Raw genomic sequence first — 57671 nt, 5'->3', positions numbered from 1 at the left:
ACCCGCCAGCACCTCGCCGGCCTCGCCGAGGCGGCGGGCCAGCTGGAGGGCGTAGAGGGCCGGATCGCCGCCACCCTGTCCGAGCGGCAGGCGGCGATCGACGCGCTGCTCGGCCGCATCGACGAGCGGGCGGGCGCCCTCTCGGCCTCGACCGAGGGGCTCGGCGGGCGCGTCGAGGAGACGCTGCGCGGCGTCGAGGCGCGCGTCCAGGCCTTGGGCGAGAGCCTGTCCCGGAGCGCGCGCGACGCCGCCGAGGCGCTGTCGCGGGCGGTCGAGGAGCTGCGCGGCAGCGCCGAGGCCGACGGCGCGCGCGCCGCGGAGGCGGTGCGCGGGGCGGTCCAGGGCGCCTCGGGCGAGCTCCAGGGCGCCTTCGGGGAGGCCGCGAGCCGGTTCCAGGGCACGGTCGAGTCCCTGCGCGGCATGGCGGCCGAGATCCGGCGGACCCTCGACGAGATCCGCCAGGACCTGCAGCGCGGCGTGAGCGCGATCCCGCAGGAGACCCAGGACGCGACGAGCGAGATGCGCCGGGTGGTCGCCGACCAGATCAAGGCCCTGAACGAGCTCTCGTCCCTCGTCGCCCGCTCGGGCCGCGCCGCGGACGTGGCGGCGCCCAAGCTGGCCGATGCCAGGTCCGTCGAGGCCCGGGCGGCGGTCGGCGCCGAGGCGCCGCGGCCCGCCGCGCCCCGGCCCGCCCAGGCGGCTCCGGCCCCGGCACCGGCGACCCCGGCGGCGCCCGCGACCCGGCCCGCCCCGACCCCCGCCCCGGCGGCACCCGCGGCGCGCGGCGCTCCGGCGCCCCGGCCGGCCCCCGCGCCCGCCCCCGCAAGGCCCGCGGCCGGGCCGGCGCCGGCCCCCCGGCCGGTCGGCACCGGCTGGCTCTCCGACCTCCTCAGCCGCGCCTCGCAGGACGAGGCCCCGGCCGAGGCGGGCGCGGCCCAGCGCACCGGCGAGGAGGGACTCGGCACGATCGACTCGATCTCGGGCAACATCGCCCGGATGATCGACCATCAGGCCGCGGTCTCCCTCTGGGAGCGCTACCGGGCGGGCGAGTCGAACCTGTTCACCCGCGACCTCTACACCGCGGCGGGCAAGCAGACCTTCGACGAGATCCGCCGCCGCTACCAGTCCGAGCCGGAGTTCCGCCGCACCGTCGACCGCTACGTGCGGGAGTTCGAGCGGCTGCTCGGCGAGGTCTCCCGGGCCGACAAGGATCCGCGCCGGGCGAACGCCTACCTGACCTCCGAGACCGGCAAGGTCTACACGATGCTCGCCCATGCGAGCGGGCGGTTCGAGGGGGCGTGACCCCTCCCGGCCCGCGGGGATCGTCCCGCGGGCCGCGCCCCGCCACGGCCCGCGTGCCCCGCGTGCCACGGCGGGGCGCCGTCAACAGGGGGAGGCCCGGGCGGCCTTCCGCGCGGCCGGGCCGGCCGCTAGCCTTCGGGCATGTCCGCTTCGCCCCTCGCCGCCTCCCTCGCCGCGCCCCCGGGCGCGCCCGCCAACCTGACCGAGTGGTCGGTCACGGACCTCGCCGCGGCCCTCAAGCGCACGCTGGAGGACGCGTTCGGCCACGTGCGGCTGCGGGGCGAGATCTCGGGCTATCGCGGCCCGCACGGGTCGGGCCACGCCTATTTCAGCCTGAAGGACGGCGGCGCCAAGATCGACGCGGTGATCTGGAAGGGCACGCTCGCCCGCCTGCGCCACCGCCCGAAGGAGGGGCTGGAGGTCGTCGCCACCGGGCGGATCACCACCTTCCCGGGCAAGTCCGCCTACCAGATCGTGATCGACTCCCTCGAACCGGCGGGGGCGGGCGCCTGGATGGCGCTGCTGGAGGAGCGACGCCGGCTGCTGGCCGCCGAGGGCCTGTTCGACGCCGCCCGCAAGCGCCCGCTGCCCTACCTGCCGCGGGTCGTCGGGGTGGTGACCTCGCCGACCGGCGCCGTCATCCGCGACATCCTCCACCGGCTGGCGGACCGCTTCCCGCGCCCCGTCCTGGTCTGGCCGGTGCGGGTGCAGGGGGAGGGCTCGGCCGAGGAGGTGGCGGCGGCGATCCGGGGCTTCAACGCGCTCGCCCCGGACGGGCCGATCCCGCGCCCGGACGTGCTGATCGTCGCCCGCGGCGGCGGCTCGATCGAGGATCTCTGGAGCTTCAACGAGGAGATCGTGGTGCGGGCCGCGGCCGCGAGCGCGATCCCGCTGATCGCGGCGGTCGGCCACGAGACCGACGTCACGCTGATCGACCACGCCGCCGACCGCCGCGCCCCGACCCCGACCGGGGCGGCCGAGATGGCGGTGCCGGTGCGGCTCGACCTCGTGGCGGATCTCGACGGGCTGGCGCGGCGCCACGCCGCCTCCCTGGCCCGCCTGATCGAGCGGCGGCGCGCGGACCTGCGCGGGCTCGCCCGGGTGCTGCCCACGCCCGAGGGCCTGCTCGCGGTCAAGCGCCAGCGCCTCGACCTCGCGGAGGCGCGGCTGCGCCCGGCCCTCGGCGAGGCGGCCCGGGCCGCGCAGGCGCGGCTCGCGCGGCTGCTGCAGGCCCTCGGCCGCCACCCGCCGGCCCTGCACCTCGCCCGTGCCCGCGCCCGGCTCGCCGGCATCGATCACCGGCCGCGCCACGCGCTCGAGCGGCTGATCGCGGTGCGGGCCGAGCGGCTGAACGGCGTGGCGCAGCGCCTCGCCCAGGCGGAGAGCCGCGACCTGGAGCGCCGCCGCGCCCGCTTCGCGGCGGCCTCCGGCCTGTTCGACAGCCTGAACTACCGGGCGGTCCTGCAGCGCGGCTACGCCCTCGTCCTCGACGCCGAGGGCCGCCCGGTGGCCGAGGCCGAGGCGGCCCGCGCGGCCGGGCGGATCACCGTGGAGTTCCAGGACGGCAAGGTCGGGGCCGTGGTCGAGGGGGCGCCGCCCCGGCGGGCCGCGGCCAAGCGGGGACCGGCCGCCCCGGCCAGGCAGACCTCCCTGTTCGACCTGTGATGCGGGATCCGGTTGATCGAACCGGATCACGCGCCCGCGCGGCGCGAGAGCGAAGCCCCGCTCCGCCATCCCGAAGGGATCGAGCGGATTGGGTCTGACGCGGGGTCCGGCCGCGCCGCGCCCGGATCGCCGCGAAACTCCCCGCGAGCCCCTTCCCGAAGCGCCGGTCGGCGCCAGATCTCCCCGCACGGGAAAGTTCCCACAGGTGGTGCAGCCCGGGGCCGCGCGCGGTGCAGTTGTAGCGCGCGCGGGGCCCGGCCTAGGACCGCCCGTCTGGAACCGTTGTGATCGAGGATCGCCGCGCGCCGTGACCGGAAACGTGTCCGCGAGGCGCGCCGCGCACCCGACAGCCGGAGGGCGACGATGATCAAACTCACCGTGAACGGTGCGGAGCGGAGCTATGACGGGGATCCCGACATGCCGCTCCTCTGGTACCTGCGCGACGAGCTCGGGCTCGTCGGCACCAAGTTCGGCTGCGGCATCGCGGCCTGCGGCGCCTGCACGATCCACCTCGGCGGCACCGCCGTGCGCTCCTGCCAGACCCCGGTCTCGGCCGCGCAGGGCCAGCCGGTCGTGACCATCGAGGGGCTCTCGCCGGACGGCAGCCATCCCCTGCAGGTGGCGTGGCGCGACCTCAACGTGGCGCAGTGCGGCTACTGCCAGACCGGGCAGATCATGCAGGCCGCCTCCCTCCTCAGGGACACGCCCCAGCCCGGCGACGCGGAGATCGACACCGCCATGAGCGGCAATCTCTGCCGCTGCGGCACCTATCCGCGCATCCGCGCCGCCATCAAGCAGGCGGCCGGCGTGACCCCGAAGGCCAGCCAGGGAGAGCGCCTGTGATCCACGACCGCGATCTCACCACGCAAGGGGCCGGGCCAGGGGCCGGGCAAGGGGCCGAGCAAGGGGCCGGGCAAGGGGCCGGTCCGGTCCCCGGGCTGCGCAACGTCAGCCGCCGCGGGCTGCTCGGCGGCGGCGGCGCCCTCGTCCTCGCGCTGGCGCTGCGCGCGCCGGCCCGGGCCGCCGAGCAGGAGCCGCCGACATTCGGCGGGGACGCCATGCCGCACGGCCGGCGCGACGACCCCCACCTCTTCGTCGCCATCGCGCCCGACGGCACCGTCACGGTGACCTGCCACCGCTCCGAGATGGGGCAGGGGGTGCGCACCTCGATCGCCCTCGTTGTCGCCGACGAGCTCGACGCCGACTGGGCCAGGGTCCGGGTCGCCCAGGCCCCGGGCGACGAGGAGAAGTTCGGCAACCAGGACACGGACGGCTCGCGCTCGCTGCGCCACTCCTTCGTGCCGATGCGCCGGGCCGGCGCGGCGGCCCGCCAGATGCTGATCCAGGCCGCGGCCGCGCAATGGGGCGTGCCGGCCGCCGAGGTGACGGCGGAGAACCACGTCCTGCGCCACGCGGGATCGGGCCGGCAGGCGGGCTACGGCGACCTCGCGGCCGCGGCGGCGCGGCTCCCGGTCCCGACCGGGGAGGCCCTGCGCCTCAAGGACCCCTCCGCCTTCCGCTACATCGGCAAGGGCCGGATCGGGCTCGTCGACAATGACGACATCACGACCGGCAAGGCGTGGTACGGCCTCGACACCCGCCTTCCGGGCATGCTCTACGCGGTCGTCGCCCGCCCGCCGGTCTTCGGCGGCAGGGTCAAGTCCTTCGACGCCGCCGACGCCCTGAAGGTGCCGGGCGTGGTCAAGGTGGTCCGGATCGACCCGCCCGCGCCGCCGGTGGAGTTCCAGCCCCTCGGCGGCCTCGCCGTCATCGCGAGGAACACCTGGGCGGCGATCAAGGGCCGCGAGGCCCTCAAGGTCACCTGGGACGACGGCCCGAACGCCTCCTACGATTCGGATGCGTACCGGGCGAGGCTGGAGGAGGCCGCCCGCAAGCCCGGCAAGGTCGTGCGCCAGGAGGGCGACGTCGATGCCGCGATGGCCAAGGCCGCCAAGCGCGTCACGGCCGAGTACTACATCCCCCACCTCGTCCAGGCCCCGATGGAGCCGCCGGCCGCCACCGTGCGGATCGTGAACGGCAAGGTCGAGGCCTGGGCCTCGACCCAGGCGCCGCAGGCGACCCGCGAGCGCATCGCCAAGCGCCTCGGGATCGGGCCCGAGGCCGTGACCGTGACCGTCACGCTCCTCGGCGGCGGCTTCGGGCGCAAGTCGAAGCCCGACTACGTGGTCGAGGCGGCGCTCTGCTCCCAGGCCATGGACGGCGCGCCGGTCAAGCTGACCTGGACGCGCGAGGACGACCTCCATCACGGCTACTACCACACGGTCTCGCTGGAGCACCTGGAGGCGGGGCTCGACGACAAGGGCATGCCGGTGGCGTGGCTGCACCGCAGCGTCGCCCCGACCATCGGCTCGATCTTCGTGGACGGCGCCGACAACGAGATCCCGATCGAGCTCGGCATGGGGCTGGTGAACACGCCCTTCGCCATCCCGGCCATGCGGATGGAGAACCCGAGCGCCGAGGCGCATGTGCGCATCGGCTGGTTCCGCTCGGTCTCGAACATCCCGCACGCCTTCGCGATCCAGTCCTTCGTGGCCGAACTCGCCCACGCGGCGGGGCGCGACCCGAAGGACTACCTGCTCGACCTGATCGGGCCGGCCCGGACCATCGACCCGGTGAAGATCGGCGATGCCTGGAACTACGGCGAGGATCCCTCGCTCTACCCGATCGAGACCGGGCGGCTGCGCCGGGTGATCGAGACGGTGGCGGACGGCATCGGCTGGGGCCGCCCGATGCCGAAGGGGCGGGGGCTCGGCATCGCCGGGCACTACAGCTTCGTGACCTACACGGCCGCGGCGGCCGAGGTGGAGGTCGGGCCCAAGGGCGAGATCGTCGTGCACCGGGTCGATATCGGCATCGATTGCGGGCCGCAGGTGAACCCGGAGCGCATCCGCGCGCAGCTGGAGGGCGCCGTCGTGATGGGCATGGGGCTCGCGCTCACGGCCGAGATCAGCTTCAAGAACGGCCGGGCGGTGCAGGACAATTACGACACCTACGAGATCACCCGCATCGACGCGGCCCCGAAGGTGATCAACGTCCACCTGCTGCCGGGCCAGGATTACGGCCGGCCCCTCGGGGGCGTCGGCGAGCCGGGCGTGCCGCCGGTGGCGCCCGCGATCGTCAACGCGCTCTTCGCCGCGACGGGGCGGCGGGTGCGCCAGCTGCCGGTGCGCGACAAGCTGAGCGCCTGAAACCTCTGCGCCTGAAACCTCTGCGCCGACGCGGTGACCGCGCCGGCGCAGCCGGAACGGACCTTGCCCGGAACGGTTGAGCGGGCGATCCCCTCACCGGAGCCCGTTCGATGACGCTCAGACTCCCTCTCGCCGCGATGCTCGCCGCGCTCGCGGCCGCCCCCGCGCTCGCGGCCTCCTGCGAGCAGGACATCGCGGCCTTCGAGCCGCGCCTCTCCGCCCAGACCCGGGACGTGATCTCGACCTCGACGGCGAGCAAGGAGGTGTCGAGCCGCCGCGAGGCCCAGGGCGAGGCCGCCCGGGCCGGGAACGTGCCGCCCTCCGCCCTGCCCAAGGGACCGGAGCCGGGGTCGGGCGAGGCGAAGGCCGCCGCCGAGGCCGGGACCGGCACCGGCGCCATGGAGGCCCGCGCCAGCCTCAACGGCGCCCGCGAGGCGGCCAGGAAGGGCGACGAGGCCGGCTGCCGCCAGGCCCTGGACCGGGCGAGGGCGCAGCTCGACGGGCGCTGAGCCGGCCCCGCGTCGCGCCCCGAGCGCCCTGGCCGGACCGGGTCGGCCTGTGAGACGCGCCGCGCGCGAGCGCGCGCCTCACGCCGCGCCGGGATCGCGTCCAGGCCGACCAGGTGGCCCATGTGGCCGAGGCTGTCAGGACGAGGCGCTGTTCGGCCCCCGACGGGTCGGCGGCTCACGCCGAAGTGCGTGCCAGACGGAATTCGGGACGGTGAGCGTGGGTGCCCCTCCGCATTGCCCACGCTTCCGGCAGCCGTTGAGTCGGAGCATGCTCTTCTGCCCGCGTCCGTCGCCGCCGAGGCGACTTGGGAGGCAATGGGCCTGTCGCGCGACTGTGGTGAATGCGTGAAATCAGTGTAAGACTGGAAAAACACTGCAATCGTAAGGGCAGATGTGAGCAGATGTCGTCGCGATAATATACTTTATGAACCGGAGTAAAAGAGCACTCATAAATATGAGTAGTTCGCCAGCACTCTCATCTGATGCTGTCGAAAGTATCACAGATTTATGTTAGAGATTTCAAACAGAGGAAAGGACGATTCATAAGCCATCCGGTTGATGGCTTCGCCATCTCCGATTTCGGCGATGCGGATGTCGGCTTCGCTCAGGCGCCGCGCAGGCTTGTGATACGGGATCCGCTTCGATCAAGCGGATCCTGGGACACGATCTCCCGGGACACGCTCCCCGGGGCGGGCGGGGATCTCCGGGGGGCGGGACCGGCTTGCGCACCCGGCCGGGCGATTCCGGCTTGACGCGCGGCCCGGCGCTTGCAACCGGAGGCCGGGCCAGCCCCGGCCCGGCAGCGAGAGACGCCCGCATGAGCACCCAAGGCGGCCAGCCGACGCAGACCTCCGAGCCGACCCAACTCCTCCACCTCGTGTTCGGCGGCGAACTCACCAGCCTCGACGGCGTCACCTTCCGCGACCTGTCGAAGCTCGACATCGTCGGGATCTTCCCCGACTACGCCAGCGCCGCGGTGGCCTGGAAGGCCAAGGCGCAGCAGACCGTCGACAGCGCGCTCACCCGCTACTTCATCGTCCACCTGCACCGGTTGCTGCAGCCCTGAGCCGGGCCGGGGCCGCGGGGCTCCGCGTCGATGAAGACATTGTGACGCTCTCTCCCCGCTGGTAAGAGCCGGGCGCGCCGCGCCGGGCCCGGCACCCTTTCCGGCGGCCAGGACCTACGACATGGCGATGAAACCCTCGATCAAGATCGTGGCGGGCAACGCGAACCGTCCCCTCGCGGAGGCCATCGCGGCCTATCTCGAACAGCCGCTCGCCCTCTGCTCCGTGCGGCGCTTCGCCGACATGGAGATCTTCGTCGAGCTCCAGGAGAACGTGCGCGGCGAGGATGTGTTCATCGTCCAGTCCACGTCCTTCCCGGCGAACGATCACCTGATGGAACTCCTCATCATGATCGACGCCGCGCGCCGCTCCTCGGCCCGGCGCATCACCGCCGTGATCCCGTATTTCGGCTACGCCCGGCAGGACCGGCGCACCTCGGGCCGCACCCCGATCTCGGCCAAGCTGGTGGCGAACCTGATCACGGAGGCCGGCGCCGACCGGGTGATGACCCTCGACCTGCACGCGGGCCAGATCCAGGGCTTCTTCGACATCCCGACCGACAACCTCTTCGCCGCGCCCGTGATGGTGCGCGACATCAAGGAGCGCCTCGACCCGGCCGACATGATGGTGGTCTCGCCCGACGTCGGCGGCGTGGTCCGCGCCCGGGCGCTCGCCAAGCGCATCGACGTGCCCCTCGCCATCGTCGACAAGCGCCGCGAGCGGCCGGGCGAATCCGAGGTCATGAACATCATCGGCGAGGTCGAGGGGCGCTCCTGCATCCTCGTCGACGACATCGTCGATTCCGGCGGCACGCTGGTGAATGCCGCCGAGGCGCTGCTCGCGCACGGCGCCAAGGACGTCTCGGCCTACATCACGCACGGGGTGCTCTCGGGGGGCGCGGTCTCGCGCATCGCCTCCTCGAAGCTCAAGGAACTGGTGATCACCGACTCGATCCAGCCCACCGCGGCCGTCAAGCTCGCCCGCAACATCCGGGCGGTCACGATCGCTCCCCTCCTCGGCGAGGCCATCGGCCGCACGGCCGAGGAATCGAGCGTGTCGAGCCTCTTCGCCTGAGCGGCGACGGCCCGCGCATCAGGCGGGGCCGCCAAAACCGGTTTGCACCCTCCGGGCGACCCGCCTATATTGCGGTCTTCTCCCTCACAGCGTGAGACGGGACGTTCCGGGCCTCCCGGGATGTCGGCGGCGCCCCCGGCGTCGCCCGCGTCTCCCTGCTGTGCGAAGGGTCGTCATTCAGGTCGCCGGCTCGGTTCCCGGCGGCGTCGCGCCCCGCCGCGGGGCGCCCGAGGAGGTGCTGCATGTCCCAGGGTCCGTTGATGCCGAAGGCGACGGCCGTCTGGCTCATCGAGAACACGTCTTTGTCCTTCGATCAGATCGCCGATTTCTGCAAGCTCCACCCGCTCGAGGTGAAGGGCATCGCGGACGGCGAGGTGGCGAGCGGCATCAAGGGCCTCGATCCGGTCTCGACCGGCCAGCTCACCCGCGAGGAGATCGAGCGGGCGCAGAAGAACCCGGGCCACCGCATGAAGGTGGCGGTCTCGAAGGTGAAGCTGCCCGAGGTGAAGCGCAGCAAGGGGCCGCGCTACACGCCGCTGTCGCGCCGCCAGGACCGCCCGAACGCGATCCTCTGGCTGCTGCGCAACCACCCGGAGCTCAAGGACGCGCAGATCATGCGCCTCGTCGGCACCACGAAGTCGACGATCCAGCAGATCCGCGAGCGCACCCACTGGAACTCGGCCGCGCTGCAGCCGATGGACCCGGTGACGCTCGGCCTGTGCACGCAGATCGACCTCGATTTCGAGGTGCAGCGCGCGGCCAAGGACCGGCCGGCGGTGGCCGAGGCCGTCGATGGCGGCCAGACCCTGATGCCGCCGGAACTCTCGGTGCTGCCCGAGCCCGAGGACGACCACGACCCCCGCCACCGCGGCCGCGGCGACGAGCGCCTCGACGCGGATTCGGTCTTCGCCCGCCTCAAGCCCCTGCGCCGGGGCGAGGAGGACGACGAGGACGATCTCTGAGGCGCGGGCGCCCCCGCTTCGGGAGCCTCAACTTGCGTCGGGGGCGCTTTTGCGATATGGCGCCACGATCCGGCGAGTATCCGTTCGACGGCGGTTGAGAGGGGCCCTGGCCCCTCTTTCGCGTTGCGCGGCCCTCGCCCGATGAGAATACGGTCCTGTCCGTCGATTTCGCGCCGGCACGCTTCCCCGGGAAGCGCGCGTTCCGGACGGCCTTGAAGCCGCCGGGACCACCGGCGGGCAGGAGCGGCCCGTCACGCGAGCCGCCGGCGCCGTCCCGCTTCCCCGGGGAGGATCCCGAGGGCAGGGGGCGATCTCAAGGAGCTTCAATGTCCGCAGGTTTGCAAGGCGCCGCGTCGAGCCGCGAGGATTTCGCCGCCCTCCTCGAGGAATCGTTCCGCCAGCACGAGATCACGGAAGGCTCCGTGGTCAAGGGCCGGGTCGTGGCGATCGAGAAGGACGTCGCCGTCATCGACATCGGCGCCAAGACCGAGGGGCGCGTCCCCCTCAAGGAGTTCACCGGCCCCGGCCGTGACCAGCCGATCAGCGTCGGCGACGAGGTCGAGGTCTACGTCGACCGCATCGAGAACGCGCTCGGCGAGGCGGTGATCTCCCGCGACAAGGCCCGCCGCGAGGAGAGCTGGGTCAAGCTCGAGAAGGCGTTCGAGAACAACGAGCGCGTCACCGGCACGATCTTCAACCAGGTCAAGGGCGGCTACACGGTCGACCTCGACGGCGCCGTGGCCTTCCTGCCGCGCTCGCAGGTGGACATCCGCCCGGTCCGCGACGTCACCCCGCTGATGGGCACGCCGCAGCCGTTCCAGATCCTCAAGATGGACCGCCGCCGCGGCAACATCGTGGTGTCGCGCCGCACGGTCCTGGAGGAGAGCCGCGCCGAGCAGCGCTCGGAGCTGGTGGCGAACCTCGAAGAGGGTCAGGTCATCGACGGCGTGGTCAAGAACATCACCGAGTACGGTGCGTTCGTGGACCTCGGCGGCATCGACGGCCTGCTGCACGTCACCGACATGGCGTGGCGCCGCGTCAACCACCCGTCCGAGGTCGTCAACATCGGCCAGACGGTCAAGGTCAAGATCATCAAGATCAACCACGAGACGCACCGCATCTCGCTCGGCATCAAGCAGCTGCTGGCCGATCCGTGGGAGGGCATCGCCGCCCGCTACCCGGTGAACGCCAAGCTCAAGGGCCGCGTGACCAACATCACCGATTACGGCGCCTTCGTGGAGCTGGAGCCGGGGATCGAGGGCCTGATCCACGTCTCGGAGATGAGCTGGACCAAGAAGAACGTCCATCCGGGCAAGATCGTCTCCACCTCCCAGGAGGTCGAGGTGCAGATCCTGGAGGTCGATCCGGTCAAGCGCCGCATCTCGCTCGGCCTCAAGCAGACCCTGCAGAACCCCTGGGAGGCCTTCGCCGAGAAGCACCCGGTCGGGTCCGAGGTCGAGGGCGAGGTCAAGAACAAGACCGAGTTCGGCCTGTTCATCGGCCTCGAGGGCGACGTCGACGGCATGGTCCACCTCTCGGACCTCGACTGGAACCGTCCGGGCGAGCAGGTCATCGACGAGTTCAAGAAGGGCGACGTGGTGCGCGCCCAGGTTCTCGACGTCGACGTCGAGAAGGAGCGCATCTCGCTCGGCATCAAGCAGCTCGCCGGCGACCCCTTCGCGGATGCGGGGGAGATCCGCAAGGGTCAGGTCGTCACCTGCGAGGTGCTGGAGGTCAAGGATTCCGGCATCGAGGTGAAGATCGTCGACACCGACCTGTCGACCTTCATCCGCCGGGCCGAGATCGCCCGCGACCGCGGCGACCAGCGCCCCGAGCGCTTCGCGGCGGGCGAGAAGGTGGATGCCCGCGTCACGCAGTTCGACCGCAAGGCGCGCCGCGTGCAGCTCTCCATCAAGGCCCTGGAGATGGCCGAGGAGAAGGAGGCGATCGCCCAGTACGGCTCGGCCGATTCGGGCGCCTCGCTCGGCGACATCCTCGGCGCGGCCCTCAAGGCCCGCGCCGGCGACAAGAAGTAGGATCGGCCGGCCCGGGCGCGCCCGGGCCGCCACCGCGCGATCGGACAGGCCCGCGCCGGGAGACCGGCGCGGGCCTGTGCCGTTGAAAGACTCGTCCCCGCCTTCCCGGGAAGGCGGGGCGGGGTGAGGCGCGGGCCGCAACGGAGAAGTGGCGCCGGTGACGCGGAAACGGTAAGAGCGCCCGTCGGCTGTCCGAGGCGCGAGGCCGGCTCCCGTCGGCCTCGGCCGCTCGCCGTGGCCGCTGCGCGCCGGGGCCGACCCATGCCCGGGGCACGGTGGGGCCCAGCGCGCCCTTCCTGCTCGAGGGTCATCAGCGTCGTGAACGACATCGTTTCGAGCGAACTGCGCACCAGGATCCAGCGTGCGAAGTGCGACATTGAGGAATGTCTGAGAAGCGGCGATCCCGCGGCGACTTTCCGGGGGCTCGGCAGGGGCCCCGAGATCTGGATCGCGGCCCTCGACGAGATCTTCGACGAGTGGCCCTTGAGGGAGGCCGAGCGGGCCGCTGCCCTGCTGCACGAGACGCTGCCGGCGGCCGAGTATCTCTCGACCGTCACCATGCTCCTGGGAGCAGCCCCTCCGGCGGAGGCCCACGAACCGGAGATCGAGCCAAGGGACTTTCAGTCCGTGTTGATCGCGCGCCATTCCGATGCGGTCGGAACCGTCGTGGCTTTCACGGGGATGAAGGGCCGTCTCGGCATGCCGCTGAAGATCGCGGATCGCTGGTTCTCGGCGGCTCGCCTGAACAGGATCTATCTCAGGGACGCCAACAAGGACTTCTTTCTCGGGGGTCTCAAGGATCTCGGCGGCTCCTTCGAGGAGAGCGTGCTCAGCCTCCGGCGAACGATCGACGCGTTCGGCGGCGGACGCCTGTTTCTCTTCGGCGGGTCCGCCGGCGGCTACCCGGCCCTGCGCTACGCGCTCGCTCTCGAGGCGCAGGCCGTCCTGGTCTTCTCCGGCGCCACGAACATCACGCGCAGCTTCGTCGGCGACGCCGTTGATCGCTACGGCGCGCGCGAGCAGCCGGACCTGCGGCCGGCCTACGCTGCCGCGGCCCATCCGCCCCGGGTCCGGCTCGTCTACGCCGCGGGCCACGCGATGGACGCCCTCCAGGCGGGCAACTTCAAGGACCTGCCCGGAGTGATCTGCGACCCGCTCCCCGACTGCACGACGCACATCACGATTCCCGAGGCGGTTCGCACCGGAAAGTATGGTGGCCTGCTTGCGTGGCTGTTCGAGTGCGATCGGCCGAAACCGGGAGCGAATCCTGACGCTGTCGTGGGACATGATACGCTGTCCGGACGATCACGTCCGGACAGCGTTTGACGAGCCCGCGCGGCGCGAGCCCGCGCGGCGCTTGAGCGATGCCGAAATCCGCGTTGCGAACCAATTCGTCGGATTTCGTATGACTGGGAGCGCTCGACGCATGGACCGGCCAGATGACGTGATTGCCAAAGTGGCCAGCATCTATGCCCAGGTGCTCGACTTGCAGGTCGTTGGCCCGGACGACGATTTCATGACCCTGAACGGGGACTCGCACCAAGCCGTCCTCCTGGCGCTCGAACTCGAAGCGGCCTTCGGCGTGCCGGTGCCGGTCGAGACGATCGGCGACCTCGGCACGGTCCGCCGCGTCGCGACGTGGATCGCGGAGCAGGCCGCCTCCGGATCGGGGCGGGACACGCGATGACGGAGCTTCAGCGGCGTCTCGCGCGCTGGTCCGCGGAGCGGCCGGACCGCCTCGCCTTCGCGTTCATGCCCGACGGCACGACGGTGACCGACGCGCTGACCTTCGGCGCTCTCGATCGGGACGCGCGCGGAGTGGCCCGCTCGCTGGGGGAGGTGGGCGCCGGCGGCAGACCTGTGCTGCTCCTGTGTGAGCCGGGTCCCGCCTTCGTGACCGCCCTGGTCGGCTGCCTCTACGCGGGCGCCCTCGCCACCCCGGTGCCGGTGTCGCGGCGGCGCGCCGGCGTGGCGCGGCTCGCCGCGGTCGCCCGCGATGCCGATCCGGCCGCGATCCTGGCGACCGTCGACCGGTCGGCCGTGCCCGACGAGCGGCTCGCGGCCGCTCCCTGGCTGCGCGTCGACGAGGCGGCGCGCAACGCGCCCGCCGCCGTCTCCGCCGTGGCGGAGGACCATCCCGCGGTGATCCAGTACACGTCGGGGTCCACGACCTCTCCGAAGGGCGTTGTGCTCAGCCACGGCAATCTGGCCGCCAACCTGCGCATGCTCCGCGACGGCTTCGGCGCGCACGAGTCCAGCCGCTATCTCAGCTGGTTGCCGCTTTTCCACGATATGGGGCTGATTGCCCACGTGTTGGCGGCGCTCTACAACGGCGGTCCCTGCTGGTTCGCACCCCCGTTGAGCTTTTTCAGGCGGCCCGAGACCTGGCTGCGGGCGATCGCGCTGCATGGGGCGACGATCAGCGGTGCCCCCAACTTCGCCTACGAGAGCTGCGTCCGGCGCTTCCCGACGATGCAGCTCGACGGTCTGTCCCTCGCCAGCTGGGAGGTGGCGTTCTGCGGTGCCGAGGCGGTGCGGGCGTCGACGATGGAGCGGTTCTCGGCCCTGTTCGCGCCCTACGGCTTCCGCGCCGCGGCGTTGCGGCCCTGCTACGGGCTGGCGGAGGCGACGGTGTTCGTGACGGCGGCGCGCGGCGTTCGCACGCTGCCGGCGACGCAGTCGCCGACCGCCGCGCCCCTGGTGTCCTGCGGCACCCCGTCGCCCGACGCGACGCTCGTCGTGGTGGATCCGGAGACGCTGCGGCCGAGGCAGGACGGCGAGATCGGCGAGATCTGCGTGTCCGGCCCGCACGTCGCCAAGGCGTATTGGCGCCGGCCGGCCGAGAGCGATGCGACCTTCGGGGCCGAGATCGAGGGGCCGGACGGGCCGGTGACGGCTCTGCGGACCGGCGATCTCGGCCTCCTGCGCGACGGTGAGCTCTACGTCACGGGCCGCCTCAAGGACGTGATCCTGGTGCGCGGCGAAACGATCCACGCCGAGGACGTCGAGCAGGCGGTCGGCGCGTCGCATCCCGAGCTGGACGGCCTCTGTGCGGCGTTCGGTCTCGAGGTCGACGGGGAGGAGCAGGTCGTCGTCGTTCAGGAGGCGCCCCGAGGGGGCTTTCGCGCCGCGCCCGAGACGCTGATCGACGCGGCGGCGCGGGCGGTGGCGGACGCCTTCGGGGTGCGCCTGTACGACCTCGCCCGGGTCCGAACCGGTGCGATCCCCCGCACGACGAGCGGCAAGGTGCAGCGAGGCCGCTGCCGCGCCCTCTACGCGTCAGGCGAACTGCCGCTGCAGGGCGGCGGCGTCGGCCACCTGTCGCTCGGGCGCAACCAGCGCCCGCGCTGACGCATCGGCGCGGAACACGCCCGCTCCGTCCAGGAAATAGCGCACCTGACCGTACTTGCTGAGGAAGTGGACGACGAGTCTCAGCGTCGACGGCTTCGCGCCGGCCGCGCGCACGACCTCCCGCACCATCTCCGCCTCGCGCGGTCCGAGCGCCGAGACCCGCTTCATGATCCGGAAGAACATCGCGGTTCGCTCCGATCCCGCGTCGTGGCGGCGCGCCGGCGCGTAGGCCGTGCTCCTGAGCTGCGCGATCATGCGCAGCATCCGCGCCCCGAACGCCTCCGGCATGTAGGCCGCCGCGCACAGGTCCGCGACGCCGTCGAGGAGGACGCGACGGGACATTCCGGCCGGCACGATGTTGGTCGAGAACGGACTCGCCGCCGCCGTTTCCCAGGAGGCGCCGAGCAGCCGCCCCTCGCGCGCGAGGCGGCGATAGAGGTCGGTGGCGTGAGGGGCGGTGAGCACGCCGATGTTGAGTTCGGGGATCGGCGCGGCATCGAAGAACCCCCGCATCTGGTCGAAGATCCCGGCCGAGTCGTGGTCGAAGCCGACGATGATGCCCGCCTGAACCGCGATCCCCTTCTGGAGGATCGCAGCGATCGCGCTCTCGACCGGCTGCAGGAGGTTCTGCTTCTTTCCGGTCTCGCGAAGGCTCGCCTCGTTGACGGTCTCGATGCCGACGAAGAGGATCCGAATCCCGGCCTCGTGGCAGCGCTCGAGAAGATCCGGGTCGCGCGCCACGTCGAGCGAGGCCTGGGTCAGGAACAGGACCGGATCGGCCTCGTGCCCCGCGTTCCAGGCGGTCAAAGCGTCGAGCACCTTGCGGGCCCAGGCGCGGTGGACGGTGAAATTGTCGTCGACCAGGAAGATCTGCCGGAAGCCGGCCGCATAGAGCGCATCCAGTTCGGCAACGATCTGCGCAATGTCTTTGTGCCGCTGCTTGCGGCCCTGGTATTGGATGACATCACAGAATTCGCAGCTGAAGGGGCAGCCGCGCGTGGTCTGAAGCGCGCCCGACGACGCGCGCTCGACGGGATAGAGGTCCCAGCGCGGGACCGGGGACCGGCGGATGTCGGCCTTGCCCCCGTCGTAGCGGTCGCTGGCGCGTCCCGCCGCGATGTCCGAGAAGATCTGCGCCGCGATCTCCTCGACCTCGCCCGTCACCAGGATGTCGGCGTGCGGCCGCATCTCCTCCGGAGTCAGGGTCGCGAACGACCCCCCGATCATCACCGTCCGGCCGCGCCGGCGGAAGGCGTCGGCGAGTGCGATCATCCTGTCACGCTGGGACACCTTGCCGGTGATCGCGACGACGTCGACCTGCGCGTCGAGATCGACGGCATCGATGCTCTCGTCGGTGATCCGGATGTGCCAGTCGGCCGGCACGAGCGCGGCGAGCGTCACCACCGTGAGGTCGGCGACCTGCACCCAGCCGCGGGCCTCGTCGCCGAAGAACTCGGCCGTGTGATAGCTCGGTGCGGAATTGGCCGGATTGACGATGTAAATGGCGGGCATGGTCGCTCCCGTTCCGGGCCGCTCTCGGCGATGATGTGCCCTGGACCGGGCCGGATGCGGGGGACGAGCCGCCGTGCTCGGCACGCCCTGCCGACCCGGAGGCAGCGATCCCGGGCCCTCGTCCCACCGCCCGCCGCCGCGGCGATACCAGCTCGACGGCGTCGTGGCCAGTGTCGTCGGCGGCGTCCGCTCGGACGCAGCATCCACCGCGGCGCGAGGTCCTCGCCCGTCGGCGCCGTCGCGCCGGGGGCGGGCCGTCGCGCCGCTCCGGCCGACGGACGAGGGCCGCGCCGCGGGGCAGGATCCGCGCCGTCCGACCGGGGCGCGACGGTGTGCAGGGTCGGACCGATCATCTCTGCGCTCACGGCAAAATCACCGGCCTGAAAGGCTGTTCAGGTGATAAGCCCATAGTTTTCCGACTCTTTCAGGGTGCATATGGTGATCTGACGGATCTTCGTTCCTGTAATACTCAGAAATGACGCCGGTGTCCGGATCAAGCAGGTCCGATGTCAGGTCGATGAAGGCGCATTGCCGTTGCGCTGCGCCGGATCTCAGACGGTCATTGTATTCGATGGTGAGCGCAGTGCGGTCCTTCAGAGTGGCATCGACTTCCTTTCGGAAATTCGCGATGTCCCCCCAGACGGTTCCATCCCTGATGGTGGGCAGTGCCGCTCCTGTGATGACGACGTCGCTGTGCCCGGCGCCGAGAAGCCGGTCGACGAACGAAAGATATGCGCAGACCGATTCCCGCAATTGGTGCTCTATGGTCTCGGCGTATGTCTTCGCGCGCCACCAAATCACGAAGCCGCAATCGACTTCTCCGAGCTGGATCAGCGGGATGGTCCCGGGGCGAGGCGGCAAGAGCGAACGGGAGAAGATCTCGAGCGCGTGGGTCAGGCTGTTGGGATTGCGCATGCCTACGGCCGTCGCTCCTGGAACTTCGGTGAACCGGCACCGGCGAGACAGCCAGCCGGCCTTCGCCGCGTGATCGATCGCGGCGACGTGGCTGTCTCCGACGACGTGCCAGACTCGCTGATCGCCGTGATCGGCCGGACAATCCGTCATCTCTCGCCCATGCCTGTTGGATGACCGCGCCGTGGAGAGGCACCTCGGACCGACGATCAGGACATCTCCGCGGAGCGACCCGCGCGGCGATCAAGGGCCGGTCACGACTCGCCCCGTTCCGCCGTGACGGGCCACTCGCCGAGCCTATCCGCAAATGCGGCAGAATTACAACAGATTGGTTGAAATTCAGACCCTCCGAGGCGGGCCCGCGCAATCAGTTGTACATGGTCAGCGATGGGGAGAATCTGCAATGCGCAAATCAGCTTTACCGACCTTCATCGCTTGCGTGGCGGGTTTCATCCTGTGCCAAGCAACTCACGCGAATGCGCAGGCGACGCGCACCTGGGTGTCGGGCGTCGGCGACGACGCGAATCCGTGTAGCCGGACTGCTCCATGCAAGACATTCGCGGGAGCGATCAGCAAGACGGCGAATGACGGGATCATCAGCGTGTTGGATCCGGGCGGATTCGGGTCGGTCACGATCACGAAGTCGATCACGATCCGGGGCAGGGGCGCGGAGGCGGGCGTGCTCGCGTCCGGCGTTCAGGGCGTGGTCGTCAATGCGCCGAACGCGACCGTCTCGCTCGTCGGCCTCAGCATCGACGGTGCCGGCACCGGCACCAGGGGCATCAACGTGATCAGCGCCGCGCAGGTTACGATCAAGGATTGCGAGATCTCGAGATTCACGGACGCCGGGATCTATGTCAGTTCGTCGTCAAACAGCCGCGTGATGGTCAAGGACAGCATGGTACACAGCAACGCGCGCGGCGTCGTTGCGATCGGAACCAACGCGACACTGGCCGGCGTCGTACTGGATAACGTGGTTGTAGACGCGAGTTCGACCGCAAACCTTGTGGCTGATCAGGCGGGCGGCATCATCGCGTTGAGGCGCTCGACGGTCTTGGGAGCTCCCATTCTCAACACGAATGGCGCGACCATTCGCAGCTATGGCGATAATGCTCTCAATGGCGGGACACCGAATTCGGTCACGCCCCTCCAGTAGGAGGCGCGGACCGGGCGCGCGAGGGCGGTGCCCGGCGCCGCGCTCGGCCGCGGCCCGGGGCCGCCCCGGGCTACGGGCCGCCCGCGTCGCCCCGGGGCCTGCGTCGCTCGGGTTGCGGCCCGAAGCCTGTTCGCGTTCCTCGACGTTGCCGCGCGACCCTCGGCGCCGCCGGCGCCCGGGCGGGCCGGGGACGGGCGCGGGGGATCGCCCCGACCCGGCCGCGATCGCATGAACGGCCGCCACCGACATCGTCGGGGCCTCGTGTGATGTCGACCGTCAGCCGACCGGCGTTCGGCGAGGATCCGCGTCTCGCTACAGGATGTAGGTGTACAGGTGGTCGATCATTTCGTTCCTCGACACGATCTCGCCGAGCAGGTCGAGATCGCTGCCGAACCCGGCCTCCGAGTCGGGGCGCCCGGTCCGCTCACACGCGTCGATCTGACAACTGTAGCCGAAATGTGCGAAATCGTCACGATATAATTCGCTGACGGTTGTCGCGGTACCTTCCTCGTAGAACCTGCTCCAATTGCCTATGAGAGATTTGTTCTCTCGCGGGATCGACAGGCTGTGATCGCCCAGCCTGAGTGATAAAGATTCGACGAGTTCCTCGAACTTCTCAATTTTGAAAATATTGTCATATTTTATTAGATCACTCAATAAGAGATCCTTCTGGGGCCTGACATGGACCTCACGGCTCGTGAAATCTTGGAAGTTATCAGATAAATATGTGACGAACGATGAAAAATGCGACTGCAGGTCGTGGACATCGCCTATCCGGCCGAAGCGGTCAAACAACTCCGAGTAGCCTGGCTCATTGGTAAGGATCTTGCTGCAAAAAAATGAAAATAGGCGACTGTAGGGATTTCGGCTTATCGCAAATCTGTACCAAGACGCTCGATTTTCAAGTATTTCATCTAATTCAGGCATAGTAAGTTCGAGAAAAGTCGGAATATCCAGATATTTTCTCTGATGAATGAGCATGCCAAGTTTGGATTCTTTATGATAAGGCTTTCTCGCTCTCGGATCGAACGTGACGCCTTCGAGCGAGGAGAAGAACGACTTGAGAGACGTGCAGGCAACCTTGGGGGTTTCGATATAGACCAGCTTGTGTCTCCTGGAGACGTAACTGCCGTAAGCCAGCCTGGCGGTCGCGAACCAAGGTTCATAGCCCGCGCGCTCGGCCAAAGTCGCGATGCGGTCGTGAACGGCTCTGTTGTAATCCGGTCTGATCGTGCCGTGCGACGACGGCGCTTTCTCGAGAATCCTGATGGCTCCCGATGCGGAGGTGCAGCGCAGGTCTTGGCCGTGCGGGCCCTCGGGGAGGGCGCATCCGGGTCCCGTCCGATCGTCGAGGTCCCCGTGAACGATGACTCTTGCGCCGGGAGCAATCAGCGGCAACCAGGCCCAAAGATCGTCGACGGCGTCGCTCTCGCCGGTGCCGGCGCACATGAACAAAAGTCCGACTTGGCATTTCAGCACATGCGCCGCCTGCCGAGAGTCGAGATCTATCTCTACAATATATCGTAACGGGTCCGGCCTCTCGCACGAGGAATCGGGCGCATCGCTGCCGCTTGTCCGAGACAGGCCCTCGACCGGTGCGGCGTGCGGGCCCTGGGGAGCGATGCGATAGATCAGCGTTCTGCTTTGCGGCGGCCTGCGCGCCACCCCGGTCGCGAGCGCGAGTGCCGATTGCCTGCTGCACGATCTCAGGTCGACGATGCAACCGCTTTCCACCAGCGCCGCTTGCTCCGTAAGGAGCAGCGTCTCCTCGTCGGATAGAATGCTACTGGTATCGGAAGACTCATCTTGCATCTGCTTGCATGCCGATCGCGATAATGCACCGTATTTGCCCGGATTGCGGATAAGCGACTGGGCGATGTAGCACTATAGGGTGCGGACACGATCAGTACCAGAGCCCGATCGCGGCGGCGAGCGCGACGTTAGGGGCCGGCTTGTCCGAGCGTGTCGAAGCGAGTGGCGATCCCGCGACAATCCTCGGGGCGGCAGAGGGCGGCCTCGGTGCGCTCGCGGTCGCGGCGCTCGCCGGGGAGGGGCCTCGGCCTGCGAGCCCGCGGACCGGGGACGATCGGGGTGATGCCCGCCTTCCGCGGATGAGCCCGCAGCCGGTGGGCATCGTGGCCCTCGGCGGCGATCGGGCACGGCGCCCACCTGTCGAGGCGGGTGTGGCCCGCGGCGCGATGGTCCTGCGCTCCCGGGCCGTCGCGCTGGCGCATTCCCCGACGCGGGGGCCGCCGGTTCGGCGCAGACAAGGCGGCGCGATCGGATCCTGCTCTCGCGGCCGGGCCGATCGCGCGGCACGACCCGCCGATCAGCGCCCACGGCTCAGCGGCGCGCGGGACCCGCCCCGGGTTCAGGCCGCCGGCGCGGCCGCCAGCCGGTGGGGCAGGTTGCCCAGGATCGTCTCCGGCGTGAGCGGCCGGCCGGTCGCGGCGCGCAGGCGCAGCAGGGCGCTCTGGCGGAAGCGCGGGTCGCCCGACACGTCCGGCCCCGCCCAGTCCGGCACCGCGAGGGGCGCGGCCTCGTGCTCCAGCTCCACCTCGGCCAGAATCAGGCCCGCGAGGTCGCCCCGGAACACGTCGACCTCCCAGAGACGCCCCGCATGCGGCACGCCGTAGCGGGTCTTCTCGATCAGGCAGCCCTCGCAGACGCCGGCGAGCAGCGCCTCCCCGTCCGCGGGCGGGATCTCGTACTCGAATTCCTGCCGGCCGAGCCCCTGGCGCGGCCCCTTCACGGTGAGCCAGGCCCGGCTGCCGTCGAGGCGCACCCGCACCTTGCCGCCGTTCGCCTGGCTGATCAGGCCGTCGCGCAGGTGACGCGGCGGCGTCGCGGCCAGCCGCCACCGGCTGTCGGCCACGAGAAACTTCCGCTCCACTTCGAACCGCATCGGTCCCCGCGCGCCGTCATCCGCCGCGGGGCGCGCCGCCCCGCCGCGAGGCCGCTTACCACGGCCGCCCCCGGCTGGCACCTCGCTAGGTGCACTTCGCCAGGTGCACTTCGCCAGGTGCACTTCGCCAGGTGCACTTCGCCAGGTGCACTTCTGCAGGTGCACTTCTGCAGGTGCACCGCGGTAAGGTGCGCCCCGGGGCGCCGCGCCGTCGAGGCCCGTCCGCCGCGGGGCACGGCCGCCCTCGGCGGGCCCTCCGGGGCGCCCCGCCTCATACGCCATCCGGTTGATTGCTTCGCAATGCGGATTGGGGCTTCGCTCAGGCGCCGCGCAGGCTCGTGACCCGGGATCCGCTCGATCGAGCGGATCCCGGATCAGGAGGGGCCCCGGCCCGCGGGAGCCGCGCTCTCCGGCAGATCCTCGCCCCGGCGGGCCTGCTTGGCGGCCGCGATCCGCCGCACCAGGGCGAGGTAGGGCTGGCCGATCCGGTCCCAGCCGTAATCCTGGGCCGTCGCCCGCGCGCCGGCCCGCAGGGCGGCCACCCGCTCCGCATCGGAGAGGACGCGCCCGATCGTGGCCGCGATCTGGTGCGCCAGGGGCTTGATGAAGTACCCGTTCACGCCCTCCAGCAGGTAATCCTCGATCCCGCCCACCGCCGTCGCGAAGACCGGCAGGCTGCAGGCCATCGCCTCCATGCAGACGAGCGAGAAGGTCTCGTAGCGGGAGGGCAGGACCAGCGCGTCCGCCGCCGCGTAGAAGGCCGGCGCGTCCGAGCGCGACCCCGCGAAGATCACGTGGTCGGACCAGGGCCGGGCGAGGTCGCGGTAGGGGGCGGGGTTGTCCGACCCGACCACCACCAGCCAATAGTCGGGCCCGAGCAGCCGGAGGGCCCCCACAGCGTGGGCCAGGCCCTTGCGGGCGAATTCGTGGCCGACGAAGACCAGGAGCTTGGCCTCGTCGGGAATGCCGAACTCCGCCCGGATCGCCCGGCCCGCCTCCGGATCGCCGCGGAACCGGGCGAGGTCGATCCCGTTCGGGATCACCTCGATCTGCCGCGCCGGCACGCCGTGATGCACTTGCAGCTCGGTGCGCACGCGCCGCGAGACTGCGACGTAGCGGGCGTAGCGCCCGCCGGTGATCATCAGGCGGTCGCGCAGCGCCACCCACAGGTGCATCGGGTTGAGCAGCCAGCGCCAGCGCCCCTCCTGCCGCTTCTCCTGCAGGCTCGCGGCGTTGACCGCGTGGACGACCAGGATATCGCCCGCGAGGCTGTCGCCGTGGCTGATCACCACCGCCCCGCGGTGGCGCCGCAGGGCCAGGGAGGCGGCGAGCGTGAAGGCCGGCACGACGAGGAGGCGGCCGAGGTGGCGCAGCGGTCCGCGGGTCGGGATCCGGGCGAGCCAGGGCGCCACGGTCTCGACGGTGATGCCCGCCTCGACGCGCCCGGCCACCCGGTTGGCGATCACGTGGTTGGGCACCCCCGCCCGCGCGAAGGTGCGGGCGAGCTCCCAGGCGACGGTCTCGGCGCCGCCCGCGGCGCTGAATTCCTGGATCACCTGCACGACCTGCGGCGGCGCGGCCGCGCCCGCCGGGGAGACCCGCGCCTCCCGCTCGCCCCGTCCGGGCCCCCCGTCCCGCACCGAGACGGGTGCCGCTTCCAGCTGATGATCGGCCGTCATCTCAGGACACTCCACTATCGAAACCGCCGCTCGGCTGTGTCGAACCGGCACGCGGACGGAATCACTGTTCCTGGATTGCAAGTCCGGTGACTCGGACCGGCATCCGATCCTGATGAGAGCGGGCTTCTCTCTCGAATGCTTGCCAAGGTCTCTTGCAAAGGTCTCTTGCCAAGGTCTCTTGCCAAGGTCTGAATCCGCGGGCGCCTTCGAGGAGATGGACGGCCCGGTGCTGGTGCATCCCGGGCCGTCGCGATCACGCTTGGTCGGCGAGCGGCACCGGCCCGGGCCGGGGCGCGCTCGCCCGCGCCCGCGCGGCGGCCGCCCAGGCCTGCGCGAGGGCGCCGGCGACGGCCTCCTGGGTGAAGCGCTCGGCGACGTTGCGGCGCCCGGCGAGGCCCCGGGCCGCCCGCTCCGCCGGGTCGGCCGCGGCCTCGTCGAGCACCCGCGCCAGGGCGGCGGGGTCGCGCTCCGGCACGATCCAGCCCCCCGGCCCGACCACCGACGGGATCGCACCGCAGGTCGAGCCGATCACCGGCACGCCGCAGGCCTGCGCCTCGATGATCACCCGCCCGAACTGCTCGCGCACCGCCTTCGTGGTGCGGGTGAGGAGGACGAGCGCGTCGCGCTCGCGCATGAACTGCGCCACGCCCGCCGGCGGCGCCCAGGGCGCGAAGCTCACCCGGTCGCCGAGCCCGAGGGACGCCGCGCGGGCGCGCAGGCCGGCCTCGTGCGGGCCCTCGCCCATCAGGGCGAGCTCCACCCGCGTCCGGCAGCGGGCCATGGCGTCGAGGACGTCGTCCAGCCCCTTCTCCTCCACGAGGCGCCCCACGTAGCCGAGGCGCAGCGGCCCGCCCGGGGGGCGGGGCGCCGCCGGGAGCTCCGCCCCCGGCCGGAAGGTCGCCGCGTCGACGCCGTAGCCGATCGGGCTGACCGGACCCGCATAGCCCCCCGCGCGCACGACCTCCGCCGCGTCGGGGCTGCGCGCCAGCACGTGGTCCGTGCGGGAGAGGGTGAAGCGCCGCACGCCCTCGAAGGGGGGCGGGAGGCGCTTGAGGATGTTCTGGTCGACCTCCAGGACCAGGGCGGCCGGCCCGCGCAGGAGGCTCGCCTGGAGCGCGACGAGGCTCCACGGCTCCTCCCAGAGATGCACCACGTCGGGCTGCAGGCGCCGGATCAGGCGCCGCATTCCCGGATAGACGTGCAGGTACCAGCCCATCGGCCCCGCCTTCGGCAGCCGGATCGGCGCGACGTGCACGGTGACGCCGGGATCGTCCGGGGGATCGGCCTCGATCACCCGGCCGAACTGGTGCCAGCGCGCCGGCACCAGGAGGTGCACGTCGAGGTCCGGGCGCCGCGCGAAGGGCGCGTAGCGCAGGCGGCCCGCCTCGCGGCTGACGGCCGGGTGGGCGATCGAGAGGACGCGCAGCCTGTCAGTCACGGCCAAGTACCCGGGCGAGGGCGCCGGTGGCGCCGGTGAGATGCGCCTCGGCGGCGAGGAGGCTGCGACGGGCGCCGTTGAGCGTGTTGCGCGGCAGGCTCCAGGCGTCCTGACCGCGGCGCACGAGGCCCTTGCGGGTGGTCGCGGCGCTGGAGAAGCCCGCCCGGCGCGCCAGCGCGAAGTCGCGCGGGCCGCAATCCCCCCGGCGCCCGTACGGGAAGGCGAAGTGGCGCGCCTCCCGCCCGAGCCGCGCGCCGATCCGCTCGCGGCACTCCGCGATCTCGCGGAAGGCGGCCTCGGGGTCGAGGGCGGAGATGCGGGGATGGCTCACCGTGTGCCCGCCGATCTCCACCAGGGGATCGTCCGCGAGGGGCGCGAGCATCTCCCAGGTCACGGCGTGGCGCCAGTGCATCGCCTCCTCGTCGACGCCGTTGAGGCGGCAGAAGGTCCGGTAATGCGCCCCGGCCCGCGGGCCGTCGAACGCCGCCGCGAGGCGCGCATAGGCCGCGCGCTTGGCCGCCGGGTCCGGCAGCGGCAGGGAGCCCCCGGGCAGGCGCACCGCGTCGCGCGCGCGCAGCACCTCCTCCAGCCCGGCCCCCCAGAGCGGCAGGGTTCCGTCCGGGATGCCGGTGGTGAGGAACAGCGTCACCGGCACGCCGTGCCGGCGGAACAGAGGCACCACCGCCTCGACCGTGTCGCGGTAGCAATCGTCGATCGAGACGTTGACGAAGCGGCCGCGATGGTCCGGGTCGGCCGCCCGGCGCAGGGCCTCGTCGAGGGTGACGACGTCCCAGCCGGTCGCGCGCAGATGGGTGAGGAGCCGGTCGAGATAGCCGAGATCGAGGTGGAAGCCGCGATTCGGCATGTCGGCCCAGTCCTCCGCCCGGACCGCCCGGTGGAAGGTCAGGAGGCAGCCGCGGGGCCCGAGCCGCGCGCCCGCGCGGGCCGCCAGGGCCCGGGGCAGGGCGGCCGGACCCGGCGCGAGGGCGTCCCAGCCGGGCAATCCCGGCAGGTCCCGGCGGGCCGCGGTGAAGGTGGGCATCGCGTCACTCCTCCTCTGGGCATCGGTGGGGGGCACTGGCGCGGGGCCGGGGAGATCGCGCGGGGCTCTCCGGGGCGGGGCGGCGCCGCGCCGCGCCGAGGGTTGCGCGAAGGGACGGCGCCGCCAGGGCGAGGCCGACCAGGATGCAGGCCGCGCAGGCGGCGGCGCCCGCGGCGAGGCGCGCCAGCGGCCCCGCGACCGCGAGCGGGATCTGCCATGCGGCGAGGCCCATCAGGGCGGCCGGACCGGCGGCGAGCAGCGTGGCCCGGACGAGCGGCCGCGCGCAGCCGAGGAGCAGGCCGGTCCCGGCGAGGAGCACGAGGCCGCGGGCCGCCTCGCCGAGGCCCAGCATCATCGGGCCGGCGAGGCCGTTGCCCGCCGCCGCGCAGGTCGCGAGGTTGACCGCGATGTTGGCGAGGTAGGCCGCGGTCAGGACGCCCGCCGCCGCCCCGTTGCGCCCGGCCCCGTTGAGGACGCGCATCAGGATCCAGCCGAGGGTCGAGGCCCAGAGGCCGGCCGCGATGCCCCGCAGGGCCTCGCTGGTCAGGAAGACGGCTTCGTCCCCGAAGGCGCCGCGGGCGAAGACGACCCGCGCGAGCTCCGGGGCGAAGCCCGCCAGGAACACGCAGGCCGGCAGCATCACGGCCAGGATCGGGCGAGCGATCCGCTCGACCTGGCGGGCCGTGTCCGCCGCCGGGCCCGCCGCCAGGACGGTGAGCCCGAGGGGCTGGCTGATCAGCAGCAGGGCGCTGTCCGTCAGGGTGCGGGCGTAATCCATCGAGGCGACCGTGCCGGTGGCGAGCCGCGAGGCGAGGAGCCGCTCGATCCAGTTGTGGGCCTGCTCGACGAGCGGGATGGCGAGGAGCGGGCGCAGGCCGCGCAGGAAGTCCCGGCCGGCCGCCAGGATCAGGGCCGGCCGGGCGCCGGCCGGGTCGAGCAGCCCCTCGCGCCACAGCCACGCCACCGCGCAGGCCGCGAGCCCGTTGAAGGCGATCGTGAAGGACCAGGCGAGCGCCGCCACGGAGCCGGTCAGGCCCATGACGGCGAGCCCGGTCAGCACCGCGAGGTTGAGGATGCTCGCCCGGATCGTGGTGAGCCGCGAGCGGCCGAGGGCGATCTCGCCCGCCGCCAGGCAGTTCAGCACCACGCAGGCCGGCATGCCGAGCGCCATCACGCGCACGAAGTCGAGCGTCAGCGCCCGGCCCTCCGGCGAGAACCCGCCGACGATCGCCCCGACCCAGGTCATGCCGAGGGCCTGGACGGCGAGCATCAGCCCGAGCGCGATGCCGCCGAGCGCCAGGGTGAGCGCGCAGAGCCGCGCGCCGGCCTCGCCGGTCCGCTGCCACTCCCGGCACATCGGCACCAGGATCGCCGGCACGCTCTCGTTCTGGAGCACCGCCAGGGGCAGCAGCACCGCCGTGAGCGCCCCCCGGAACCCGTCCGCCACCAGCGAGGCGCCGAGCGTGTGCGCCATCACGATCTCGCGCACGAAGCCGAGGAGCTTGCTGAACAGGGCCCCGCCCATCAGCAGCACCGCGAAGCGGCGGCCGCCCAGAAGGGGCACCCCGTCGCGGGGCACCCCGTCGCGGGGCACCCCGTCGCGGGGCGCCCCGTCGCAAGGCCCCGCGGGGGGCGGCCCCTCGCGGGTGGCCGATCTCAGGACCAAGCTCCTCACGCGGCTCACCTGCGGGTTCGGGGGCGGGAGGCGGGGCTGAGCACCGCGAAGGTCCAGAAGAGGAGGCCGAGCTCCCCCGAGGTCACGTTGCCGAGGGGGATCTGGACCAGGGACGCGCAGGCGAGGGCGCCCACGATCACCGCCTCGATCCCCCCGTCGCGCCCCGCGCCGTCGACGGCCCGCCCGATCGCGGCGAGCAGGGCGGCGAGGCAGAGGAGGCCGACCACGAGCCCCATCGTGACCCAGCAGCTGACGATCATGCCGTCGATCGCCATCGCGCCCGCGCTGCCCACGTCCGTGACCGTGAAGCCGTTGCCGACAAGGCCGCTGTCAGGCTGGTTCCACAGCACCAGGTACTGCTCCAGCCGCTCGCGGGCGCTGCCGTCCTGGGCGCCGTCCCCGAGGCTGGCGAGCCGCTCGCCGATCACCTCGCCGAAGGGCGTCAGCGTCGCGGCGGCGGCGACCGCCGCGGCCGCCCCCGCCAGCATGCCGAGCGCCCGGGCCCGGGTGGCGGAGAACAGGAGGCAGAACAGCACCGCGGCGGCGAGGAAGAGCCACCCGGTGCGGTACATCGAGAGCAGGAGCGAGAGGGCCGCCGGGGCGGCGAGCAGGCCCGTCCCCCAGCCCGAGCGCAGGAAGCCGACCAGGACGAGGCCGACCGCCGTGAAGCTCGCGAAGCTCCCCGGCCCGTTCATGGTGCTGAAGGTGCGCACCCCGAACGGCACCGGCTGCCCGGCCGACATGATCGTGGTCAGGGTCATCCAGTAGCGGTCCCAGGCCGGGGGATCGACGTACTGGACGATGCCGTAGAGCCCGGTGAGCGGCAGGATCGCCAGGAAGACCGAGGCGGCGGCCTGGACCAGCGCGCGCTGCTCCGCCTCGGAGCGCAGGCTCAGGGCCGCCGCGTAGACGAGCGGCGCGAACCACTTGATCGAGCCGGTGGCGGCCTGCTGCCACTCGCCCTGGAACAGCGAGAGGGCGGTGGCGTAGGTCACGCAGGCCGCCACCGTCAGCACCGCCGCGAGGGCGGGCGGCAGCGGCCGGTCCCCGTCGAGGGCGCTCCTGAGGCTCGGCAGCGGCGCCAGGATCGCCAGGAGCGGGCCGACCAGCATCAGCCCGCTCGGGTCGTAGCCCGCCGCGAGGTCGACCACCCGGCGCAGGAAGGGCGCGAAGGCGAAGAGCAGCAGCACCGCCTGGAGGTGGTCGGCGGGCGAGCGCCGCCACGCCAGGAAGCCGGTGGCCGCGCAGCCGAGAATGAAGGCCGGCCGCGCCGCCCCGCCGAGCAGGGGCCCGGCCAGCGCCGTGGCGGCGAGGAGCAGCGCGGCGGCGAGCCAGCCGGTGAGGGAGATCGGGCCGAGGACCGGCGCCGCGAGGCTCGTCCTCACGGGCGGGCCTCCCGGGCCACCCGGTCGATCACCCCGGCGATCGCCTCCCGCATCCGGTCGGCCGGGTAGAGGCGCCGCGCCCGCTCCCGGGCCGCCGCCACCGTCGCGGCCGTGCCCTCCCGTCCGGCGAGGACCCGCCCGATCGCCGCCGCGAGGGCGGCGGGGTCGCCGGGCGGCACCAGGGTGCCGGCCCGGCCCTCGTCCAGGATCTCGGCCGCCGCCCCGGTGCGCGTCGCCACGACCGGCACGCCCGCCAGCATGGCCTCGACCAGGGTGCGCCCGAAGGGCTCGGGATGGATGGAGGGATGCACGACGGCGTCCATCGCCTGCATGAGCCGGGGCACGTCGTCCCGATGCCCGAGGAAGTGCACGCGGCCGGCGAGGCCGAGCTCCCCGGCCATCCGCGCGAGGTCGCGCGCGTAGGCGTCCTCGCCGAACAGGGCGGCGCCGGCCACGACCGCGCCGACCCCGGGATGCGCCGCGAGGGCCCGCAGCAGCACGTGCTGGCCCTTCCAGGGGGCGAGCCGGCTGAAGACGCCGACCAGGGGGCCGTCGGGCAGCCCGAGGGCGCGGCGCAGCTCCGGCCGCGGGCGCGGATCGGGCACGAGGTCGAGGCCGTTCGGCACCAGGGCGACGAGGTCCGGCCGCCCGCCGGCCTCCGCGAAGGCCTCCGCCACCGCGCCCGAGGGCGCGATGACCCGGGACGCCCGGGCATTGGCGAGGCCGACCTGGAGCCGGCGCTGGGCGCGGCCGAAATGATGCGCGTCGACGATGTCGTGCAGGTGCCAGATCAGGGGCCGGCGCGCCAGCGCAGTGGCCACCGCGGCGAGCACGAAGGCCTTCTGCGAATTGGCGTAGACGACGTCGTGCCGGCGCGCCCGGCGGGCGATCTCCAGGACGAGCCCGGCGAGCCGTCCGGCGAGCGGCAGGGCGCCGAGGGCCGCGGAATCGCGCCGCAGGCCCGAGAGGCTCGCCCCCGCCCGCGCGCGCTCGACCGAGAGGCCGCGCGCCGCCATCGCGGCCGCCAGGGGGCCGTCCTCGAACAGCAGGGCGGTGGCGCCGCGCCAGGACGCGACGACGTCGGCGAGCACCAGCTCGGCTCCCGCCATCGTGGCGGTATGGTTGACGAACAGGACGCGGGGGGACGCCATCACGCCGCTCCCAGGGAGGCGCGGGCCGGGCCCGGCCGCTCGCCGTAGAGCGCCTGGTCCTGCGGCCGCACCAGGGTGATCACCGTGCCGGCGACCGTGCCGCCGGCCGCCCGGACGCCGGCGACCGCCGCCGCGGCCTCCTCGACCTGCGACCAGCCCCAGCGGGCGCAGACCAGGACGGCCTCGACCCGCCTCGCCAGCAGGGTGGCGTCCATCAGGGCCCCGAGGGGCGGGCTGTCGACCAGCGCGAGGTCGTACTCCTCCGCGAGGGCGAGGACGCCCGCCACGCGCGGGCCGGCGAGGAGCTCGGTCGAATCCTCGACCGGGCCCCCGGCCGGCAGCACGTCGACGCCGGGCAGGCGGCTGCGCACGATCGCGGCGCGGGCGGGCGCCTCCCCGCGCAGGACGGCGCCGAGGCCCGGGCTCGGGGGCAGGTCGAGCCCGGCCTCGATGCTCGGGGCGCGCAGGTCGGCCTCGATCACGAGGACGCGCTGGCCGCTCGCGGCGAGCCGGGCGGCCAGCGCCAGGGTGGTGAAGGTCTTGCCCTCCTGGGGGGAGGCCGAGGTGACGAGGAGGCTGCGCGGCGTCCGGCCCGGCGGGCGCAGGGCGAGCTGCGCCGCGAGCTGGCGCAGGGCGGCCTGGAGCTTCGGGTCCCGCGCCGCCCCCGAGAGGGCCGGGCCGAGCGGCAGGGTGCGGCGGCCCGGGATCAGCTCGGCCCCCGGGAAGGGCCGCGGGGCGGAGAGCCGCGGCAGCTGCGCCAGCGTCGTGGTGCCGGCGACCTCGTCGATCGCGTGGGCGGCCCGGACGGTGCCGTCGGTGCGGTCGCGCAGCAGGGCGGCGGCCGCCCCCAGGAGGGTCGCGAGGGTGAGGCCCGCCGCCAGGAAGGGCAGGCGCTTGGGGAAGAACGGCCGGGTCGGCAGCTCGGCGAGGCTCACCAGCCGGGTGCTCCCGGTGAGGATGCGCCGCTCGGTCTCGAGCTCGCTCGCCCGCTTGTAGAGGTCGGTGTACTGGCCGCGCTTGAGCTCGACGCTGCGCACCATGGCGGCGATCGCCGCCTCCGCGTCCGCGGCGGCGCCGACCTCGTCCTTGGCGGCGTCGAGCTGGCGCTTGAGCGAGGCGACGAGGCCGTTCGAGGCCTCGTAGACCTGGCGCGCGCTCGCCGCGACGCTCGCCACCTCCCGCTTCATGCGGGCCTGGACCTGGTCGCGCTCGCGCCGCAGGCCCTGGATGGTCGGGTGGTTGGGCCCGAGCGTCGTCTCCGCATTGGCGAGCTGGGCGGAGAGCTGGGCATATTGCTGCTTCAGGTCGCCGATCGTCCGGCTCGCCAGCACGGCGGGCGAATCGGCCGAGCCGCGGGCCTGGTCGGCGCTGATCTCCCGCAGGCGCGCGGCGGCGTCGGCCCGCGCCGTCTCGGCGCTGGCCAGCTGCTGGCTGATGCTGGTCAGCTTCTCCGAGGCGATCGGCGCCGTCGCGCCGCGCACCAGGCCCCGCCGGCGGCGATAGGCCTGGATCTGCTCCTCCTCCTCGCGCAGGGACTGGTCGAGCTGGCGGATCTCCTGCCAGATCCAGGACGCCGCCGCCTCGCGGGACTTGGCGAGGCCGGACCGCTGGTCGTCCAGGAAGGCCGTGATCACCGCGTTGGTCAGGCCCTGGGCCACGTCCGGGAGCTGCGCCTGGAAGGCGACGGTGATGACGCGCGAGCGGCCCACATTCCCGACCATCACGCGCCGGTCGAGGTAGTCGAACAGCGCGTCGCTCCCCGGCGCGAGGGCGTCGCAGGCCGCGGCCGGCTCGCCCGTCACCCGGGCGAGCCCGAGCGGGCCGCCCCGGGCCTCCGTCCGGCACTCGCGCCGCGCCGCCTCCGCCACGCCCGGCTGGGTCATGGCGAGGCGCAGGATCCGGGGCGAGCGCACCACCAGGAGCTGGCTCTCGAGGTCGGCCGGGTCGCCGACCTTCTGGGCCCAGGCGGCGGAATTGGCGGCGGTGCCGGGCTCGGGCTCGGCCACGATCACCGAGCCGCTCGCCACGTAGCGCACCGGGATCACCAGGAGCGCCGCCACGGCGGCGCCGAGCACCGCCGAGAACACGGTCAGGAACAGGCCGCGCCGGCGCCACAGCCGCGTGGCCACGCCGATCCGCGGCGCCGGCCGCGGCGGGATCCCGACATCCGGTTTGGTCAGCACGATGCTCACCCTGCCCTCGCTCCCCTCAGCCGACCATCTCGACCGCGTAGACGTGCCGCTCCCGCGCGGAGGCCGGCGGACCGTGCGTCGCGACCTGCTTGTCCACGAAGCTCGTGAATTCGCGCCGGAAGCGCTCCGCCGAGAAGCGCTCGGCCTGCGCCCGGCAGGCGGCGCGGGAGAAGCTCCCCTCGGTCGCCACGAAGCTGCGCAGGCAGGCGGCGATCGCCTCGGCGCTGGGCTCGTCGAAGAACAGGCCGGTGCGCCCGGGGCCCTGGGTCAGGACCGTCTCGCGGGCGCCGCCGCGGCCGAGAGCGAGCACGGGAGTGCCCTCGGCCTGGGCCTCGACCGGGACGATGCCGAAATCCTCCTCGGCCGCGAACACGAAGGCGCGCGCCGTCGCCATCAGGCGCCGCAATTCCGCGTCGCTGACGTAGCCCGCGAAAGTGACGTTCGGGCCCGCGCGCCGGCGCAGGCGCTCCGCCTCCGACCCGTCCCCGGCCACGACGAGTTCGAGCTCCGGCGTCAGCCGGAACGCGTCGACGATCGCCTCGACGTTCTTGTAGGGCACGAGCCGGCTCGCGGCCAGGAAGTGGCGCCCGCGCGGCATGGTTAGGGGCTGCTCCGACAGGGTGACGGGCGGGTGGATCACCGTCGCCTCCCGCCCGTAGATCTTGCGGATGCGCCGGGCGACGAAGCGGGAATTGGCGACGAGCGCGTCCGGCCCGGACGCCGTGCGGACGTCCCAGAGCCGCATGTAGTGCAGGAGGGCCCGGGCCAGGGCGCCCTTGACCCCGCGGGCGAGCCCGCTCTCGCGCAGGTAGGCGTGCTGGAGGTCCCAGGCGTAGCGCATCGGCGAGTGGACGTAGGCGACGTGGACCTGGTCGGGCCCGGTGATCACCCCCTTGGCCACGGCGTAGCTCGACGAGAGCACGAGGTCGTAGCCCGACAGGTCGAACTGCTCGACCGCCAGCGGCATCAGCGGCAGGTAGGCCTGGTGGGCGCGGCCGAGCAGGGGCAGCCGCTGCAGGAAGCTCACCTGCGTCCGCGGCAGGCCGATCCGCGCGCGGCCCTCGGCCGGGAGGACGTCGAACAGGCAGAAAACCTCCGCCTGCGGGAAGCAGGCCAGCATCTCGCGCAGGACGCGCTCCGCCCCTCCGACGACGTAGAGCCAGTCATGGACGATGGCCACTCGCACGGAACATCCCTCCTCGGCGCGGGCCCGCGGGCCCCGCTCGTCCGGCCGGTCCCGCCGACGGTGCAACCCGCCGGCTTGACACGCGATGAAACAGATCGGCGAAAACTTGATCTTTCAGCACATATGAGCAAACCGCCTGCCAATGCCGGAGTGTCCCAATATTGAACGCCGTCAGGACAGTGCTGATGACTGGATTAAATTTACGAACATCGTGAATCCCGGGCGATCGCAGGGGGTCAGCTCAGCCACAGCAGCACCACCTTGGCGCCGACCGGCAGCGACGCGGCGCCGTCCCGGATCGCGACCTCGGTCCACGCCTCCTCGTCGTTCGGCACCATCGCCCGCGCGCGGGCCGCCGGGCGGCTCGGCACGACCCGCTGCGGGCGGGCCTCCGGCGCGAGGTCGGCGCGGGCCGCCGGGTCCCAGCAGCGCAGCGCGCGCCAGAGCGCCACCACCGTGCCGCCGTCCCGGCGGCCGAGCGGGACGGCGCGCAGGTCCGCGCCCGCCTCCGGCAGGGCGACCTCCCGGGGCGCCTCGTCGCGCGGCGCGTCGGGGGCCGAGAGGGCGCGCATCAGCCCGCGCAGGGCGCGGTAGGCCGGCTTCGGGCGGCCGTCGTGGTGGACGAGCCCCCAATGGTGCTCGGTCTCGCGCGGGTCGGTGCCGCCGTCCATCAGCTCGTACAGGAAGCTCCGGCGCAGCCCGGCGGCGAAGTTGTGCAGCAGCAGGCGCGGGACGTAGATCGCCGCCGCCGCCTCGGAGACGCCGCCGCGGCCCGGATTCGGCGGGGTGCAGTAGCCGACTTCCGTGCTCATCACGGGCGCGCCCGGCTTGAAGCCCTCGGCCATGTGGGCGAGGTACCAGGAGAGGGCGGCGTAATCGTCCGCGGTCTCGGGCTCCTGGCCGCCCTGCACGTAGGAATGGATCGCCACCACGTCGCAGAACGGGGCCGCGCCGCGGATCGGCGCCACGTCCTGCGGGCGGTAGTCGAGGACGGTCGGCGAGACGACCGGCAGCGTCCGCGCGTCGTAGCGCGTGCGCAGCGCCCGGTAGACGGCGCGCTGGTAGGCGACCACGGCGCTGCTCCAGTCCGGCCGCGCCGCCGGCTGGGCGGTGAACCAGGGGCTGTCGCCCTCGTTCTGGCCCTCGATCGCCGAGACGCGGCCGGGGCCCAGAGCCTCCAGGTAGGCGAGCATCTCCGGCACCGTGTTGGTGACGGGCGAGACGAGCAGCTGCGCCCGCACCCCGTGGGCGGCGTGGAGCCGGGCCCAGCGGCCGAGGTCGTTGGAGGGGCGCAGCTCGTCCCGGACGTGCCGGATCCCCGCCTCGGCGAGGAGGTCGCGCACCGTCTCGAAGCGGGAGGCGTAGGGCTCGCTGCCGAGGTGGAGGTTGACCCCGACGCTGTCGAGGAAATCCGCCACCGGGCGCGGCGCCGGCGCCGCCCCGGCGGGGCGCGGCCGCGCGGCCAGGGCCGCGAGGCCGCCCAGCAACACGGCCCGGCGGCTCGGTCCCGCCGCGGGCGGGCACGGCCGGTCCGGCCCGCCCGTGCCCCGCGCTCGTGGCCCTGGCGACATCGGACATCCTCTCCTGGCGGCGATCCGGCGAGCCGCCGTCGCCGCTCCGATGCGGGGCCCGGGCCAGGGCGCGCCGCCCCGGCGCGGCACGGCCCCGTGCCAGGACGGGGCGCGGCGCGCGCGGCCGTGCCGCGCCGGGACGCGCCCCGAGGCCGCGCTCGGGCGCCGGGGGGCGGCGCGGTCGGGCGCCGCAGGCGGCGTGGTCCGGGCGCCGCAGGCGGCGCGGTCAGGCGCCGAACACGGCGAGTTCGGTATAGGCGAGGTCGCCGAGGGCGACCGGCCCGGGCCCGCGGGCGAGGCGCGGCTTGCGGCCCGGGAAGAAGCGCCCGACCGCCCCCGGCACCGGCGCCGCGGCATCGACGAGCAGGAGCGGCATGGCGTGACGGCGCAGCAGGGCGCGGCCGAGCGCCCCGAGCCAGCCGCCGAGCGCGGCCCCGGCCGGCCCGTAGATCAGCTGCATGCCCGGCAGGTGGAGCCCCGGCCCGACCCGCAGGGAGCGGCGCACCAGGATGGCGAGCCGGCCGGAGCCGCCCTCGGCGAGGACGAGGCAGCGGCAGCCCAGGGCCTCGTGGTCCCGCGCCAGGGCGCGCTCGGCGCGGGAGAGCAGCGCCGCCGTCTCCGGGCCGAAGGGGCGGACCCGCTGCCCCGGCGCCGGGCGGCTGAGGGCCGGCAGGACCAGCATCTGTCCCTCCGCGTAGCGGCGGAAGCCGCGGGCCTGGTGCATCGACCAGGTCTCGGGGGCGGCCGAGATGTTGAGGTAGGTCACGGCCCGGTCGCGCATGGCGCGCCCGTCGAGCATCACGCCGAAGCCGCGGAATTCCGGCTCGACGTACCAGCTCGACAGGTTGCAGCGCAGGGAGGGGCCGCGCTCGTCCTCGACGGAGGCGTAGATGGTGAGGAGGACGCCGACGACCGCGTCGCGATGCGCGAGCAGGAGGCCGTAGCGCGGCACGTCGCCGGGCAGGCGGCGGGCGGCGAGGCGGGCGAAGCCCCGGCGCCAATAGGCCGGCGGGCGGTCCGGGAAACCGCGGCCGAGCAGCCGCACGACGGCGTCGAGATCGGCCTCCTCGATCGGCCGGCAGCGCAGGGCGGGCTGGGTCGGTGGGCAGGCCGCGCGCTCCGGAGCGGGCGCGTCAGAGTGGGCCATGGGACACTCGCGGGGTGGCCGCGGTTCGCGCCTCCGCGCGCTCCGGGACGGTCCTGTGCCATCGCGGATCAGAAGCGGCGGCCCGATCGCCGGGCGGGTGAAACCGCCAGGGACGACGCAAGCCGCGTTCCCCAGGGGACGCGTCCCGGATCGGAGGACGGGGCGTCCCTGCCGCCTGCCGCGCCGGCCGGCGCTCGGGGGTTGAGAACGCTGCGGCTCTCGATCGATGGGGTCAGCACCGCCGTTCGGCAAGGCCCGGACCGGCTGCCCGGAACGACGCGGAGGGAGATCCGGGACACGGGGGAGTCTGGACACCGCACGGGCCATGACGACGGGCCATGACGGCCCTGGCCGGACATCGTGCCGGACCGATCACCAGGACGCCGTCCGACGCCCATCCCGCGCAGGCCGGACCAAGACGCCAGGAGCCGAGATCGTGCTCAGGCTCGGCGCGATCGCGCCGGGTCGGCAGGGGAACGGGCAGGCCGGAACGGGCCGTCCTCCGCGTGCCGGCGCCGTGACCGGGCTGGACGGTCTACGGGCCGCTCACAGCAGGTAGAGCGTCACCGTGCCGTGGAACACCTTCGGGCAGTTCCGCGCCTGCACCAGCGCGCGGGCCTCCTCGACCGAGATGCCGCGGGCGCTCGCGATCTGCTCGACGCTTCTCCAGGCCTTCGTCATGGGGCGTTCCTCCTGTTTTCCACTCAACGCTCAAGCTCGGCGGCCGTTCCACGGCGCCCGGTTGCGGTGGATCAAGGCCGCTCGCCGCCGCGCGGGCAGAATGCGGCGCGCCCCGGGAGGGCGGCGGCGGGGCGACACATGCGGCATGACGCGGAGACGGCGCGGACCCATCCGGGCGGGACGCGGGAGGACGGGCCGTTCTGGACCGGGAGCCCGGAGGCGCTCGCCGCGCGGCTCGGATGCGGCCTCGACGGCCTGAGCGCCGCGCAGGCGGCGCGCCGCCTCGCCGAGGACGGCCCCAACGGCGACCGCCCGGCCCGGGCCGACGGCGTCCTGCGGGCGGTGCTGCGGCGGCTGCTCGAACCCTTCTCGCTGATCCTGCTCGCGGCGGGGCTGGTCTCGATCGCCACCGGCGACTGGGGCGGGGGCGTCATCATCATCGCCATCCTGACCCTGTCGATCGGCCTCGACACGCTCCAGGAAGGCCACGCCGTCCGGGCCGCGGAGGCGCTGCGGCGCTCGGTCGCCCTCACGGCGGAGGTCAAGCGCGACGGCCGCTTCCGGACCGTGCCGGTCGAGGAGGTCGTGCGCGGCGACCTGATCCGCGTGCGCGCGGGCGACATCGTGCCCGCCGACGCCCTCGTGCTCGCCAGCGCCGCCTTCTCGGCCGTCGAGGCGGCCCTGACCGGCGAGCCCTACCCGGTCGAGAAGCGGCCCGGCCCGGTCGCGGCGACGGCCCCCGCCGAGGCCGCCAACGCCCTGTTCCGCGGCGCCGTCGCCCAGAGCGGGGAGGCGCTCGCCCTCGTGGCCGCCACCGGCCGCGCGACGATGTTCGGGGCCGCCGCCGCCTCCCTCGCCGAGAGCGCCGCCCCCTCGCCCTTCCAGCGCGACCTGCGCGAATTCGGCCTCGTGGTGGCGCGGCTCACCCTCGTGCTGGTGGTGGCCGTGCTGGCGGTCCGGGTCGCCCTCGGGCGGCCGGTGCTCGACTCGCTCCTCTTCGCGGTGGCCCTGGCGGTCGGCCTCACCCCCGAATTGCTGCCGATGATCACCACCGTGACCCTCGCCCGCGGGGCGCTGCGCATGGCCCGCCGCAAGGTGATCGTGAAGCGCCTCGCGGGCATCCACGACCTCGGCGCCATGACGGTGCTCTGCACCGACAAGACCGGAACCCTGACCTCGGCCGAGATCGTGCTCGCGCGCAGCTTCGGGCCCGACGGCCGCGACGACCCGCGCCCGGCCCGGCTCGGGGCCGTGGCGGCGGCGCTGGGCGGCGAGCGCGGGGCCCTCGACGCGGCGCTGCGGCGCCACGGCGCCGTCGGGCCCGACGGCGCGGCGCGGGCCGACGGGGCCGCCGCGGAGGGATGGCGCCTCCTCGCCCTGCGCCCCTTCGAGGCGGGACGCCGCAGCGGCGCGGTCCTGGCCGAGGGGCCGGAGGGCCCGCGCCTCATCGTCAAGGGCGCGCCCGAGGCCGTCCTCGCCCTGTGCACGGAGCGGCGGGACGGGGCCGGGACGGCGCCCCTCGGGGATCCCGACCGCGCCGCCTGCCTGGCGCGGCTGCGGGCCCTCGCCGAGGAGGGCTACCGGGCCATCGCGGTCGCCTCCCGGGAGGCGGCGGGGCCGCGGGATGCCGGGGAGGCGGGGCTCGTCCTCGACGGGTTCTGCGCCTTCGCGGACCCGCCCAAGCCCGACGCCGCTGCCGCGGTGGCGGAGCTCGCGCGGGCGGGGGTCCGGGTGAAGATCCTGTCGGGGGACGACCCGGTCGTGGTGCGGCGCCTCGCCGGGCATGTCGGCCTGCCGGCCCCCTCGGTGCTGTCGGGGACGGAGGTGGCCGCGCTCGGCGACGAGGCCCTCGCCGTGCAGGTGCGCCGGGTCGACGCCTTCGGGCGCCTCGCCCCCGACCAGAAGGCCCGCATCGTCAAGGCGCTGCAGGCGGGGGGCGAGGTCGTGGGCTTCCTGGGCGACGGCATCAACGACGCGCCGGGCCTGCGGCAGGCCGATATCGGCCTCTCGGTCGAGGGGGCGACCGGCGTCGCCCAGGCCGCCGCCGACATGATCCTGCTCGCCCCCGACCTCGCCGTGGTGGCGGCCGGCGTGGCCGAGGGGCGGCGCACCTTCGCCAACATCCTCAAGTACATCCGCATGGGGGCGAGTTCGAATTTCGGCAACATGCTGTCGATGGCGGCGGCCTCGGCGGCCCTGCCGTTCCTGCCGATGCTGCCGACCCAGATCCTGCTCAACAACCTGCTCTACGACCTGTCGGAGATCGGGATCCCGTTCGACCACGTGCGGCCCGAGGCGGTGGCGCGCCCGCAAACCTGGGAGATGGCGGGGCTGCTGCGCTTCGCCGCCGTGATGGGGCCGCTCTCCTCCCTGTTCGACCTCCTGACCTTCGGCGTGCTGCTCCTCGGCTTCGGGGCGGCGCCCGACGTCTTCCGCACCGCGTGGTTCCTCGAATCGATGGCGACGCAGATCCTGGTCATCGTGGTCATCCGCACGGCCGGGCGGCCCTGGCGCGACCGCCCGGGCAGCGTCCTCGCCGTCACCTCGCTGGCGGCGCTCGCGGTCGCGCTCCTGCTGCCCTTCACGCCGGCCGGGCCGTGGTTCGGGTTCGCGCCGCCGCCGCCCGCGCTCCTCGCGGCCATCGCGGCGATCACGGCGTCCTACCTCGCCGCGGCCGAGGCGGTGAAGCCCTGGGCCACCGGCGCCCGCCGCCCCGCCGGGTTCCTGCCCTCGCGCCGGAGAGGACGAGGCCATGCCGGGTGAGACCGAGATCCTCGAATTCCTGCGCCGGATCCTCGGCGCCGCGGGCGCGGTCGAGACGATCCGCACCCACATCTCGGTCGTCCTCCTGGCGGGGGAGCGGGTGTTCAAGCTCAAGCGGGCGGTGCGCTTCCCCTTCCTCGACTTCTCGACCGCGCCGCGGCGGCTCGCGGCCTGCGAGGCGGAATGCGCCCTCAACCGGCGCTGGGCGCCCGGCCTCTATCGCGGCGTGCACCGGATCACCCGGGGGGCGGATGGCGGCCTCGTCCTCGACGGCAGCGGCCCGCTCGTCGACGCGGTGGTCGAGATGCGCCGCTTCCCGGCGGCCGACCTGTTCGACGCGATGGTCCAGGACGGGCGCGCCACGCCCGCCCTCCTGACCGCGCTCGCCCACCGCATCGCCGCCCTGCACGCCGAGGCGCCGGCGAGCCCGGCGCGGGGGGGCGCCGCCGCGATGGAGCGCCTCGTCGCCCTCAACGATCGCGGCCTGCGGGCGAGCGGCCTCGTCGCCGCGGAGGTGGCCGACGCCCTCGCGGCGCGGTTCCGGGCCGCGCTCGGCCGCCACGCCGCGCGCGTCGAGGCGCGGCGCGCGGCCGGCAAGGTCCGCCGCTGCCACGGCGACCTGACGCTGCGCAACATCTGCCTGTTCGAGGGGGTGCCGACGCCCTTCGACGGGCTCGAATTCGACGAGGAGCTCGGCACGATCGACGTGCTCTACGACCTCGCCTTCCCGCTGATGGACCTCTGGCACCGCGGCCGGGGCGACCTCGCGAGCCTCCTCGTCAACCGCTACCTCGACGAGGCCGACGAGATCGACGGGGCGGGCCTGCTGCCCTTCCTGATGGCGCTGCGCGCCGTCATCCGGGCGCACGTCACGGCGAGCCAGGCGGCGGAGGCGCCGGCCGCCGCGGAGGGGGGCCTGTGGCGCGAGGCGCGGGCCTACCTCGCCCTGGCGGAGCAGTGCCTGCAGGCGGACGAGGCCCCGGTGCTGCTGGCGGTCGGGGGCCTCAGCGGCTCGGGCAAGTCGACGGTCGCGGCCGCGGTGGCGCCCTTCCTGGGCCCGCCGCCGGGCGCCCGGATCGTCGGCAGCGACCGCACCCGCAAGCGCCTGCACGGCGTGCCGGCCCTGACGCCGCTCCCCGCGGAGGCCTACGCGCCCGCGATGTCGGAGGCGGTCTACGCGGCGATGCGGGCGGAGGCGGCCCGCGCCCTCGCGGGTGGGGCGAGCGTGGTGGTCGACGCGGTCTTCGACCGTCCGGACGAGCGGGAGGCGATCGCCGCGGTGGCGCGGGCGGGCGGCGCCTCCTTCCGGGGCGTCTGGCTGCAGGCGCCGGTGCCGATGCTCGCCGCGCGCATCGCGGCCCGGCGGGACGACCCGTCCGACGCCACCCCCGCGGTGCTCGCCGCCCAGGCGGAGCGGGCCTGCGGCGAGATCACCTGGGAGCGCCTCGACGCCCGCCTGCCCCCGGAGACGCTGCGGGCGGTGATCCTGGCGCGGGGGCCGGTGCCCCGGGCGGGGTAGGGGCGGGGAGGCCCCCGCCCGCCCGGTCGGGCGCGACGCCGCATCCGCCCCTCACCCCCGCCCGGCCAGCAGCGCGGCGGCGGCCCGGGCGATCGGGCGCTCCTCGTTCGCCGGCACCACGTAGACCGCGACCGGCGACGCGTCCCGGCTGATCCGGGTCGCGTTCGCGGCGTTGCGGGCCGGGTCGAGCTCCACCCCCGCGAAGGCGAGGCCCTCGGCGATCGCCGCGCGCAGGGCGGGCGCGTGCTCGCCGATCCCCGCCGTGAAGACCAGCACGTCGAGCCCGCCGAGGGCCGCCATCAGCGAGCCCGCCTCCCGCACCGCCCGGTAGGCGAACAGCGCCAGGGCCTCGGCGGCCCGCGGATCGTCGCAGCCCTGCAGGGCCCGCACGTCGTCGCTGATCCCCGAGACGCCGAGCAGCCCCGAGCGGTTGTTCAGGAGGTCGGCCACCGCCTCCGCGCTCATGCCCCGCTCGCGGATCAGGTGCAGCACCAGCCCCGGATCGACGGCGCCCGAGCGGGTGCCCATCATCAGCCCGTCCAGGGCGGTGAAGCCCATGGTCGAGGCGAGGCTGCGGCGCTCCCGCAGGGCGCAGAGGCTGGCGCCGTGCCCGAGATGGGCCACGATCACCCGCCCCTCCGCCCGCGCCCCGGCCAGATCCGGCAGGATCTCGGCCACGTGCGCGTAGGAGAGCCCGTGGAAGCCGTAGCGCAGCAGGCCCTCCTCGCTCAGCGCCCACGGGATCGGGAAGAGCTGGGCGAGGCGCGGCTGGGTGCGGTGGAAGGCGGTGTCGAAGCAGGCGACCTGGGGCAGGTCGGGCCAGGACGCCGCCACGGCCCGCAGCCCCGCGAGGTTGTGGGGCTGGTGGGCCGGGGCCAGGGGCACCAGCCGCTCCAGCGCCGCGAGCACCCCCGCATCCACCCGCACCGGTGCCGAGAAGTCCCGCCCGCCATGCACGACCCGGTGCCCCGCCGCCCGCAGGAGGAGGTCCGGCGTGCGGCGGATCGCGTCGAGCAGCCACGCCACCGCGGCCGCGTGATCGCTGCCCGCCCCCGGCGCGTCGCCGGCCCTGAGGGCGAGCGGGCCCGCGGCCTCGACGCTCACGGCGCCGCCGAGGCCCGACACGCCGCCCCGGCAGAGCGGCTCCAGCGTGTCGGCCGCGAAGAGCGCGAATTTCAGGCTCGACGAGCCCGCATTGATCGCCAGGATCGCGTCGGTCACGCGGCGCCTCCTTCGGCGGACGCGGCGCCTCCTTCGGCGGAGGCGGGGTCCCCCGACGCCGCCGCATGCGCGAAGAGCTGGGCCAGCGCGCAGGAGGCTTCCCGCACCTCGGCGCTGTCGGCGCGGCTCGTCAGGATGATCGGCACCCGCGCGCCGAGGATCAGCCCGGCCGCGTCCGCCCCCGCGAGATGGATGAGCTGCTTGGCCAGCATGTTGCCCGAGACGAGGTCGGGGACGACCAGGATGTCGGCGTCCCCCGCCACCGGCGAGGCGATGCCCTTGGCGGCGGCGGCCTCCCGCGAGATGGCGTTGTCGAAGGCCAGGGGCCCCTCGACGCGGCCGCCGGTGATCTGGCCGCGCTCGGCCATCTTGCAGAGCGCCGCCGCGTCGAGGGTGGAGCCGATCCGCATCGACACCGTCTCGACCGCCGAGAGGATCGCCGCCTTGGGCTCGGCGATCCCCAGAGCCCGGCACAGGTCGATGGCGTTCTGGACGATGTCGCGCTTCTCCGCGAGGCTCGGCGCGATGTTGACCGCCGCGTCGGTGATGAAGAGCGGCTTGCGGTAATGCGGCACGTCGAGGGCGTAGACGTGGCTCATGCGCCGTTCGGTGCGCAGGCCCGCCTCCCTGCGCAGGGCCGCCGAGAGGATCTCGTCGGTGTGCAGCGCCCCCTTCATCAGCGCCGCCACGCTGCCGGCCCGGGCGAGGTCGACCGCCCGCTCGGCGGCCGCGTGGCTGTGGGGCGCCTCGACGATCTCGATCCCGTCGAGCGCGATCCGCGCCGCCTCGGCCGCCGCCGCGATCTTGGCCCGCGGCCCGACCAGGACCGGCTCGATCAGCCCGGCCCGCCGCCCCGCCAGCGCGCCCTCGAGGGAGACGGCGTCGCAGGGATGGACCACGGCGGTGCGGATCGGGGGCCTTCCCCGCGCCGCGTCGATCAGGCGGCGCCACTGGGCGCCGCGCTCGTGCAGGTGCACCTCCGGCAGCAGCACCCGGGGCCGGCGGACCTTCTCGGTCGGCGCGATCACCTCGGCCTCGCCGCTGATCACGCTCTCGCCGCGGTCGTTGAGGCAGGCGCAGTCGAGGACGAGCCGCGCCCGCGCCTCGTCCTTCGTCCGCACGGTGACCCGGGCCGTGATCGTGTCGCCGATCTTCACCGGCCGCAGGAAGCGCAGGGACTGGCCGAGATAGATCGTGCCCGGCCCCGGCAGCGCGGTGCCGAGCACCGCCGAGATCAGCGAGCCGCCCCAGAGCCCGTGCGCGATGACCCCGTGGAAGCGGTCCGTATCGGCGTAGTCCTTGTCGAGATGGGCGGGGTTCACGTCCCCCGACACGACCGCGAACAGCCGGATGTCGTCCGGCTGCAGGGTGCGGGCGAGGCTCGCGCTGTCGCCGACCCGGATCTCCGCCAGGGTGCGGTTCTCGATGAATTGGAGGGCTTCCATGATCAGGCCACCGCGTGCAAGCCGCCGTCGACGAAGGTGATGGTGCCGGTGACGCCGCGGGCGCCGTCGGCCGAGAGGGCGGCGGCCATGTGGCCGATCTCCTCCAGGGTCACGAGCCGGTGCTCCGGCGCGCGGGTGCGGGCGGCCTCGACGAGGTCGTCGAAATGGTCGATCCCCGAGGCCGCCCGGGTCACGACCGGCCCGGGCGAGAGGGTGTTGACCCGGATGCCGCGCGGGCCGAGTTCGACCGCGAGCGAGCGCACGCCGGCCTCCAGGGCGGCCTTGACCGGCCCCATCACGTTGTAGTGGTCGACCACCTTCTCGGCGCCGTAATAGCTCACCGTCAGGATGCTGCCGCCCGCCCGCATCAGCGGCTCGGCCCGCCGCGTCATCCGGATCAGCGAGTGCACCGAGACGTCCATGGCGGTGAGGAAGCCCTCCCGCGAGCAATCGGTGACGCGGCCGTGCAGGTCCTCCTTCGGGCAGAAGGCGATCGAGTGGACGAGGATGTCGAGGCCGCCCCAGGCCGCCTCCACCCGCGCGAAGAGCGCGTCGAGCTCCGCCTCCCGGGTGACGTCGAGGGGCGCGAGGATCTCCGCCCCGAGCTCCTCGGCGACGGGGGCGACGTGGGGCCGGGCCCGGTCGTTCAGGTAGGTGAGGGCGAGGCGGGCGCCGTTCTCCCGGAAGGCGCGGGCGCAGCCCGTGGCGATCGACTGCGCGTTGGCGACCCCGACCACGAGGGCGCGCTTGCCGGCGAGCAGGGCCATGGTCAGGCCTCCCGCACGTAGCGGCCGGGGGCCGGGCCGAGCGTCGGCGCGCCCGGCAGCCCCATCGGCGGCGGCGGCTCGGGCGGGCCGGACCGCTCGGCGAGCCAGGAGGCCCATTCCGGCCACCAGGAGCCCTGTTCGAGCCGGGCGAGGTCGAGCCAGCTGTCCGGATCGACGTAGCGGTCGGTCGCCGCCCTGCTGTGCACGCGGTAGTGGCGGCCGCGATGGCCGGGCTCCGAGACGATGCCCGCGTTGTGGCCCCCGCTGGCGAGCAGGAAGGTGACGTCCGCGTCGGTCATCAGCGTGAGCTTGAACACCGAGCGCCAGGGCGCCACGTGGTCCTTCTCGGTGCCGACGGCGAAGATCGGGGCGCGGATGTCGGTCAGGGCCACCGGCCGGCCCTCGACCCGCAGGCGGCCCTCCGCGAGGTCGTTGTCGAGGAACAGGCGGCGCAGGTACTCGGCGTGCATCCGCGCCGGCATCCGGGTGGCGTCGGCGTTCCAGGCCATCAGGTCGGTCACCGCCTCGCGCCGCCCGAGCAGGTAGCTGTTGACGATCCGCGACCAGATCAGGTCGTTCGAGCGCAGCAGCTGGAAGGCGCCGGCCATCTGCTTGGAGTCGAGGACGCCCTCGCTCCGCATCAGGCTCTCCAGGAAGCTGATCTGGCTCTCGTTGATGAAGAGCGTGAGCTCGCCGGCCTCGGTGAAGTCGACCTGCGCGGCGAAGAGGGTGAGGGAGGCGAGCCGCGCATCCCCGTCCCGGGCCATGGTGGCCGCCGCGATCGAGAGCAGCGTGCCGCCCAGGCAATAGCCCGCCGCGTGCACGGCCCGGCCCGGCCGGATCGCCGAGACCGCGTCGAGGGCGGCCATCACGCCGAGCCGCCGGTAATCGTCGAAGGACACGTCCCGGTCCGCCGGGCCCGGGTTGCGCCAGGAGATCATGAACACGGTGAAGCCCTGGCCGACGAGGTGGCGGACCAGGGAATTCTCCGGCGACAGGTCGAGGATGTAGTACTTCATGATCCAGGCCGGCACGATCAGGACCGGCTCGGGCCGGACCGCGCCGGTCTTCGGCGCGTACTGGATCAGCTCGATCAGGTCGTTGCGGTAGACGACCTCGCCCTCGGTGACCGCGACCTCGCGCCCGACCGCGAAGCGCTCGGCGCCCGCGGGCTTGAGGCCGGCGAGCCCGCGCCGGGCATCCTCCAGGGCGTTCAGGGCGCCGAGCACCAGGTTGGCGCCGCCGCTCGCCAGGGTCGCGTTGAGGACGACCGGGTTGGTGAGGGGGTGATTCGACGGCGAGACCCCGTCGAGCATCTGGCGCGCCGTGAAGGCGACGATCTCCTCGTGCGCCCGCGCCACGCCGCGCACGCCCGTGGTGGCGTTGTGCCACCATTGCTGGGTGAGCAGGAAACCCTGCTGGTAGAGGCAGAAGGGCCAGGTCCGCCAAGCCGGGTCGTCGAAGCGGTGGTCCTGGGGCAGGGGCTCGATGCAGGGTTCGGCCTGCGCCCCCACCAGGAGGTTGCGCCACAGGAAGGATTGCAGGCGCTGGCCCTTGCGGAAGGCCTTGGCGGCGAGTTCGGCCTGCTTGCCGGGCGAGAAGGCCGCGTGCACGCTCCAGTCGAGCCAGGCATTGGCCAGGGCCGCCGGCGAGAGGCCGCCGGTGAGCCGCGCCACCGCGGCATGGGCCGCTTGGTCGATCGCCTGGCCGGCGTCGTGCAGGTCGTCACCGGGCTCCGCGGCGTCCCGGACGGGACCGGCGGCCGCGACCGGCGGCACGAGGCGGAGGGCAGGGGGGCGGGCCGGGATCGCGGCCGAGGATTGCGTGGGGGAAGTCGCGAGCATGGGGGGTCTCCAGCGCCCGCCTCTCCTAGCCGGGCACGGCGTTCCGCCCACTGATCCAGATCAGAGCTGAGCTGCACGCACGCGCTCAGGATCGTCCGATGCGCGGGGCGCCGGATGCGATCTCGGCAAACGCTCGGCAATACCTTGGCAAACGAGGCCTCGGTGGGCCGTGTCGCGCACGATTCGCGCACCGCGCACGATCCGCGCACCGCGCACGATCCGCGCGGGGGGGCCCCTCTCCCGCGGGGGTACGAGGCGGATCCCCGATCTCCGATCCGCCCGGCGCCGGGCCCGGCTCGCGGCGCCCCCGCTCACGGCGCGGCCGCCCCGGGTACCGCGCAGGCCTGCGCGACGTGCCCCTCCGCCAGCGCGCCCGTCGCCCGGGCGATCAGGTCGTACTTGGTGCGCGTGACGCTGACCTCGCGGAACCAGTTCACGAGGTCCCCCCAGGGGTCGTTCATGTGCGCGAGCCCCGACACGAAGGCGACGACCGTGCTGACCTCCGCCTCGCCGGTCACCACCGCGTAGCCCCCGACGCCCAGGATCCCCGCCACGCCGAGGTGGTAGGACATGTTCATCAGGAAGTTCATCGAGAACTTGATCCGGAAGATCCCCATGTTGAGGCCGAAGACGGCGTCGAGCCGCTCCGCCTCGGCCGGCGCGACGGCGCCGGAACGCGCCTCCACGATGCCGCCGCTGACCCGCCGCAGCAGGCCGATGCGCGCCCCGACCCGGCGGTTGATGGCCCGCTGCATCAGCGGCACGAAGACGAGCTGGGGCGAGAACACCGCCAGCGCCACCAGGGCCATGGCGGGGTTGAGCATGGCCAGGTAGGCGAGCGTGGTGACCAGGATGCCCGCCTGCAGGAGCGGCTCCGAGAAGCAGGAGGCGACGAAGCCGCCCACCGGCTCGGCCTCGTCCAGAACCAGCGCCACCTCGACGCCGCGCGCCTGCCCGGCGCCGCTCCGCGGCGCGCCGCCGTGCAGCCCGGCGCCGTGGCAATCCTCCATGATGGCGGCGCGCAGGCGGCGCACGGCCCGCTCGGCGACGAAGCCGCGACCGATGTTGAGCACGAGCTTCAGCAGCCCGAGCCCGCAGGCGGTGAGCGCGTAGAGGACGGCGAGCCGCAGCAGCACCTGCGGGTCGGCCCCCTTCACGGCGTGGCCCACCGCGCGCCGCTGGATCTCCAGGGGCAGCACCCCCGCCAGGAACACCGCCACCACCAGGAGGGCGAGCCAGACCTGCGCCACGGCACTCTCGCGCCAGATGAAGGTCAGCAGGTCGGGAGGGGTGCTGCGCGCGGGCGAAGGCGCGGGCGAAGGGCGGCAGAGATCCGGTGCCTCGTCCCGCGGCCGCGCGGCCTCCCGCACATGCCCCGTCGCCATGGGCCCTGTCGCCATGGGCGTTTCCCTCCCTCCGGCGCCGCGGCCGGGTTATAGCCGGCTCACTACCGCCTCCCGTGCTGGGTCGCCTTGATCCGCCTCAAGGGTTGTGCGGCCGCGGCCCCCTCACCCCGCGGCCGGCCCTCGGGCTCGAGCGCAGTCACTCGATCGCAGTCACTCGATCCCTTGCGCTCGATCCCTCGCCGCCGGATCCCTTGCGCTGGATCAAGGCCGATCCGCGCGTCCGGCGGGATCCTCCCCGCACTGAGCCGGACTGAGCCGGGAGGACACCATGATCCGGGACCTGATGATCGTCGTCGACGGCGTGGGTCGGCGCGCGCTGCCCTGCGGCCTCGCGCTCGCGGCCGAGACCGGGGCCTCCGTCACGGCGGCCGGCGTGCTGCCGGCCGTGCCCTTCGAGACCTACGCGCAGGCCGAGATCCGCTACGACATGATCGTCTCGGCGGAGCGGAGTTCGCGGGAGCGCGCCGCCGAGGCGGCCGAGGAGGCCGCGGCCGCCGCCCGCGGGGCGGGGCTCTCCTGCGAGAGCGTCGTGATCTGCAGCTCCGCCCCCGAGGCCGCCCAGGAGCTCGCCGAGCGGGCGCGCCTGTGCGACCTCGTGGTGATCGAGCAGGCCGACCACGCCGCGCCCAAGCCCGCCGACGCGCAGATGGAGCCGCTGCTGTTCCGGTCGGGCCGCCCGGTGCTGATCGTGCCCTACATCCAGGCCGCCCCGCCCGCCCTGACCTCGGCGGTCGTGGCCTGGGACGGCAGCGCCCAGGCGGCCCGCGCCCTCGCCGACGCGCTCCCGCTGCTGCGGCGCGCGAACCGCGTCGAGGTCGTCACCGTGGCCGAGGAGCCGACGCCGGAGGACCTGCCCCGGCGCATGGTCCGCCACCTCGCCCGGCACGGCGTCGACGCGACCTTCCGGGTCGTCCGGGCCGGCATCCCGCCCGCCGAGGCCCTGCTGTCCCACGTCGCCGATTGCGGCGCCGACCTCCTGGTGATGGGGGCCTACGGCCACGCCCGGCTGCGCGAGGCGCTCATCGGCGGCACCAGCCGCACGATGCTGCGCTCCATGACGGTTCCGGTCCTGATGTCCCGCTGAGGGCGCGCCGCGGCACGCCCGCCGCGCGCGAGGCGAGGCCGGGCCGATGCGGGAGCCCGGCCGATCGAGGGAGAGTCCCATGAACCTCAAGTCCATTCTGGCCCTGGGCGGCCGGCACGACGATCCGCTGGTCGGGCTCACGGCGGTCCAGCCGCCCCTGCAGCGCGAGTTCGACCGGATGCTCGGCGAGGTGCGGGCCGGCCTGCCGGCCTTCCTGCAGGGCCCGATGCCCCGCATGGACGTCGTCGAGCGGGACGACCACGTCGAGGTGACGGCGGAGCTGCCCGGCCTGGAGCGCAGCGACGTCCAGCTCGAACTGATCGACGACATGCTGGTGATCCGGGGCGAGAAGCGCCAGGAGCGGGAGGGGATGAAGGGCACCCGCCGGGTGACGGAGCGCAGCTACGGCGCCTTCTCGCGCGCCATCGAATTGCCGGCGGGCACGCAGCCCGAGGAGATCGAGGCGCGGATGGAGAAGGGCGTGCTCACCCTGAGGTTGCCCAAGCCCCATGCCGGCGCCCCGCGGGCGCGGACGATCGACATCAAGGCCGGCTGATCCGGGCCGCGCTCCCCTCGGCCTCGGACGCGGGGATCCGGTCACGGATCGGCCGCGTCCCGCGCGCGGACGCTGCCGCATCGTCCCGACGAGCCGGCCGCCCGCCGCGCCGACGCGGCGCGCGTCCTCAGCGGGCGCAGACCTTGGCGCTGGTCGCGGTGTTGATCCAGCAGGCCGGATCCTCGGTGCTGCGCGCGTACTCGCCCGGGAGCGGCACGGTGCGGCCGCCCAGGGTGAGATAGCCGAACGCCACGCCGGGCCGGTCGACCTCGAGCGTGACGGTCGGCTTGCCCGCGGCGGAGATCCTGAAGCTTCCCTGGCGTCCCATCGCCGTGAAGGTGCAGGGGTACTCGCCCTCGTCGCTCGTCCGGCACGTGGCGGGCCTGGCGGCCGCGGCGGTCGCGCAGGAGAGCAGGGCGGCGGCGGCCGCGACGGAGCGGAGCGGGCGCGGGAAACGCCTCGGCGGTGTCATGGTGCGGGCTCGCGGAGCTGATTCGGTGCGGCCGCAGGATACAGGACGCGCCGCCGGCGCCCGAGGGGCCGCAGGCCCGTCACGGGCCGCAGGCGCGTCACGGCACCAGGACGGCGGCCCCCTTCAGCCCGGCCCGGTGCGCGGCGATCGCCGCCTCGGCCTCCGCGAGCGGGAAGCTGCGGGTGTGGGTGACGATGCCGGCCCGCGGCGCCGCCGCGAAGAAATCCCGCGCATCCGCACGGGTCAGGTTCGCCACCGACAGGATCCGCCGCTCGCCCCACAGCAGCGCGTACGGGAAGGCCGGGATGTCGCTCATGTGGATGCCGCCGCAGACCACGGTCCCGCCCTTGCGCACGGCGCGCAGGGCCGCCGGGACCAGGCGCCCGTCGGGGGCGAAGATCAGGGCGGCGTCGAGGGGCAGGGGCGGGGGCGCGTCCGAATCGCCCGCCCAGACGGCGCCGAGGCGGCGGGCGAAGGCCTGCCCGTCCCGGTCGCCGGGCCGGGTGAAGGCGTGGACGGCGCGGCCCTCCCGGCGGCAGATCTGGGCCACGATGTGGGCGGCCGCCCCGAATCCGTAGAGGCCGAGCGTCGCGGCCTCGCCCGCCATCCGCAGCGTGCGCCAGCCGATCAGCCCGGCGCAGAGGAGCGGCGCGGTCGCGACCGGATCCGCCTCCTCGGGGAGCGGGATCGTGTAGGCGGCCTCCGCCAGCACATGCGTGGCGAAGCCGCCGTCGCGGGTGTAGCCGGTGAAGCCGGGCCGGTCGCAGAGATTCTCGCGGCCCGCCGCGCAATGGGGGCAGCGGCCGCAGGTATGGCCGAGCCAGGGCACGCCGACCCGGGCGCCGGGACGCGGCGCCGCCACCCCGGGCCCCAGGGCCTCGACGCGCCCGACGATCTCGTGGCCGGGCACGATCGGCAGGCGCAGGTCCGGGAGGTCGCCGTCGATGACGTGGAGGTCCGTCCGGCAGACCGCGCAGGCCTCGACCCGGATGCGGACCTCGCCGGGGCCGGGGACCGGGTCGGGCCGGGTCTCGGCGACGAGGGGCCCGCCGATCCGGTGCAGGACCATCGCGCGCATCGTCAGCCTCCCGTCGCGCCGGCCCGCCCCGACCCTCTCCTCATTCCTCGACCAGCCGGCGCATGCGGCCCTTGCGCAGGGTGACCTGGCGGGCGCCGGCGCGCAGCAGCGCGCCCTCGCCCTCGAGCTGCGAGATCGTGCGCGACACGGTCTCCAGGGTGAGGCCGAGGTAATCGGCGATGTCGCGGCGGGTCATCGGCAGGGCGACGTGGCCGGCATCGCCGAGGCGCTCGCCGACGGTGAGCAGGAAGGCCGCCACCCGCTCCTGGGCCGAGCCGCGGCCGAGGAGCAGCATGTGCTCCTGCGCCCGCCGCAGATCCCGCGCCGCCAGCCCCCAGAGCGCCACGGCCACCTCGGCGCGCTCGGCGGCCACGCGGGCGATCTGGCGCCGGCGGACCATCATGACCTTGGTGTCGCAGATCGCCTCGGCATTGTGGCCGTGGACCTCGCCCTGCTCGAACCCGAACAGGTCGCCGGGCAGGTGGAAGCCGGTGATCTGGCGCCGGCCGTCGCCCAGGATCTTGCAGGTGCGCACGGCGCCGCTGACGACCCGGTAGACGAATTCCGCCTCCTCGCCCTCGCCGTAGATCTCCTCGTCGCGGGTGAAGCCCGTGGGCGAGCCGACGAGGTCGGGGCAGCCGGGAAAGAAGCTGCCCGGCGCGAGACCGGCGGCGGGCGCGCCCGCGATCGGGAGCGGTCGCTGCGAAACGGTGTCGATGGCCATGGGTCCTGTCCCCGTCCTGTCCCCGTCCTGATCGGATGGGGGGAGAGTGGCGGGAACCGGGGGGCGGCGACATCCCGGGCGATCTCTTACGGGGACCCGCTTAAGGAGATCTGCGTAGGCGCGCCGGGGCCGCGGCGCGTCGCGTCAGGCCGGCGCGCCGCCCGGCCCCGCGGCGAGGAGGGCCGGGAGCGCCTGGGCCGCCAGCGCCTTGTCGACCAGCGGCACCCCGGCCTCGGCGGCGCGGCGGCGGATCTGGGGATCCGGGTGGCCGGTGGTGAGGACGACGGGCGCGCGGACGTCGAGGGCGCGCAGGGCGAAGAGCACGTCGAGGCCGCTCAGGCCCGGCATCATCACGTCGAGGATCACGCAGGCGGGTTGCGGGCCGGGAAAGGCGGCCAGCAGGTCGTTGCCGTTCGCGAAGGCCGCGACCGCGTAGCCCTCGCTCTCGAGCAGGAACTGCAGCGAGTTCAGGACGGCAGGATCGTCGTCCGCGATGTAGATGGCCACGACCGGCTCCCTCACGCCGCCCGCGACAGGAGCATCGCGGCACGGCTGACGACCCGCATCATAGCGGGCGACGGGCCGCCCGGGCTTGATCTCGCTCAAGGCCGGTGCCGCCCGGCCTGCCGGCTCAGGCGAGGCCCGCCCGCACGGCCCAGCGCACGAGTTCGGAGAGGGAGGCGGCCTGGGTCTTGGCCATCACCTTGGCCCGGTAGATCTCCACGGTGCGCGGGCTGATGGCGAGCGCCCGGCCGATCTCCTTGGCGGTGCCGCCGGCCACGAGGTGGGTGAGCACCTGCCGCTCGCGCCCGCTCAGGGTCTCGACCCGGCGGGTGAAGTCCCGCAGCGCCGGGTCGGCCGGGTCGGCCCCGGGGAGCGGGGCGGTCGCGGGGGCCGGGCGGGCGAGGGCGCCGCGCACCGCGCGCAGCAGCGTCTCGTCGTCGAAGGGCTTCTCGATGAAGTCGCTGGCGCCGAGCTTCATCGCCTCGACCGCGAGGGGCACGTCGCCGTGGCCGGTCATGACGATGACCGGGAGCGGGCTGCCGGCCGCCCGCACCCGGCGCAGGAACTCGATCCCGTCGATCCCGGGCATGCGGATGTCGGTGAGGATGCAGCCCTCCGCGAGGCCCGGCAGCGCGTCGAGCAGCGGCTCGGCCGCCTCGTAGAGGCGCGCGGTGTACCCCGCCGTGTCGAGCAGGAACCCGACCGAGTCGCGCATCGCGTCGTCGTCGTCGACGACGTGCACCGCCGGATCAGCCGCCATCGGCGAGCTCCCCCTCCTGGCTTTCCACGACCCGCGCGGCCGGCAGGGTCAGGCTGAACGTCGCCCCGCCGGCCGCGTTGCGGGCGACCGCGAGGCGGCCGCCATGCGCCTCGACGATCGAGCGGCAGATCGACAGCCCGACGCCGAGGCCGGTCGCCTTGGTGGTCACGAAGGGCTGGAACAGCCGGTCGGCGACCTCCGGGGCGATGCCCGGGCCGGTATCCGCCACGGCGATCTCGACCATCCCGGGCGCGGCGGGCCGCGCCTCGACGGTGATCTCCCGCCGCGGCACCGGCTGCATCGCCTCGCGGGCGTTGCGGATCAGGTTCACCAGCACCTGCTGGATCTGGACGCGGTCGGCGAGCACGGCGCGCACCCGCGGATCGAGGCGGGAGCGGAACACGACGCCCTGCTCGCGGGCCCCCACCAGGGCGAGGGCGCTCGCCTCCTCGATCAGGCGGGAGACCCGCTCGATGCGCTTGTCGGTCTCGCCGCGGGCCACGAAGTCGCGCAGCCGCCGGATGATCTGGCCGGCGCGCAGGGCCTGCTCGGCGACCCGGTCGATGGCGTCGAGGGCGCGGGACGGCACGCCGCCCGCCTGGTCGAGGAGCCGGCGGCAGCCGCGGGCGTAGTTGCTGACCGCGCCGAGGGGCTGGTTGAGCTCGTGGGCGAGGGCCGAGGCCATCTCCCCCATGGCGCTGAGCCGCGAGACGTGGACGAGTTCGGCCTGCAGCTCCTGGAGCTTGGCCTGGGTCTCCTGGCGCTCGGTCAGGTCGGTGATGAAGCCTGTGTAGAAGACGCGCTCCCCCGAGCGCATCTCCCCGATCGCGAGTTCCATCGGGAAGGTCGAGCCGTCCCGGCGCTGGCCGGTGACGATGCGGGCGGTGCCGATGATGCGCCGCTCGCCGGTGCGGTGGTAGCGGGCGAGGTAGCCGTCGTGGCGCTGCCGGTCCGGCTCGGGCATCAGCAGGTTGACGTTGCGGCCGATCACCTCCGCGGCGGCGTGGCCGAACAGCCGCTCGGCGGCGGCGCTGAAGGAGTGGATGCGGGCCTCGGCATCGATCACCACCATGGCGTCCGGCACGGTGTCGAGGATCGATTGCAGGTGGGCCTCGCGGGCGCGCAGGTCGTCCTCGGCGCGCTTCTGCGCGTCGATGCTGAAGACGACGCCGCGGTGGCGCATGGGCCTCCCCGCGGCGTCGAGCTCGACCCGGCCGCGCGAGCGCAGCCAGGCCGTCCGCCCGTCCGGCCGCAGGGCGCGGTAATCGACCTCGTAGGTGCCGCCCTCGGCGAGCGCCCGCGCGATGGCGGCGGCCCGGCCGGGCCGGTCCTCCGGGTGGATCCGGGCCTGGAAGGCGTCGAGGCTGGTCAGGCTGCCCTCGGGCGCGCCGAAGAGCGCGTCGCAGGCCGCCGAGGCCGCGACCGCGCCGGTGGCGGGATCCAGGGACCAGGTGCAGATTCCGGCCTCGTCGAGGGTGGCCCTCAATTCGGAGGGATCGAGGCCGCTTCGCGCCGGCCGGTTCTCCGGCACCGCGTCAGATCCGACCTGTGCCGTCGAAGATCCCAGGTCCGGTGCCGTCAGAGAAGACAATCCGCGCTGCTCGTCCTGCTTCGACGGAGCCGGACCGGAGTGTGTCCGCCGTGCTGTGCGGCGCGCCACCCCCTGTTCGGTCGTCATCTCTTCGTTCCTGGCGGTTTTCTAGCAAATGGCGGAGGCGGCGGGTAGGGGCGGGATGCGTGCCCGGATGCGCGCCGGGGGCTGGCCGATGGCAGGGCCCGTCCCTGCGATCTGTTCGGGGGCCGCCCGGGATCGTGCCCGGTCCCGGTCCTTCGCGGGGCGAGGCCGCCGGGGGCGATGCCTGCGCGTCATCATCTCCGACGCGTCGCGGCCATGGAACGGCGGCGAGGGCGGCGCGGTCCGAATCTTGTGCGGCGGGACATCGGGTCCCCCGGACCCTTCCGACTCTGCCTTCACCCCGCTTTCGGGGAAGTACCTCATGTACAAATCCCCTTCCTCCCATGGAGGGATCAGCTCGAGAGACATGAAAATGATAATATTCGACATTTCTGAAAACCTCAACATTCTGGAACACGGCTCAATGAAGAACGTCAAATTGTTTACCGGCAGCGGGCGAACGAACCGCTCGGTCGAGGACCCGCGGGGCTCAGGGCGTGTTGCCCTTCGCCACCTAAAATAGCCAATATTTTTTCGGATTCCCATTCTGAATTCTCTGGTAGTTTTCAAGGAAAATACTGATTCCCAGAGAGCGGGACGTGGAGATCGTGGCTTCGCTGATATCATAATTCTTAACGTCAAAGAATTTTGTGCCGATATGATCGCAATCCAGAGTACAGCATCCACCCGCAACGATCTGCAGGTGCAAACCAGTATTTCATTTGTGGCGGCGCTCGTGAGAAAGTACTAGATATATTCAGCGTAAGAAGAGAGCGAATTTGCGATTTTATCTGCGTATAATACGTAAGAACAAACGTTTTTCAACTTGCGAATATGTTCTATGTAGTCTGATTATATCGGAAGATATCCTTCAACAAGGGACTGGAGGACTTGTGTCTCCATCACTTGGCTCCAGAATCTTAAGTTGATCCTAATTTTGGTTTCTCTATCCCGGCTTCCTGCCATCACCTAATCTCCGAGATTTCCTATACATTCGCCATTGTAATATATGTCTCCATTGTCGATCTCGGATTCGCAATTATCGCGTCCGCCTAAACCTGCTCTCGGTGGTCATCTTCGGCGCGTCACGGGTACGGCACGGCGGCGAGCGCAACACGAATCCTCTGCGATGGGAATCGGGTTTCGCAGAATGCGACTATTCTGCCCTGACCTCATTCTCCGGAAAATATCTAATGTACAAATCTCCCTGCTCCCATCGAGGAATTAACTCAAGGGACATAAATACTATGATCTTTGACATTTCTGAGAATCTTAAAACTCTGAAAGAGGGTTCATTGAAAGACACCATGCTGTTCGACGGAAATGTGTCTCTATTTCTCAGGTGTCTCGCCAGGGTATTATATTCCTCAACGCTCATGAAATCGTCTACTTTTGTGAATTTTCTATCATTGTCGATGAGATTTAATGTCAGTGAAATCCACGTGGTGCCGCTCTCGTCCGTATCGTGGATTTTTCCGGGAATAATACACAAATTGACGTCCCTTGAGCTGAATGTAATGTTTCTGGCTACCAACATGAGACCACCCATCCACTCGGAGAGAGAACGACTGTGCAGCTTGCGCCTATATATCTTTTGTTTCCGTTGGGCTGAAGCTCGACACTAATAGGATTATTGACTGCATCATTCAAGGCTCTTGGCGTTATGCCTCTTTCTGCATCCGTTTGAGTCCATGGCCACTGATGCCGGTGATTTCCGCCGATGGATCGATCAAAGAGGGAGGTGCTATCGCGCAGAGAGGGATAGCTCCAGGTGCTAATCCGCTCGTATCTGCCCAGCGCTGTGGAGAGTTTTGCGCATGTGAATACAAGTTAGCGCGTCAGCTGCGTCGTGCCGTCGTCGAGCACGCGCGCCACCGCGCTCGGGCGGTTGAAGGCACCACTGGAAATCGCGTCCGGCTGTCCCGGGTAATTGTACCAGACCCGGTTCTCGAGCGGCTGCTTCTCGCTCTCGATGGCCACGCCCTTGATGCCGTTGCCGGCATGCACGAAGTGACGGAGGCGGGCCTTCGCGTAGTCGCACCCGCCCGCGGGCGTGCATCCGGCCTGCTCGTAGGCGTCCTTGTCCCAGTGGAAGCTGTTCCGGTAGGTGAGGTACTGGTTGGCCGGCGCCACCGGCATGCCCTGCGGCACGGTCGCGGCCGGCTCGCTGTCGGGGATCGGGGCGGGTTCGAGCCACTCCTCGCGCTCGTGGAAGCCGAGGGGATCGGTCACGTCCACGAAGCGCGGGGGCGCGCTGGTGCCGGGGGCCGTGAAGGCGAAGCGGGTCGTGCCGTAGGGCGTCGTCAGCGCGGTCACGAGGCCGTTGGCGTCGTAGGTGAAGCGCGAGGTCAGCCCGATCACGTCCGTGATGGCGCTCAGCCGTCCGAGCCCGTCGTAGGACAGGGAGGCGCTGCGGCCGAACGGGTCGGTGATCTGGGTGAGCAGCAGCGGCCGGCCCGGCTGCCCGTAGCCGAAACGCGTCTGCCGCCCGACCGCGTCGGTCAGCGCCGTCAGGCGCAGCTGCGCATCGTACGTGAAGCTGAGCGCGTTGCCCTGCGGGTCCACCACCTTGCTGAGGAAGATGCGGCGCGGGAAGCCGGTGCTGCCGTCCGATTCGGCGTAGATCTCTGTCGTCCCGTCGCGCAGCCTGCGGCGATACGCGATCGGAGATTCCGCCGCCCGGGTGAGAACCGAGCCGTCGTCGCTCTGGGGCGCGAACGCGCCGGTCGTTCCGGAATACCCCGTGTAGAAGTAGGCGCCCCCCGTCGCGATCACCCGGGACACGTTCCCGCCCGGGTTCTGCGGGTCGTCCGAGACGTAGCTCAACCAGTTGATGGTCCATTTCGGACCGAGGTTGAAGAAGCCGAACACCGAAGGCTGGCTATCCTCCCGCTGGTTGTAGCTGATGCGGGTGCGCACCTCCGGTCCGATGGCCGGGACGTAGCGGGACTGTCAGGAATTTCGTGTGGGGCGGCCATAGTGAACCCGAAGGAGGTTCCCGATGGCACGACGCAAAGCGCCCCGCATCCCTGATGCGATCTTGGACCAG

At 72.9% G+C, this 57671-nt stretch carries 44 protein-coding genes (1 of these 44 running past the window's edge); 17 read left to right on the top strand and 27 right to left on the bottom strand.

The genetic code is table 11. The annotated features are described in order from the left end of the window. The 12 genes from MET2598_RS0132285 to MET2598_RS0132230 all read left to right on the top strand — a co-directional run. Window positions 1–1302, top strand: partial view of a hypothetical protein gene (locus tag MET2598_RS0132285; protein WP_018263654.1) — the final stretch only. Its footprint begins 8583 nt before the window's first position; 1302 of the gene's 9885 nt are visible here — the last part of the coding sequence; its start codon lies beyond the left edge, outside the window; it ends in the stop codon at window positions 1300–1302. Window positions 1303–1443: 141 nt separating this feature from the next. After that, on the top strand, window positions 1444–2967 hold the full coding sequence (gene xseA, locus MET2598_RS0132280) for an exodeoxyribonuclease VII large subunit (RefSeq protein ID WP_018263653.1): 1524 nt from the start codon (window positions 1444–1446) through the stop codon (window positions 2965–2967). 363 nt (window positions 2968–3330) lie between these two features. Further along, window positions 3331–3810, top strand: a complete 480-nt coding sequence (locus MET2598_RS0132275; protein WP_018263652.1) for a (2Fe-2S)-binding protein — start codon at window positions 3331–3333, stop codon at window positions 3808–3810. Then, entirely contained in the window at window positions 3807–6176 is a 2370-nt protein-coding gene (locus MET2598_RS0132270) for a xanthine dehydrogenase family protein molybdopterin-binding subunit (RefSeq protein ID WP_018263651.1), read from the top strand. Before MET2598_RS0132275 ends, MET2598_RS0132270 begins: the two co-directional genes overlap by 4 nt. A gap of 110 nt (window positions 6177–6286) precedes the next feature. Next, a complete protein-coding gene (locus MET2598_RS0132265) occupies window positions 6287–6685 on the top strand; it encodes a hypothetical protein (protein ID WP_018263650.1) in 399 nt (132 codons plus the stop codon). A gap of 817 nt (window positions 6686–7502) precedes the next feature. Beyond that, window positions 7503–7751: a DUF4170 domain-containing protein gene (locus tag MET2598_RS0132260; RefSeq protein WP_018263649.1), complete on the top strand. Its 249-nt coding sequence runs from the start codon at window positions 7503–7505 to the stop codon at window positions 7749–7751. Window positions 7752–7878: 127 nt separating this feature from the next. After that, complete coding sequence (locus MET2598_RS0132255) at window positions 7879–8823, top strand: ribose-phosphate pyrophosphokinase (protein ID WP_026191050.1); 945 nt, start codon at window positions 7879–7881, stop codon at window positions 8821–8823. A 242-nt stretch (window positions 8824–9065) separates the two neighbouring features. Continuing rightward, window positions 9066–9785 (top strand): DUF1013 domain-containing protein, encoded by a 720-nt coding sequence (locus tag MET2598_RS0132250; protein WP_012335729.1) that lies wholly within the window; start codon window positions 9066–9068, stop codon window positions 9783–9785. 326 nt (window positions 9786–10111) lie between these two features. Further along, the gene (rpsA, locus tag MET2598_RS0132245) at window positions 10112–11821 is read left to right on the top strand and encodes a 30S ribosomal protein S1 (RefSeq protein ID WP_012335730.1); all 1710 of its coding nucleotides are present in this window, start codon (window positions 10112–10114) and stop codon (window positions 11819–11821) included. 318 nt (window positions 11822–12139) lie between these two features. After that, window positions 12140–13147, top strand: a complete 1008-nt coding sequence (locus MET2598_RS0132240; RefSeq protein ID WP_012335731.1) for a hypothetical protein — start codon at window positions 12140–12142, stop codon at window positions 13145–13147. A gap of 100 nt (window positions 13148–13247) precedes the next feature. Continuing rightward, complete coding sequence (locus MET2598_RS0132235; protein WP_012335732.1) at window positions 13248–13508, top strand: acyl carrier protein; 261 nt, start codon at window positions 13248–13250, stop codon at window positions 13506–13508. Beyond that, the gene (locus MET2598_RS0132230; protein ID WP_018263645.1) at window positions 13505–15172 is read left to right on the top strand and encodes a fatty acyl-AMP ligase; all 1668 of its coding nucleotides are present in this window, start codon (window positions 13505–13507) and stop codon (window positions 15170–15172) included. Before MET2598_RS0132235 ends, MET2598_RS0132230 begins: the two co-directional genes overlap by 4 nt. On the opposite strand, the gene MET2598_RS0132225 is transcribed toward MET2598_RS0132230, so the two are convergent. Both MET2598_RS0132225 and MET2598_RS0132220 read right to left on the bottom strand, forming a co-directional pair. Then, a complete protein-coding gene (locus MET2598_RS0132225; protein ID WP_018263644.1) occupies window positions 15101–16684 on the bottom strand; it encodes a B12-binding domain-containing radical SAM protein in 1584 nt (527 codons plus the stop codon). The genes MET2598_RS0132230 and MET2598_RS0132225 overlap by 72 nt on opposite strands. A 372-nt stretch (window positions 16685–17056) precedes the next feature. Further along, window positions 17057–17749 carry a hypothetical protein gene (locus MET2598_RS0132220; RefSeq protein ID WP_012335735.1) on the bottom strand — a complete coding sequence of 231 codons (693 nt, stop codon included), beginning with the start codon at window positions 17747–17749 and terminating at the stop codon, window positions 17057–17059. 250 nt (window positions 17750–17999) lie between these two features. Between MET2598_RS0132220 and MET2598_RS0132215 the strand changes: the two genes are divergently transcribed. Further along, on the top strand, window positions 18000–18752 hold the full coding sequence (locus MET2598_RS0132215; protein ID WP_012335736.1) for a right-handed parallel beta-helix repeat-containing protein: 753 nt from the start codon (window positions 18000–18002) through the stop codon (window positions 18750–18752). A gap of 312 nt (window positions 18753–19064) precedes the next feature. Here MET2598_RS0132215 and MET2598_RS40150 read toward each other — a convergent pair whose 3' ends face one another. The 13 genes from MET2598_RS40150 to MET2598_RS43485 form a co-directional block, all read right to left on the bottom strand. Further along, entirely contained in the window at window positions 19065–20564 is a 1500-nt protein-coding gene (locus MET2598_RS40150) for a sulfotransferase family protein (protein WP_084673970.1), read from the bottom strand. 559 nt (window positions 20565–21123) lie between these two features. After that, window positions 21124–21657, bottom strand: coding sequence for a CYTH domain-containing protein (locus MET2598_RS0132200; protein WP_012335739.1), 534 nt, complete (start codon window positions 21655–21657; stop codon window positions 21124–21126). A 374-nt stretch (window positions 21658–22031) separates the two neighbouring features. Continuing rightward, window positions 22032–23336 (bottom strand): glycosyltransferase family 4 protein, encoded by a 1305-nt coding sequence (locus tag MET2598_RS0132195; protein WP_018263640.1) that lies wholly within the window; start codon window positions 23334–23336, stop codon window positions 22032–22034. Between the two features lie 253 nt (window positions 23337–23589). After that, window positions 23590–24774, bottom strand: a complete 1185-nt coding sequence (locus MET2598_RS0132190) for a glycosyltransferase (RefSeq protein ID WP_012335741.1) — start codon at window positions 24772–24774, stop codon at window positions 23590–23592. Beyond that, window positions 24767–25816, bottom strand: coding sequence for a polysaccharide deacetylase family protein (locus MET2598_RS0132185; RefSeq protein WP_018263639.1), 1050 nt, complete (start codon window positions 25814–25816; stop codon window positions 24767–24769). The genes MET2598_RS0132190 and MET2598_RS0132185 overlap by 8 nt, the downstream gene beginning before the upstream one ends. Before the next feature lie 4 nt (window positions 25817–25820). Continuing rightward, entirely contained in the window at window positions 25821–27491 is a 1671-nt protein-coding gene (locus MET2598_RS0132180; RefSeq protein ID WP_236728857.1) for a lipid II flippase MurJ, read from the bottom strand. Between the two features lie 5 nt (window positions 27492–27496). Next, window positions 27497–28876: a hypothetical protein gene (locus MET2598_RS0132175; protein WP_018263637.1), complete on the bottom strand. Its 1380-nt coding sequence runs from the start codon at window positions 28874–28876 to the stop codon at window positions 27497–27499. Then, the gene (locus tag MET2598_RS0132170; protein ID WP_018263636.1) at window positions 28873–30027 is read right to left on the bottom strand and encodes a glycosyltransferase; all 1155 of its coding nucleotides are present in this window, start codon (window positions 30025–30027) and stop codon (window positions 28873–28875) included. Before MET2598_RS0132170 ends, MET2598_RS0132175 begins: the two co-directional genes overlap by 4 nt. Beyond that, window positions 30027–32219 carry a GumC family protein gene (locus MET2598_RS0132165; RefSeq protein WP_018263635.1) on the bottom strand — a complete coding sequence of 731 codons (2193 nt, stop codon included), beginning with the start codon at window positions 32217–32219 and terminating at the stop codon, window positions 30027–30029. Before MET2598_RS0132165 ends, MET2598_RS0132170 begins: the two co-directional genes overlap by 1 nt. A gap of 16 nt (window positions 32220–32235) precedes the next feature. Then, window positions 32236–33405 (bottom strand): glycosyltransferase, encoded by a 1170-nt coding sequence (locus tag MET2598_RS37795; RefSeq protein ID WP_036270608.1) that lies wholly within the window; start codon window positions 33403–33405, stop codon window positions 32236–32238. A 236-nt stretch (window positions 33406–33641) separates the two neighbouring features. Beyond that, window positions 33642–34895, bottom strand: coding sequence for a hypothetical protein (locus MET2598_RS0132155; RefSeq protein ID WP_018263633.1), 1254 nt, complete (start codon window positions 34893–34895; stop codon window positions 33642–33644). Between the two features lie 307 nt (window positions 34896–35202). After that, entirely contained in the window at window positions 35203–36123 is a 921-nt protein-coding gene (locus tag MET2598_RS0132150; protein WP_012335749.1) for a hypothetical protein, read from the bottom strand. Between the two features lie 546 nt (window positions 36124–36669). Further along, window positions 36670–36804, bottom strand: a complete 135-nt coding sequence (locus MET2598_RS43485; RefSeq protein ID WP_018263632.1) for a hypothetical protein — start codon at window positions 36802–36804, stop codon at window positions 36670–36672. A 138-nt stretch (window positions 36805–36942) separates the two neighbouring features. Between MET2598_RS43485 and mgtA the strand changes: the two genes are divergently transcribed. Both mgtA and MET2598_RS0132135 read left to right on the top strand, forming a co-directional pair. Continuing rightward, window positions 36943–39567, top strand: coding sequence for a magnesium-translocating P-type ATPase (mgtA, locus tag MET2598_RS0132140; protein ID WP_018263631.1), 2625 nt, complete (start codon window positions 36943–36945; stop codon window positions 39565–39567). Beyond that, complete coding sequence (locus MET2598_RS0132135) at window positions 39557–41086, top strand: bifunctional aminoglycoside phosphotransferase/ATP-binding protein (protein ID WP_018263630.1); 1530 nt, start codon at window positions 39557–39559, stop codon at window positions 41084–41086. The genes mgtA and MET2598_RS0132135 overlap by 11 nt, the downstream gene beginning before the upstream one ends. Window positions 41087–41137: 51 nt before the next feature. On the opposite strand, the gene MET2598_RS0132130 is transcribed toward MET2598_RS0132135, so the two are convergent. From MET2598_RS0132130 to MET2598_RS0132110, 5 genes are all read right to left on the bottom strand, one after another. Continuing rightward, window positions 41138–42307, bottom strand: coding sequence for an acetate/propionate family kinase (locus MET2598_RS0132130; protein WP_012335752.1), 1170 nt, complete (start codon window positions 42305–42307; stop codon window positions 41138–41140). Beyond that, a complete protein-coding gene (locus tag MET2598_RS0132125; protein WP_012335753.1) occupies window positions 42304–43752 on the bottom strand; it encodes a bifunctional enoyl-CoA hydratase/phosphate acetyltransferase in 1449 nt (482 codons plus the stop codon). The genes MET2598_RS0132130 and MET2598_RS0132125 overlap by 4 nt, the downstream gene beginning before the upstream one ends. A 2-nt stretch (window positions 43753–43754) precedes the next feature. Then, on the bottom strand, window positions 43755–44519 hold the full coding sequence (fabI, locus tag MET2598_RS0132120; RefSeq protein ID WP_018263629.1) for an enoyl-ACP reductase FabI: 765 nt from the start codon (window positions 44517–44519) through the stop codon (window positions 43755–43757). A 2-nt stretch (window positions 44520–44521) separates the two neighbouring features. Then, the gene (locus MET2598_RS0132115; protein ID WP_012335755.1) at window positions 44522–46363 is read right to left on the bottom strand and encodes a PHA/PHB synthase family protein; all 1842 of its coding nucleotides are present in this window, start codon (window positions 46361–46363) and stop codon (window positions 44522–44524) included. A gap of 311 nt (window positions 46364–46674) precedes the next feature. Further along, the gene (locus MET2598_RS0132110) at window positions 46675–47763 is read right to left on the bottom strand and encodes an ABC transporter ATP-binding protein (RefSeq protein WP_236728856.1); all 1089 of its coding nucleotides are present in this window, start codon (window positions 47761–47763) and stop codon (window positions 46675–46677) included. A 274-nt stretch (window positions 47764–48037) separates the two neighbouring features. Here MET2598_RS0132110 and MET2598_RS0132105 point away from each other — a divergent pair, with 274 nt between their 5' ends. Both MET2598_RS0132105 and MET2598_RS0132100 read left to right on the top strand, forming a co-directional pair. After that, window positions 48038–48853, top strand: a complete 816-nt coding sequence (locus tag MET2598_RS0132105; RefSeq protein ID WP_012335757.1) for a universal stress protein — start codon at window positions 48038–48040, stop codon at window positions 48851–48853. Between the two features lie 79 nt (window positions 48854–48932). Beyond that, window positions 48933–49409 carry an Hsp20/alpha crystallin family protein gene (locus MET2598_RS0132100; RefSeq protein ID WP_012335758.1) on the top strand — a complete coding sequence of 159 codons (477 nt, stop codon included), beginning with the start codon at window positions 48933–48935 and terminating at the stop codon, window positions 49407–49409. Between the two features lie 127 nt (window positions 49410–49536). Here the strand turns inward: MET2598_RS0132100 and MET2598_RS0132095 are convergent, their stop codons facing one another. From MET2598_RS0132095 to MET2598_RS0132065, 7 genes are all read right to left on the bottom strand, one after another. Beyond that, window positions 49537–49881, bottom strand: a complete 345-nt coding sequence (locus tag MET2598_RS0132095; protein ID WP_018263628.1) for a hypothetical protein — start codon at window positions 49879–49881, stop codon at window positions 49537–49539. 97 nt (window positions 49882–49978) lie between these two features. Further along, a complete protein-coding gene (locus MET2598_RS0132090) occupies window positions 49979–50959 on the bottom strand; it encodes a zinc-dependent alcohol dehydrogenase family protein (protein WP_018263627.1) in 981 nt (326 codons plus the stop codon). A gap of 40 nt (window positions 50960–50999) precedes the next feature. Then, window positions 51000–51683, bottom strand: a complete 684-nt coding sequence (locus tag MET2598_RS0132085) for a helix-turn-helix domain-containing protein (protein ID WP_018263626.1) — start codon at window positions 51681–51683, stop codon at window positions 51000–51002. Between the two features lie 144 nt (window positions 51684–51827). Continuing rightward, window positions 51828–52190, bottom strand: a complete 363-nt coding sequence (locus tag MET2598_RS0132080; RefSeq protein WP_012335762.1) for a response regulator transcription factor — start codon at window positions 52188–52190, stop codon at window positions 51828–51830. 124 nt (window positions 52191–52314) lie between these two features. After that, on the bottom strand, window positions 52315–52947 hold the full coding sequence (gene fixJ, locus MET2598_RS0132075) for a response regulator FixJ (protein ID WP_018263625.1): 633 nt from the start codon (window positions 52945–52947) through the stop codon (window positions 52315–52317). Further along, window positions 52937–54478, bottom strand: coding sequence for a PAS domain S-box protein (locus tag MET2598_RS0132070; protein ID WP_018263624.1), 1542 nt, complete (start codon window positions 54476–54478; stop codon window positions 52937–52939). The genes fixJ and MET2598_RS0132070 overlap by 11 nt, the downstream gene beginning before the upstream one ends. A 1974-nt stretch (window positions 54479–56452) precedes the next feature. Further along, entirely contained in the window at window positions 56453–57541 is a 1089-nt protein-coding gene (locus MET2598_RS0132065; RefSeq protein ID WP_018263623.1) for an RHS repeat protein, read from the bottom strand. Window positions 57542–57671: the final 130 nt, after the last annotated feature.

The sequence above is a fragment of the Methylobacterium sp. WSM2598 genome, from assembly GCF_000379105.1.
Lineage (GTDB): Bacteria > Pseudomonadota > Alphaproteobacteria > Rhizobiales > Beijerinckiaceae > Methylobacterium.
Note: the sequence above shows the minus strand (reverse complement) of the source record. Positions and strands in the feature narration are given on the sequence as shown.

Excerpts from the sequence above, each read along its gene's own strand:
- xseA (WP_018263653.1), top strand. The coding sequence starts at position 1,444 with ATGTCCGCTTCGCCCCTCGCCGCCTCCCTCGCCGCGCCCCCGGGCGCG.
- MET2598_RS0132275 (WP_018263652.1), top strand. The coding sequence starts at position 3,331 with ATGATCAAACTCACCGTGAACGGTGCGGAGCGGAGCTATGACGGGGAT.
- MET2598_RS0132265 (WP_018263650.1), top strand. The coding sequence starts at position 6,287 with ATGACGCTCAGACTCCCTCTCGCCGCGATGCTCGCCGCGCTCGCGGCC.
- MET2598_RS0132260 (WP_018263649.1), top strand. The coding sequence starts at position 7,503 with ATGAGCACCCAAGGCGGCCAGCCGACGCAGACCTCCGAGCCGACCCAA.
- MET2598_RS0132255 (WP_026191050.1), top strand. The coding sequence starts at position 7,879 with ATGAAACCCTCGATCAAGATCGTGGCGGGCAACGCGAACCGTCCCCTC.
- MET2598_RS0132250 (WP_012335729.1), top strand. The coding sequence starts at position 9,066 with ATGTCCCAGGGTCCGTTGATGCCGAAGGCGACGGCCGTCTGGCTCATC.
- rpsA (WP_012335730.1), top strand. The coding sequence starts at position 10,112 with ATGTCCGCAGGTTTGCAAGGCGCCGCGTCGAGCCGCGAGGATTTCGCC.
- MET2598_RS0132235 (WP_012335732.1), top strand. The coding sequence starts at position 13,248 with ATGGACCGGCCAGATGACGTGATTGCCAAAGTGGCCAGCATCTATGCC.
- MET2598_RS0132230 (WP_018263645.1), top strand. The coding sequence starts at position 13,505 with ATGACGGAGCTTCAGCGGCGTCTCGCGCGCTGGTCCGCGGAGCGGCCG.
- MET2598_RS0132225 (WP_018263644.1), bottom strand. The coding sequence starts at position 16,684 with ATGCCCGCCATTTACATCGTCAATCCGGCCAATTCCGCACCGAGCTAT.
- MET2598_RS0132220 (WP_012335735.1), bottom strand. The coding sequence starts at position 17,749 with ATGACGGATTGTCCGGCCGATCACGGCGATCAGCGAGTCTGGCACGTC.
- MET2598_RS0132215 (WP_012335736.1), top strand. The coding sequence starts at position 18,000 with ATGCGCAAATCAGCTTTACCGACCTTCATCGCTTGCGTGGCGGGTTTC.
- MET2598_RS40150 (WP_084673970.1), bottom strand. The coding sequence starts at position 20,564 with ATGCAAGATGAGTCTTCCGATACCAGTAGCATTCTATCCGACGAGGAG.
- MET2598_RS0132200 (WP_012335739.1), bottom strand. The coding sequence starts at position 21,657 with ATGCGGTTCGAAGTGGAGCGGAAGTTTCTCGTGGCCGACAGCCGGTGG.
- MET2598_RS0132195 (WP_018263640.1), bottom strand. The coding sequence starts at position 23,336 with ATGACGGCCGATCATCAGCTGGAAGCGGCACCCGTCTCGGTGCGGGAC.
- MET2598_RS0132185 (WP_018263639.1), bottom strand. The coding sequence starts at position 25,816 with ATGCCCACCTTCACCGCGGCCCGCCGGGACCTGCCGGGATTGCCCGGC.
- MET2598_RS0132170 (WP_018263636.1), bottom strand. The coding sequence starts at position 30,027 with ATGGCGTCCCCCCGCGTCCTGTTCGTCAACCATACCGCCACGATGGCG.
- MET2598_RS0132150 (WP_012335749.1), bottom strand. The coding sequence starts at position 36,123 with ATGGCCCACTCTGACGCGCCCGCTCCGGAGCGCGCGGCCTGCCCACCG.
- MET2598_RS43485 (WP_018263632.1), bottom strand. The coding sequence starts at position 36,804 with ATGACGAAGGCCTGGAGAAGCGTCGAGCAGATCGCGAGCGCCCGCGGC.
- mgtA (WP_018263631.1), top strand. The coding sequence starts at position 36,943 with ATGCGGCATGACGCGGAGACGGCGCGGACCCATCCGGGCGGGACGCGG.
- MET2598_RS0132135 (WP_018263630.1), top strand. The coding sequence starts at position 39,557 with ATGCCGGGTGAGACCGAGATCCTCGAATTCCTGCGCCGGATCCTCGGC.
- MET2598_RS0132125 (WP_012335753.1), bottom strand. The coding sequence starts at position 43,752 with ATGGAAGCCCTCCAATTCATCGAGAACCGCACCCTGGCGGAGATCCGG.
- fabI (WP_018263629.1), bottom strand. The coding sequence starts at position 44,519 with ATGGCCCTGCTCGCCGGCAAGCGCGCCCTCGTGGTCGGGGTCGCCAAC.
- MET2598_RS0132115 (WP_012335755.1), bottom strand. The coding sequence starts at position 46,363 with ATGCTCGCGACTTCCCCCACGCAATCCTCGGCCGCGATCCCGGCCCGC.
- MET2598_RS0132110 (WP_236728856.1), bottom strand. The coding sequence starts at position 47,763 with ATGGCGACAGGGCCCATGGCGACGGGGCATGTGCGGGAGGCCGCGCGG.
- MET2598_RS0132105 (WP_012335757.1), top strand. The coding sequence starts at position 48,038 with ATGATCCGGGACCTGATGATCGTCGTCGACGGCGTGGGTCGGCGCGCG.
- MET2598_RS0132100 (WP_012335758.1), top strand. The coding sequence starts at position 48,933 with ATGAACCTCAAGTCCATTCTGGCCCTGGGCGGCCGGCACGACGATCCG.
- MET2598_RS0132095 (WP_018263628.1), bottom strand. The coding sequence starts at position 49,881 with ATGACACCGCCGAGGCGTTTCCCGCGCCCGCTCCGCTCCGTCGCGGCC.
- MET2598_RS0132090 (WP_018263627.1), bottom strand. The coding sequence starts at position 50,959 with ATGCGCGCGATGGTCCTGCACCGGATCGGCGGGCCCCTCGTCGCCGAG.
- MET2598_RS0132085 (WP_018263626.1), bottom strand. The coding sequence starts at position 51,683 with ATGGCCATCGACACCGTTTCGCAGCGACCGCTCCCGATCGCGGGCGCG.
- fixJ (WP_018263625.1), bottom strand. The coding sequence starts at position 52,947 with ATGGCGGCTGATCCGGCGGTGCACGTCGTCGACGACGACGACGCGATG.